Source organism: Streptomyces sp. NPDC049837 (assembly GCF_040674455.1).
GTDB lineage: Bacteria > Actinomycetota > Actinomycetes > Streptomycetales > Streptomycetaceae > Streptomyces.
In genome coordinates this window covers 686,168-740,964 of record NZ_JBFAMP010000003.1, presented here as the reverse complement: position 1 = coordinate 740,964, position 54,797 = coordinate 686,168, and the positions used below count along the sequence as shown (strand labels likewise).

At 72.2% G+C, this 54,797-nt stretch carries 58 protein-coding genes and 1 pseudogene (1 of these 59 cut by a window edge); 24 read left to right on the top strand and 35 right to left on the bottom strand.

All coding sequences use genetic code 11. The annotated features are described in order from the left end of the window. The first annotated feature begins 597 nt into the window (after positions 1-597). The gene (locus tag AB0J57_RS11310; protein ID WP_366127798.1) at positions 598-1,800 is read left to right on the top strand and encodes a cytochrome P450; all 1,203 of its coding nucleotides are present in this window, start codon (positions 598-600) and stop codon (positions 1,798-1,800) included. A 65-nt stretch (positions 1,801-1,865) separates the two neighbouring features. Here AB0J57_RS11310 and AB0J57_RS11305 read toward each other — a convergent pair. Further along, positions 1,866-1,971, bottom strand: a pseudogene (locus AB0J57_RS11305) (HAD family hydrolase); the annotation flags it as partial. A gap of 33 nt (positions 1,972-2,004) precedes the next feature. Here AB0J57_RS11305 and AB0J57_RS11300 point away from each other — a divergent pair. Continuing rightward, positions 2,005-2,523, top strand: coding sequence for a hypothetical protein (locus tag AB0J57_RS11300; RefSeq protein WP_366127834.1), 519 nt, complete (start codon positions 2,005-2,007; stop codon positions 2,521-2,523). Between the two features lie 26 nt (positions 2,524-2,549). Here AB0J57_RS11300 and AB0J57_RS11295 read toward each other — a convergent pair whose 3' ends face one another. Continuing rightward, positions 2,550-4,172, bottom strand: coding sequence for a hypothetical protein (locus AB0J57_RS11295; protein ID WP_366127797.1), 1,623 nt, complete (start codon positions 4,170-4,172; stop codon positions 2,550-2,552). A 154-nt stretch (positions 4,173-4,326) separates the two neighbouring features. Between AB0J57_RS11295 and AB0J57_RS11290 the strand changes: the two genes are divergently transcribed. After that, complete coding sequence (locus AB0J57_RS11290; protein ID WP_366127796.1) at positions 4,327-4,671, top strand: STAS domain-containing protein; 345 nt, start codon at positions 4,327-4,329, stop codon at positions 4,669-4,671. Here the strand turns inward: AB0J57_RS11290 and AB0J57_RS11285 are convergent. Genes AB0J57_RS11285 through AB0J57_RS11275 form a run of 3 tightly spaced genes read right to left on the bottom strand, consistent with a single transcriptional unit; the run spans position 4,604 to position 7,659 of the window. Continuing rightward, positions 4,604-5,599 carry a sigma-70 family RNA polymerase sigma factor gene (locus AB0J57_RS11285; RefSeq protein ID WP_366127795.1) on the bottom strand — a complete coding sequence of 332 codons (996 nt, stop codon included), beginning with the start codon at positions 5,597-5,599 and terminating at the stop codon, positions 4,604-4,606. The genes AB0J57_RS11290 and AB0J57_RS11285 overlap by 68 nt on opposite strands. 41 nt (positions 5,600-5,640) lie before the next feature. After that, positions 5,641-6,336, bottom strand: coding sequence for a L,D-transpeptidase (locus AB0J57_RS11280; RefSeq protein WP_366127794.1), 696 nt, complete (start codon positions 6,334-6,336; stop codon positions 5,641-5,643). 33 nt (positions 6,337-6,369) lie between these two features. Continuing rightward, positions 6,370-7,659, bottom strand: coding sequence for an MFS transporter (locus AB0J57_RS11275; RefSeq protein ID WP_366127793.1), 1,290 nt, complete (start codon positions 7,657-7,659; stop codon positions 6,370-6,372). A gap of 62 nt (positions 7,660-7,721) precedes the next feature. On the opposite strand from AB0J57_RS11275, the gene AB0J57_RS11270 reads away from it, so the two are divergent. Beyond that, a complete protein-coding gene (locus tag AB0J57_RS11270) occupies positions 7,722-8,681 on the top strand; it encodes a LysR family transcriptional regulator (protein WP_366127792.1) in 960 nt (319 codons plus the stop codon). A gap of 5 nt (positions 8,682-8,686) precedes the next feature. Here the strand turns inward: AB0J57_RS11270 and AB0J57_RS11265 are convergent, their stop codons facing one another. Next, the gene (locus AB0J57_RS11265; protein WP_366127791.1) at positions 8,687-9,457 is read right to left on the bottom strand and encodes an alpha/beta hydrolase; all 771 of its coding nucleotides are present in this window, start codon (positions 9,455-9,457) and stop codon (positions 8,687-8,689) included. Positions 9,458-9,557: 100 nt separating this feature from the next. Between AB0J57_RS11265 and AB0J57_RS11260 the strand changes: the two genes are divergently transcribed. Together AB0J57_RS11260 and AB0J57_RS11255 are read left to right on the top strand one after the other, a co-directional pair. Next, positions 9,558-10,712, top strand: coding sequence for an adenosine deaminase (locus tag AB0J57_RS11260; RefSeq protein ID WP_366127790.1), 1,155 nt, complete (start codon positions 9,558-9,560; stop codon positions 10,710-10,712). A 129-nt stretch (positions 10,713-10,841) separates the two neighbouring features. Next, positions 10,842-11,168, top strand: a complete 327-nt coding sequence (locus AB0J57_RS11255) for an ATP-binding protein (RefSeq protein WP_366127789.1) — start codon at positions 10,842-10,844, stop codon at positions 11,166-11,168. A 78-nt stretch (positions 11,169-11,246) separates the two neighbouring features. Here AB0J57_RS11255 and AB0J57_RS11250 read toward each other — a convergent pair whose 3' ends face one another. The 5 genes from AB0J57_RS11250 to afsQ1 form a co-directional block, all read right to left on the bottom strand. Further along, positions 11,247-11,447, bottom strand: coding sequence for a PspC domain-containing protein (locus tag AB0J57_RS11250; protein WP_073753831.1), 201 nt, complete (start codon positions 11,445-11,447; stop codon positions 11,247-11,249). A gap of 79 nt (positions 11,448-11,526) precedes the next feature. Then, entirely contained in the window at positions 11,527-12,141 is a 615-nt protein-coding gene (locus AB0J57_RS11245) for a VanZ family protein (RefSeq protein WP_366127788.1), read from the bottom strand. A gap of 54 nt (positions 12,142-12,195) precedes the next feature. Further along, positions 12,196-12,810 (bottom strand): hypothetical protein, encoded by a 615-nt coding sequence (locus tag AB0J57_RS11240; RefSeq protein ID WP_366127787.1) that lies wholly within the window; start codon positions 12,808-12,810, stop codon positions 12,196-12,198. Further along, on the bottom strand, positions 12,797-14,290 hold the full coding sequence (locus AB0J57_RS11235; protein ID WP_366127786.1) for a HAMP domain-containing sensor histidine kinase: 1,494 nt from the start codon (positions 14,288-14,290) through the stop codon (positions 12,797-12,799). The genes AB0J57_RS11240 and AB0J57_RS11235 overlap by 14 nt, the downstream gene beginning before the upstream one ends. Further along, on the bottom strand, positions 14,287-14,964 hold the full coding sequence (gene afsQ1 / locus AB0J57_RS11230) for a two-component system response regulator AfsQ1 (RefSeq protein ID WP_179166385.1): 678 nt from the start codon (positions 14,962-14,964) through the stop codon (positions 14,287-14,289). The genes AB0J57_RS11235 and afsQ1 overlap by 4 nt, the downstream gene beginning before the upstream one ends. A gap of 149 nt (positions 14,965-15,113) precedes the next feature. Between afsQ1 and AB0J57_RS11225 the strand changes: the two genes are divergently transcribed. Next, complete coding sequence (locus AB0J57_RS11225; protein WP_366127785.1) at positions 15,114-15,836, top strand: SigE family RNA polymerase sigma factor; 723 nt, start codon at positions 15,114-15,116, stop codon at positions 15,834-15,836. Positions 15,837-16,073: 237 nt separating this feature from the next. On the opposite strand, the gene AB0J57_RS11220 is transcribed toward AB0J57_RS11225, so the two are convergent. Beyond that, positions 16,074-16,787 carry a uridine kinase gene (locus AB0J57_RS11220; protein WP_366127784.1) on the bottom strand — a complete coding sequence of 238 codons (714 nt, stop codon included), beginning with the start codon at positions 16,785-16,787 and terminating at the stop codon, positions 16,074-16,076. A 54-nt stretch (positions 16,788-16,841) separates the two neighbouring features. On the opposite strand from AB0J57_RS11220, the gene AB0J57_RS11215 reads away from it, so the two are divergent. Beyond that, the gene (locus AB0J57_RS11215; protein WP_366127783.1) at positions 16,842-17,204 is read left to right on the top strand and encodes a hypothetical protein; all 363 of its coding nucleotides are present in this window, start codon (positions 16,842-16,844) and stop codon (positions 17,202-17,204) included. An 82-nt stretch (positions 17,205-17,286) separates the two neighbouring features. Here AB0J57_RS11215 and AB0J57_RS11210 read toward each other — a convergent pair whose 3' ends face one another. Genes AB0J57_RS11210 through deoC form a run of 3 tightly spaced genes read right to left on the bottom strand, consistent with a single transcriptional unit; the run spans position 17,287 to position 20,586 of the window. After that, a complete protein-coding gene (locus AB0J57_RS11210; RefSeq protein WP_366127782.1) occupies positions 17,287-18,189 on the bottom strand; it encodes an aldehyde dehydrogenase family protein in 903 nt (300 codons plus the stop codon). Next, positions 18,182-19,615: an aldehyde dehydrogenase family protein gene (locus tag AB0J57_RS11205; protein ID WP_366127781.1), complete on the bottom strand. Its 1,434-nt coding sequence runs from the start codon at positions 19,613-19,615 to the stop codon at positions 18,182-18,184. Before AB0J57_RS11205 ends, AB0J57_RS11210 begins: the two co-directional genes overlap by 8 nt. Positions 19,616-19,620: 5 nt before the next feature. After that, positions 19,621-20,586, bottom strand: a complete 966-nt coding sequence (gene deoC / locus AB0J57_RS11200) for a deoxyribose-phosphate aldolase (protein WP_366127833.1) — start codon at positions 20,584-20,586, stop codon at positions 19,621-19,623. 251 nt (positions 20,587-20,837) lie between these two features. On the opposite strand from deoC, the gene AB0J57_RS11195 reads away from it, so the two are divergent. The 3 genes from AB0J57_RS11195 to AB0J57_RS11185 all read left to right on the top strand — a co-directional run bounded on the left by AB0J57_RS11195 (position 20,838) and on the right by AB0J57_RS11185 (position 23,395). Next, complete coding sequence (locus AB0J57_RS11195; RefSeq protein ID WP_366127780.1) at positions 20,838-22,067, top strand: hypothetical protein; 1,230 nt, start codon at positions 20,838-20,840, stop codon at positions 22,065-22,067. A gap of 119 nt (positions 22,068-22,186) precedes the next feature. Continuing rightward, positions 22,187-22,780 (top strand): class F sortase, encoded by a 594-nt coding sequence (locus AB0J57_RS11190; protein WP_366127779.1) that lies wholly within the window; start codon positions 22,187-22,189, stop codon positions 22,778-22,780. A 30-nt stretch (positions 22,781-22,810) separates the two neighbouring features. Continuing rightward, positions 22,811-23,395 carry a PH domain-containing protein gene (locus tag AB0J57_RS11185; protein ID WP_366127778.1) on the top strand — a complete coding sequence of 195 codons (585 nt, stop codon included), beginning with the start codon at positions 22,811-22,813 and terminating at the stop codon, positions 23,393-23,395. 3 nt (positions 23,396-23,398) lie between these two features. Here the strand turns inward: AB0J57_RS11185 and AB0J57_RS11180 are convergent, their stop codons facing one another. From AB0J57_RS11180 to AB0J57_RS11165, 4 genes are all read right to left on the bottom strand, one after another. Beyond that, the gene (locus AB0J57_RS11180) at positions 23,399-24,589 is read right to left on the bottom strand and encodes a hypothetical protein (RefSeq protein WP_366127777.1); all 1,191 of its coding nucleotides are present in this window, start codon (positions 24,587-24,589) and stop codon (positions 23,399-23,401) included. A 119-nt stretch (positions 24,590-24,708) separates the two neighbouring features. Next, positions 24,709-26,349 (bottom strand): phospho-sugar mutase, encoded by a 1,641-nt coding sequence (locus tag AB0J57_RS11175; RefSeq protein ID WP_366127776.1) that lies wholly within the window; start codon positions 26,347-26,349, stop codon positions 24,709-24,711. Positions 26,350-26,870: 521 nt separating this feature from the next. Further along, complete coding sequence (locus tag AB0J57_RS11170; protein WP_366127775.1) at positions 26,871-27,695, bottom strand: purine-nucleoside phosphorylase; 825 nt, start codon at positions 27,693-27,695, stop codon at positions 26,871-26,873. A 189-nt stretch (positions 27,696-27,884) separates the two neighbouring features. Continuing rightward, positions 27,885-28,322: a gamma-glutamylcyclotransferase gene (locus AB0J57_RS11165; protein ID WP_366127774.1), complete on the bottom strand. Its 438-nt coding sequence runs from the start codon at positions 28,320-28,322 to the stop codon at positions 27,885-27,887. A gap of 139 nt (positions 28,323-28,461) precedes the next feature. Here AB0J57_RS11165 and AB0J57_RS11160 point away from each other — a divergent pair, with 139 nt between their 5' ends. After that, positions 28,462-29,901 (top strand): NAD(P)H-quinone dehydrogenase, encoded by a 1,440-nt coding sequence (locus AB0J57_RS11160; protein ID WP_366127773.1) that lies wholly within the window; start codon positions 28,462-28,464, stop codon positions 29,899-29,901. Positions 29,902-30,078: 177 nt separating this feature from the next. Next, positions 30,079-31,044 (top strand): DeoR/GlpR family DNA-binding transcription regulator, encoded by a 966-nt coding sequence (locus AB0J57_RS11155; protein WP_366127772.1) that lies wholly within the window; start codon positions 30,079-30,081, stop codon positions 31,042-31,044. Between the two features lie 75 nt (positions 31,045-31,119). On the opposite strand, the gene AB0J57_RS11150 is transcribed toward AB0J57_RS11155, so the two are convergent. Together AB0J57_RS11150 and AB0J57_RS11145 are read right to left on the bottom strand one after the other, a co-directional pair. Next, positions 31,120-31,665: a helix-turn-helix domain-containing protein gene (locus tag AB0J57_RS11150; RefSeq protein ID WP_366127832.1), complete on the bottom strand. Its 546-nt coding sequence runs from the start codon at positions 31,663-31,665 to the stop codon at positions 31,120-31,122. A 172-nt stretch (positions 31,666-31,837) separates the two neighbouring features. Further along, a complete protein-coding gene (locus tag AB0J57_RS11145; protein WP_366127771.1) occupies positions 31,838-33,592 on the bottom strand; it encodes a biotin carboxylase N-terminal domain-containing protein in 1,755 nt (584 codons plus the stop codon). Positions 33,593-33,950: 358 nt separating this feature from the next. Between AB0J57_RS11145 and AB0J57_RS11140 the strand changes: the two genes are divergently transcribed. Continuing rightward, the gene (locus AB0J57_RS11140) at positions 33,951-34,397 is read left to right on the top strand and encodes a hypothetical protein (protein ID WP_366127770.1); all 447 of its coding nucleotides are present in this window, start codon (positions 33,951-33,953) and stop codon (positions 34,395-34,397) included. A 31-nt stretch (positions 34,398-34,428) separates the two neighbouring features. On the opposite strand, the gene AB0J57_RS11135 is transcribed toward AB0J57_RS11140, so the two are convergent. The 4 genes from AB0J57_RS11135 to AB0J57_RS11120 form a co-directional block, all read right to left on the bottom strand. Continuing rightward, positions 34,429-35,040, bottom strand: a complete 612-nt coding sequence (locus AB0J57_RS11135) for a Maf family protein (RefSeq protein WP_366127769.1) — start codon at positions 35,038-35,040, stop codon at positions 34,429-34,431. A 49-nt stretch (positions 35,041-35,089) separates the two neighbouring features. Next, on the bottom strand, positions 35,090-35,218 hold the full coding sequence (locus AB0J57_RS11130; RefSeq protein WP_366127768.1) for a hypothetical protein: 129 nt from the start codon (positions 35,216-35,218) through the stop codon (positions 35,090-35,092). 86 nt (positions 35,219-35,304) lie between these two features. Then, entirely contained in the window at positions 35,305-35,514 is a 210-nt protein-coding gene (locus tag AB0J57_RS11125; protein ID WP_366127767.1) for an acyl-CoA carboxylase epsilon subunit, read from the bottom strand. Between the two features lie 9 nt (positions 35,515-35,523). Beyond that, a complete protein-coding gene (locus AB0J57_RS11120) occupies positions 35,524-37,122 on the bottom strand; it encodes an acyl-CoA carboxylase subunit beta (protein WP_366127766.1) in 1,599 nt (532 codons plus the stop codon). Positions 37,123-37,231: 109 nt separating this feature from the next. Between AB0J57_RS11120 and AB0J57_RS11115 the strand changes: the two genes are divergently transcribed. From AB0J57_RS11115 to hutH, 5 genes are all read left to right on the top strand, one after another. Continuing rightward, on the top strand, positions 37,232-38,083 hold the full coding sequence (locus tag AB0J57_RS11115; protein WP_366127765.1) for a biotin--[acetyl-CoA-carboxylase] ligase: 852 nt from the start codon (positions 37,232-37,234) through the stop codon (positions 38,081-38,083). Positions 38,084-38,191: 108 nt separating this feature from the next. After that, positions 38,192-39,361: an adenylate/guanylate cyclase domain-containing protein gene (locus tag AB0J57_RS11110; protein WP_366127764.1), complete on the top strand. Its 1,170-nt coding sequence runs from the start codon at positions 38,192-38,194 to the stop codon at positions 39,359-39,361. 39 nt (positions 39,362-39,400) lie between these two features. Next, complete coding sequence (locus AB0J57_RS11105) at positions 39,401-40,189, top strand: enoyl-CoA hydratase-related protein (RefSeq protein ID WP_366127763.1); 789 nt, start codon at positions 39,401-39,403, stop codon at positions 40,187-40,189. A gap of 30 nt (positions 40,190-40,219) precedes the next feature. Next, positions 40,220-41,485 carry a sensor domain-containing diguanylate cyclase gene (locus AB0J57_RS11100; protein WP_366127762.1) on the top strand — a complete coding sequence of 422 codons (1,266 nt, stop codon included), beginning with the start codon at positions 40,220-40,222 and terminating at the stop codon, positions 41,483-41,485. Between the two features lie 64 nt (positions 41,486-41,549). Beyond that, positions 41,550-43,091, top strand: coding sequence for a histidine ammonia-lyase (gene hutH / locus AB0J57_RS11095; protein ID WP_366127831.1), 1,542 nt, complete (start codon positions 41,550-41,552; stop codon positions 43,089-43,091). A gap of 30 nt (positions 43,092-43,121) precedes the next feature. On the opposite strand, the gene AB0J57_RS11090 is transcribed toward hutH, so the two are convergent. Continuing rightward, positions 43,122-43,400 (bottom strand): hypothetical protein, encoded by a 279-nt coding sequence (locus AB0J57_RS11090; protein ID WP_366127761.1) that lies wholly within the window; start codon positions 43,398-43,400, stop codon positions 43,122-43,124. 157 nt (positions 43,401-43,557) lie between these two features. Between AB0J57_RS11090 and AB0J57_RS11085 the strand changes: the two genes are divergently transcribed. Together AB0J57_RS11085 and AB0J57_RS11080 are read left to right on the top strand one after the other, a co-directional pair. Then, the gene (locus AB0J57_RS11085) at positions 43,558-43,848 is read left to right on the top strand and encodes a hypothetical protein (RefSeq protein ID WP_366127760.1); all 291 of its coding nucleotides are present in this window, start codon (positions 43,558-43,560) and stop codon (positions 43,846-43,848) included. A 214-nt stretch (positions 43,849-44,062) separates the two neighbouring features. Beyond that, positions 44,063-45,328 carry an Ig-like domain-containing protein gene (locus AB0J57_RS11080; protein WP_366127759.1) on the top strand — a complete coding sequence of 422 codons (1,266 nt, stop codon included), beginning with the start codon at positions 44,063-44,065 and terminating at the stop codon, positions 45,326-45,328. Between the two features lie 66 nt (positions 45,329-45,394). Here the strand turns inward: AB0J57_RS11080 and AB0J57_RS11075 are convergent, their stop codons facing one another. Next, positions 45,395-46,255 carry a helix-turn-helix transcriptional regulator gene (locus AB0J57_RS11075; RefSeq protein ID WP_366127758.1) on the bottom strand — a complete coding sequence of 287 codons (861 nt, stop codon included), beginning with the start codon at positions 46,253-46,255 and terminating at the stop codon, positions 45,395-45,397. 127 nt (positions 46,256-46,382) lie between these two features. On the opposite strand from AB0J57_RS11075, the gene AB0J57_RS11070 reads away from it, so the two are divergent. Continuing rightward, positions 46,383-47,426, top strand: a complete 1,044-nt coding sequence (locus AB0J57_RS11070; protein WP_366127757.1) for an NAD(P)-dependent alcohol dehydrogenase — start codon at positions 46,383-46,385, stop codon at positions 47,424-47,426. A gap of 66 nt (positions 47,427-47,492) precedes the next feature. Here AB0J57_RS11070 and abc-f read toward each other — a convergent pair whose 3' ends face one another. The 4 genes from abc-f to AB0J57_RS11050 all read right to left on the bottom strand — a co-directional run bounded on the left by abc-f (position 47,493) and on the right by AB0J57_RS11050 (position 51,593). After that, positions 47,493-49,145 (bottom strand): ribosomal protection-like ABC-F family protein, encoded by a 1,653-nt coding sequence (gene abc-f, locus AB0J57_RS11065; protein WP_366127756.1) that lies wholly within the window; start codon positions 49,143-49,145, stop codon positions 47,493-47,495. Positions 49,146-49,305: 160 nt separating this feature from the next. Further along, entirely contained in the window at positions 49,306-49,731 is a 426-nt protein-coding gene (locus AB0J57_RS11060; protein WP_366127755.1) for a hypothetical protein, read from the bottom strand. Positions 49,732-49,742: 11 nt separating this feature from the next. Further along, positions 49,743-50,405 (bottom strand): peptide-methionine (S)-S-oxide reductase MsrA, encoded by a 663-nt coding sequence (gene msrA, locus AB0J57_RS11055; RefSeq protein WP_366127754.1) that lies wholly within the window; start codon positions 50,403-50,405, stop codon positions 49,743-49,745. Between the two features lie 78 nt (positions 50,406-50,483). Further along, positions 50,484-51,593, bottom strand: a complete 1,110-nt coding sequence (locus AB0J57_RS11050) for a hypothetical protein (protein ID WP_366127753.1) — start codon at positions 51,591-51,593, stop codon at positions 50,484-50,486. Between the two features lie 77 nt (positions 51,594-51,670). On the opposite strand from AB0J57_RS11050, the gene AB0J57_RS11045 reads away from it, so the two are divergent. Beyond that, entirely contained in the window at positions 51,671-52,825 is a 1,155-nt protein-coding gene (locus tag AB0J57_RS11045; protein WP_366127752.1) for a cystathionine gamma-synthase, read from the top strand. 44 nt (positions 52,826-52,869) lie between these two features. On the opposite strand, the gene AB0J57_RS11040 is transcribed toward AB0J57_RS11045, so the two are convergent. The 4 genes from AB0J57_RS11040 to AB0J57_RS11025 are packed head-to-tail and all read right to left on the bottom strand — an operon-like array spanning position 52,870 to position 54,399. Then, positions 52,870-53,061 carry a DUF1059 domain-containing protein gene (locus tag AB0J57_RS11040; RefSeq protein WP_366127751.1) on the bottom strand — a complete coding sequence of 64 codons (192 nt, stop codon included), beginning with the start codon at positions 53,059-53,061 and terminating at the stop codon, positions 52,870-52,872. 53 nt (positions 53,062-53,114) lie between these two features. Next, positions 53,115-53,369: a hypothetical protein gene (locus AB0J57_RS11035; RefSeq protein WP_366127750.1), complete on the bottom strand. Its 255-nt coding sequence runs from the start codon at positions 53,367-53,369 to the stop codon at positions 53,115-53,117. Next, positions 53,366-53,812, bottom strand: coding sequence for a sigma factor-like helix-turn-helix DNA-binding protein (locus tag AB0J57_RS11030; RefSeq protein ID WP_366127749.1), 447 nt, complete (start codon positions 53,810-53,812; stop codon positions 53,366-53,368). Before AB0J57_RS11030 ends, AB0J57_RS11035 begins: the two co-directional genes overlap by 4 nt. Positions 53,813-53,844: 32 nt before the next feature. After that, complete coding sequence (locus AB0J57_RS11025; protein WP_366127748.1) at positions 53,845-54,399, bottom strand: MarR family transcriptional regulator; 555 nt, start codon at positions 54,397-54,399, stop codon at positions 53,845-53,847. Between the two features lie 114 nt (positions 54,400-54,513). Here AB0J57_RS11025 and ilvA point away from each other — a divergent pair, with 114 nt between their 5' ends. Further along, positions 54,514-54,797, top strand: partial view of a threonine ammonia-lyase gene (gene ilvA / locus AB0J57_RS11020; RefSeq protein WP_366127746.1) — the 5' portion only. 946 nt of this gene lie beyond the right edge of the window; 284 of the gene's 1,230 nt are visible here — the first part of the coding sequence; its start codon is at positions 54,514-54,516; its stop codon lies beyond the right edge, outside the window.

Below are 54,797 nucleotides of genomic sequence, written 5' to 3'. Positions count from 1 at the left end.
TGCCGAGTGGGATGACCTTGTCAGCCTCTGGGAGCAGATCGAGACCGGGGCATCTACCAGACTCTTGCCGTTGCCGTCCCGTCCTGCTTCGGGATGTACACCCCGGATCTCGTCGTGGCCCCGGCAGCAGCCTTGAACGAGCCCGGCCACCACATCCCCGCCACCGCCGCCGAGTTGGTCGTCGAGATCACCTCGAGGTTCGACGCCAACCACGACCGGGTCCAGAAACTGCACGGCTACGCCACGGCCGGCGTGCCGCTCTACGGAGGGGTACGGCGGAAAGGTCCACCTCCCCGCCCCCTTCGACCTCACCCTCGACACGGGCGAGTTCCCCACCGCCTAAGGGTCCGTAAGCCGCGCGTCGCATCACCCAGCCGTCTCCGCGGGTGCCTCGCGTCCGGTGAGGACTGCTCCCGGCGCTCGGGCCGAGGGCCACTGCCCCTCCGGCGGGCAACGGCAAGGGCCGCCGGGGCCAGTGGGCGGTGGCGGGCGGGCGACGTCACTCTCCAGGGTGACGGGACGGTGTGCGCGGGTGGGCGCCGGGGCAGAGTGGGAGCGTCTGTCCGAGGCCGGACGGCCCGTTCCAGGAAGGCGCCCGTGCACCGCGAACCGATCCCTCTCTACAGCGTCGATGACCTTCCTGGGCTCGACTTCGACCCGTTCCTGCGTGCCTCCGTGAACGCGCACCCGGTGCGCCGGATCCGGCTGCCGCACGGCGAGGGCGACTGCTGGCTTGTCACCCGGTACGACCTGGTGCGGTTCGTGACGTCCGACCCCCGCTTCAGCCGTGACATCGTGGGCCGGCCGATCCCGAAGATGACCAAGCACTTCATTCCGCTGGACCGGGCCGTCAGCTTTGTCGACCCTCCGGAGCACGCCCGTGTCAGGTCGGTCGTCGCACCTGCGTTCAGCCGGCCGGCTCTGGAACGGCTGCGGCCCCGCGTCCAGACCGCGCTGGACGCCCTGGTGGACCGGCTGGTCGAGCGGCCGCCGCCGGCCGATCTCGTCCGCTACGTCACCTCCCCCTTCCCGCTCGATGTGATCGGCCTGGTGCTCGGCATCCCCGAGGCCGACCGCCCCCAGGTGCGCGACTGGGCGACCACCCTCCTGACCAGGGCGTCGGACGAAGCGGCCGCCCGGCGCGCCGAGGGCGTCAAGCGGGACGCCCGCGCCTACTTCCTGGCTCTCGCCCGGCTGCGGCGGGCCGAGCCCCGGGACGACACCATGACGCTGCTGGTCCGGGCCGTGGACCGGGGCACGATCGACGAGGAGGAGTTGCTGGCTCTGGCCACGCTGATCGGGCTCAACGGCTGGCACGCGGTGAGCAACAACACCGTCAACATGGTCTTCGCCCTGCTGACGGCCGAGGGCCTGTGGGACCGGTTGTGCGCCGAGCCGGAGGCGGTGCCGAAGGCCGTGACGGAACTCCTCCGGTGGGTTCCGCACAAGCATGGCGTGGGGCAGCCCCGCATCGCCACCGAGGATGTTGTCGTGGGCGGTGAGCTGATCCGCGAGGGCGAGTACGTGTACGTGTCGTACGTGGCCGCCAACTGGGACGAGCGCGTCTACCCCGACGCCGGGCGCATCGACTTCGACCGCCAGGGCCCCCCGCACCTAGCCTTCGGACACGGGCCGCACTTCTGCGTCGGCCCCCTGCTGGCCAGCCTGGAAGCGGAGGTCCTGCTGGCCACACTCACCACGCGGCTGCCGTCCCTTCGCCTGGCGATGCCCCGTGAGGAGGTGCCCTGGCAGACGAACGTGCTCATTCGCGGCCCGGAGGCGCTCCCGGTGCGGTGGTAGCCGACGGGCGTGGCGCAACGGCGTGAGCTGCTCGGTGGCGTACCGCGATCGCACGTACAGGACACCGCCAGCCGGTCCGCCCCGGCGAGCCCGCCGCAGTAGCCGAAGGCGCGCATGCCGGCCGCGCGGGCGGCGGCGATGCCGTAGGGGCTGTCCTCGACGACCGGCGCAGCGGGGAGGGGCGGTCGTAGGCTTCGCGGTGTGATTGAGACCATCGTCTTCGACATCGGGGAGACACTCACCCGCGACGATCGCTATTGGGGATCATGGGCGGACTGGCTCGGCGTGCCTCGACACACCGTCGCTGCCCTCGTAGGCGCGGTTACAGCTCAAGGGCGCGACAACGCGGACGCGCTGAGACTGCTGCGCCCCGGCATCGATCTCGCGGCCGAGTACGCCGCCCGTGAAGCGGCGGGACTCGGAGAGATGGCCGAGCTGGGCGACCACGCTGCCCTGTGGCATGACAAGGTTGCGCGCGCTGTGATCAGCCACCGCATCCACCACACCATTGGCATTGGTGGCCCCCACACACAGCAGGTGATCACTATCATCCGCGACAGCGGTCTGGACGCCACGAGCGCCGAGCCCGCCAACGGTCTCGCACCCCACATCCACACCCAGCTCCGGCCCGGCGACGTCGTCCTCGTCAAGGGAGCCAACGCCCTCGGGCTCGAAACCGTCGCCCGTGAACTCGCAGCCATGAGGTCCCAGCGCGACGCCTGACGGCCTCGACACCAGCACCTTCCCCGTCAACTGACCGCCCCCGCCCCCTTCGGCAGCCACTCCTCGTCCAGCCGGAACTCCACCCGGAAGCCGCGCCGGCCCGCCGGGCCCGCGTCACGGACCGGTCCCGTCGCCGCCAGGTCGGCGTACTCCCGCACCAGCTCCCGCCCCTCGTGCCACTCCAGGACCCGCACGGACGACGAGAGAGCCGCCGCGACGGAGAGCGCCAGGAAGGGGTGGCGCGGGTACGGCGAGGTGAACGGGTCGGGCGCGGTGGGAAGGTCGCCGTCCGGGACCTCGACCGTGAGGCGCAGCCCGGCCTCGACGGTCACCGACCGCTCGCCGAACCCCTCGCGCAGCAGCTCGGCGACCCGGCCGGGCAGGGCGGGAGCCGTCCGGCCCAGGCCCAGGAACTTCGTGGCAAATGCGCGCATGCCCTGGGGCCCTCCCATCACGACGATGTCGGCGGCCGAATACGTCTCGGGGTGGCGCCTCGTCAGGCCGCGCCAGGCCGCGCGGTCGTCCGGGAGGCCGAGGCGGGCGAAGGTGATCTTACGGTTGCCGTTCACGGGGTCCCACAGCTCTTCGCGCTCCCCGACCGCCCGCGCCAGGGCGCACTGGTGGGGGGTCGGGTCGGTGGGCCAGCCGTCGGGGAAGGCGACCCGCAGGTACGGGCCCAGATCCGGGCAGGGGGCCAGCCGGAAGGCACGCGGCAGCGCGGCCAGCGCCCCCGAGTACAACCGCTCCAGGCCGGTCACCCGAGCGCACACCGCCGCGATCAGCGTCCACCGGGCGGGTTCGCCGCCGAAGCGGGGGAGCGCGGACAGGGCGTCGAAGGCGCGCGGCGACTCCGCCAGGGTGACCAGCACGTCGAGCGCCTCGGTCTCGTCCGCCAGCGCGGGCGCGAGGGCGGCGGCGCCCCGCACCACCAGGTGCGGGTCGGCCAGCCATGCGCGGGGCTCACCGCCCAGGTCACCGAGGTCCAGGACGAGCGAGGCGCGCTCCTCGGCGGATCCGGCCGCCCGCGCCAGCCGTTCCAGCCGCGCGCGGAGGCCGGCGGCCGCCGGAACGGCCGCCGGGTGGCGCGCCAGGACGGTCGCCGCCGACCACGCCGCCGTGCGGATCGCCGGGTCGGGGTCGTCCAGATGCTCCGCGACCGGCGCGAGCAGGTCGGGGAAGGCGTCGTAGCAGTCGAGCGCCGCGCGGGTCAGCACCAGGTCGCCGGTCCCGCTGTCGTCCCACATGTCGACCTGGTCGTCCTCGTCCGCGGCGGTGTACGCCGAGGTCCAGGCGTCGATCGCGGCCCGGGCCGCCGGGTCCTCGGGATACGCCACGGCCCGCAGCTCGTCGGCCCGGTCCCCGAGGTCCGTGGCCACCGCCACCTGCCGCAGGAACGCCAGCGCGCCCTCGCGCAGGGCCGGCCGGGTGAGCATCGTCGCGACGATCCTGGCGGCGGGCGCCGTCGCCGGCCAGACACTGCCCTGGTGCAGGATCGCCGACCACAGGTGCTCGGACGCCGCCGAGATCGCCTGCTCGTCCTCCCCGAGCAGGCCGCGCAGGTGGACCGGGGTGTCCGTGGCGGTCCCGTAGGCGTGGAAGAGCCGGTCCCACGCGACGCCCGCGATCCGCTGGTGCACGGCCCCGGTCACGCCAGCGGCTCCTTCAGCGGCTCCGGCAGTTTCCGCTCGCTGTCCACCAGGACACCGTCACAGTCGAAGATCACCAGTTCGACAGGATCATGAATCATGAGCCGCAGCGTAGGGGCACCGATGAGTTCCGTCCGAGGCGTGGGTCTCCTTCCATGTGGACACCACGGATCCGAAAGTCTTCCACGTCGTCGGTCTCATCGAGCCTGCCGACGTGCCACGCCTCTGCGAGGAGCTGACCGAGCTGCTCGGCGGGAGCGACGCCGGCGATGTCGTCTGTGACGTCGCCGGTGTCACCCGGCCGAGCCTCGCCACCGTCGACGCGCTCGCCCGGCTCCGGCTGACCGCGGGGCGGCTCGGGCACCGGATGACCGTGCGCGGGGCCGGGCCAGGGCTGCGGACGCTGCTGGAGCTGGTCGGGCTGGACGCGCTCCTTACGCCTCCAGCCGCTCCGGAAGATCGAACAGGGGGAACCAGCGCTTCACGTCCAGGAACGACGTGATGCCCGAGACCTTCCCGTCGACGATCTCGATGACCATGAGGGCCCACGGGCTGAAGCCGCCGTCCGGGTCCGGGTGGTAGTGCGCGAACGCCGGGGTGCCGTTGGCCACCACCGGTACCAGGCGCGAGCCCCGGCACACCTCGCCGACGCCCAGCATCCAGCCCGTGATGTCGTCGTGGCCCCGGAGCCACAGGTCGTAGGGCGGCATGGACAGCGTGGCGTCCTCGTGGAGCAGCGCGGTCAGGGCCGCCATGTCGTACCCCTCGAACGCCGCCACGTACCGGTCGAGGAGCTTCTTCTGCTCCTCGTCCAGCGGATCGGCCGTGTCCGTCTTCGCCGGCTCGGACTCCGCGAGCGTCGCCCGCGCCCGCTGCAACGCGCTGTTGACCGACGCGACCGAGGTGCCGAGCAGCTCCGCCACCTCGCTCGCCTTCCAGGCCAGCACCTCGCGCAGGATCAGCACCGCGCGCTGCTTCGGCGGCAGGTGCTGGAGCGCCGCCACGAACGCGAGCCGTACCGTCTCCTTCGCCACCGCCGCCTCCGCCGGGTCGGCGACCGACGGCAGCACCCGCCCGTCCGGCACCGGCTCCAGCCAGGTGACCTCCGGGCGCGAGTTGAGCTGGGCCTGCGCCACCGGGGTCGGTGCCGTCAGGTCCATCGGCCGCGCGCGCCGGTTGCCCGCGTTCAGCGCGTCGAGGCACACGTTCGTCGCGATGCGGTACAGCCAGGAGCGCACCGAGGACCGGCCCTCGAACTTCTCGAAGCTCCGCCACGCCCGGACCATCGTGTCCTGGACGGCGTCCTCCGCCTCGAAGGCCGATCCCAGCATGCGGTAGCAGTACCCGGTCAGCTCGGTCCGGTACTGCTCCAGGTCCGCCACATCGCTCGCCACACCAGTCATCGCGTCCACCCCTGTCGCGCTTCCCATGCCTCACGACGGAAGCTACCGGAGGGGACTGACAACGGGGGTCACGTTCCGGGCTTGCGCCCGTACACGAACACGTCGTCACCGTTCCGCAGCAGGTTCCAGTACGCCTTCGCGTCGGCCGGCCGCATGTTGACGCAGCCGCGCGAACCCGGCGGGTTGTACATGGACTTGGTGACGGAGTGGAACGCCTGCCCGCCGTCGAAGAACTGCGCGTACGGCATGCGCACCTTGTAGAGCGTCGACCAGTGGTCGATGTTGCGGTGGTAGATCTTCCGCGCGCCGGTGCGGGTCTCGTCGCCGTCGCGGCCGGTGCGCACCGGCACGGGCCCGTACTTCAGCTTGGCGCCGTCCTGGATCCAGGAGAGCTGCCTGGTCAGGTCCACGCACGCGATGCGCCCCTTGTTGGTGGGGCACTTACCCGCCGCGTTGGGGTTCTTCCCCGCCGCGCGCTGCTGGAGGATCGTGTTCATCGTGCGCCAGGTGATTTCCCCGGCGTATCCGATGGTCGGCGTGATCCCGTGCCAGCGCTGGAACGTCTGGATCGCCTTGCAGTCGGCCGGCGACTGCTTCCCGTCCACCGGCCGGCCCATGAACTTCTCGACCTGCCTCTGGTACGGGCCCGTCTGCGTCGTACAGGACGCCGCCTGGGCCGGCGCGGCGCCCAGCGCGACCGTCAACGGCACGACCAGTCCCGTGAGACCGAGCGCGACCCCGGCTCTCTTACGTATCCCACCCACGTCCACCACTCCCCCTGGAGCCCCTTGAGGTAGTTATGCCCTTAGGACGCTCGGGGAAGCGGTGCGGTTGTACGTTTCGCGAGACTTACGGTTCTCCACGCGCGCGGCGTGCGTCCCGTACAGGGTCAGCGATACGACGCCGAGGACGGCGACCAGGCCCAGCAGGACCGTGCCCGCCCAGCCGCCGGCGTGGAAGGCGACCGCGCCGAGCGTGCCGCCCGCGCTGCTGCCCAGGTAGTACGCCGACTGGTACAGCGCCGACGCCTGCGCCCGGCCCGTCTTCGCCGTGCGGCTCACGGACGAGGAGGCGACCGCGTGTCCGGCGAAGAACCCGGCGGTGATCAGGACCAGGCCGAGGAGTACGTACGTCAGCGCGTCCGACAGGGACAGCAGCAGACCCGCCGCCGTCGTGGTGACCGCCAGGTACAGCGCCCCGCGCCGCCCCATGCGGCCCACCAGCTTCCCGGCCGCGGCCGACGAGACCGTACCGACCAGGTACACCAGGAAGATCGAGCCGACCACGCCCTGCGGGAGCGAGAACGGCGCCTCGACGAGCCGGTAGCCGATCACCGTGTAGACGGCGCCGAAGACGGTCATGAACAGCGCGCCGATCGCGTACAGGCGCATCAGCAGCGGGTCGGACAGGTGCGTACGGACCGTCGTCGCCAGCGCGCGCGGGTTCAGCGAACCGGTCGAGAAGTGCCGCGCCCTGGGGATCATCAGCCGGAACACCACCGCGCACACCAGCGCCATCAGCCCCACCGCGGCGAGCGCCGCCCGCCAGCCCCAGAGCTGGGCCGCCCAGCCGGTGACGATCCGGCCGCTCATGCCGCCGATGCTGTTGCCCGCCACGAACAGGCCGATCGCGGCGACCAGTGCCTTGGGCCGTACCTCCTCGGCCAGGTACGCCATCGCCGACGCGGGCAGCCCCGCGAGCGCGGCGCCCTGCACGGCGCGCAGTGCGACCAGCCACTCCAGGCTCGGCGCGAACGGCACGAGCAGCCCGACGACGACGGCGACCACGAGGGAGGCGGTCATCAGGGTGCGGCGGCCGAACCGCTCGGACAGGGCGCTCAGCGGCAGGACGCACAGGGCGAGCGCGCCGGTCGCGGCGGACACGGTCCAGCTCGCGGCCGAGGCGCTCACGCCGAAGTCGGCGGAGACGGCCGGGAGCAGGGCCTGCGTCGAGTAGAGGAGGGCGAAGGTGGCCACTCCGGCGGCGAAGAGCGCGAAGCTCATCCGGCGGTAGCCGGGGCGGCCGGGGGAAAGGCGAGTGTCGGCGACCGCGTCGGTGGCGGCCGCCTTGGTACTGGCGGAAGGCATGTCTCGACCGTAGGCACACCCGCTTGATGCGTCCAATGCATGGAACGGCTTTAATCGTTCCCATGGCGCATAACCACAGCTCACGGGAGTGGCTGTCACCGAACAGTAACGAAGAAGACATGGGGCTGCTGCTTGCGCCGCGCCTCGCGTACTTCGCGGCGGTCGCCCGCCACGAGCATGTGACGCGCGCCGCGCACGACCTGGGCGTGCCGCAGTCGACGCTGTCGCGGGCCATGGTCCGCCTCGAACAGGACCTGGGCGTCGCGCTGTTCGCCCGCAAGGGCCGCACCGTCTCGCTCACCCCGGCCGGCCGCACCTTCCTCGCCTCGGCCGAGCGGGCGCTGGCGGAGGTGGAGCGGTCCGCCGACGCGGTACGGGCGGACGCCGACCCGTCGGCGGGGCGGGTCGCCTTCGGGTTCCTCCACACCATGGGCTCGGAGACCGTCCCCGGGCTGATCCGGGCCTTCCGGGTGGACCACCCCAAGGTCCGCTTCACGCTCGTCCAGAACTACGGCGAGGCCATGATCGAGCGCCTCCGCGCCGGCGACCTGGACCTGTGCCTGACCTCGCCCGTCCCGGACGCCCCCGACCTGGTCGCCCGCCGCCTGGACGAGCAGCGGCTGCGGCTCGTCGTCCCCGACGACCACCGGCTGGCCGCCCGCAAGCGCGTCCGCCTCGCGGAGGCTGCCGACGAAACGTTCGTCACCCTGGAGCCCGGCTACGGGCTGCGCCGCATCACCGACGCGCTGTGCGCCGAGGCGGGCTTCACGCCCCGGATCGCCTTCGAGGGCGAGGAGGCCGAGACGCTGCGCGGCCTGGTCGCCGCGGGCCTCGGTGTCGCGCTGCTCCCGCCGCCCGCCGTCGCCCGCCCCGGCGTCGTGGAACTCACGGTCACCGCCCCGCGCGCGGCCCGCGAGATCGGCGTCGCCTGGCTCGACGGCCACCCCGACACCCCACCGGTGGCCGCCTTCAAGCGGTTCCTGCTCTCCCGCCGGGGGCGCCTGCTGTCGGAGCCGGAATAGGCGTCCTACCGGCGCAGCGCCCTGCCGAACCCCGACGCCAGTGGCATGCGCAGCCCCAGTGGTGGCGGGGCCGCCAGGGCGTCGGTGACCGGGCGGGAGAAGGGGCGGCCGAACAGCGCGCCCAGCACGAAGTCGGCCGCCAGCGCGAGCACTTCGTCGTGGTGCTCGCGCAGTGCGTGACCGTCCGAGTGGACCTCGAACCGGCACGTGTCCCGGTTGGCCTTCTTCGCGCGCTCCGCCAGCCGGTACGACAGCTCCGGGTCCGTACGCGTGTCGTTGGTGCCGTGCGCGATCAGCACCCGGCGGCCGGCGAGCTGTTTCACCGGTTCGGGTGTCGCCGCCACATCGTCCTCCGGTAGCCAAGGGGCAAGGGCGAGCACCGAGTTGACGGCCGTGTGGCCCGCCGCGCGCAGCGCCGCCCGGCCGCCCATACCGCGTCCGGCCAGGCAGACCGGGACGTCGCCGTATCTTCGTACGACCTCCGAGACCGCCCATCGCGCGTCCTCCGCGAGCCGCGCGTCCGCGCCGTTCCAGCCGCGCCCCCGGTAGCGCACCACATGGGCCACCAGCCCCTCCGCCCGCCCCGCCCGGACCAGGTGGCGCGCCAGCGGTACGGCCGCCGCGTGGGCGACCGGCGAGGGGCCGCGCCCCGACTCGGGCTCACCGTCCGGGAGGAGCAGCAGCACGCCGCCCACCCCCGCGACGGCCCTCCCCACGGGCCGGCCCAGCCTGGGCGCCCGCGCGCCTCCCGTACCTACGAGTGCCTGGAGTGCCATGGCAGAACAGTCTCAGAAGAGGAGGTGTACGCGATCCGTACGCGGGGTCACTGTTACGTATCGACGCGCCTTCTACGCGCGTAGGGGCTAGAGTTCGAAAATGACGAGCCAGACACCCCATGTCCCGACCGCGGACCAGATCCGCCGCGCCCCCAAGGTGCTGCTCCACGACCACCTCGACGGCGGTCTGCGCCCCGGCACCATCATCGACCTCGCCGAAGCCACCGGGTACACCGCGCTGCCCGAGCACGAGCCGGACAAGCTCGGCATCTGGTTCCGCGAGGCCGCCGACTCCGGTTCGCTGGAGCGCTACCTGGAGACCTTCGCCCACACCTGCGCCGTCATGCAGACCCGCGAGGCCCTCGTCCGCGTCGCCGCCGAGTGCGCCGAGGACCTCGCCGAGGACGGCGTCGTGTACGCGGAGGTCCGCTACGCCCCGGAACAGCACCTGGAGAAGGGCCTCACCCTCGAAGAGGTCGTCGAAGCCGTCAACGAGGGCTTCCGCCTGGGCGAGCGCCGGGCCCGCGAGAACGGCCACCGCATCCGCGTGGGCGCCCTGCTCACCGCCATGCGGCACGCCGCCCGCGCCCTGGAGATCGCCGAACTCGCCAACCGCTACCGCGACAACGGCGTCGTCGGCTTCGACATCGCGGGCGCCGAGGCCGGTTACCCGCCCACCCGCCACCTCGACGCCTTCGAGTACCTCAAGCGCGAGAACAACCACTTCACCATCCACGCCGGCGAGGCCTTCGGCCTGCCCTCCATCTGGCAGGCCCTCCAGTGGTGCGGCGCCGACCGCCTCGGTCACGGGGTGCGCATCATCGACGACATCCAGGTCGCCGATGACGGCACCGTCACGCTCGGCCGCCTCGCCGCGTACGTACGCGACAAGCGCATTCCGCTGGAGCTGTGCCCGACCTCCAACCTCCAGACCGGCGCCGCCGCCTCGTACGCCGAGCACCCCATCGGGCTGCTGCGCACCCTGCACTTCAGGGCCACGGTCAACACCGACAACCGGTTGATGTCGGGTACCAGCATGAGCCGCGAATTCGAGCTGCTGACCGAGACGTTCGGCTACACGCTCGACGACATGCAGTGGTTCACCGTCAATGCGATGAAATCAGCATTCATTCCTTTCGACGAACGGCTGGCGATGATCAATGACGTGATCAAGCCCGGGTACGCCGAGTTGAAGTCCGAATGGCTGTTCCGGCAGACGGCCGCGACCAGCGATTCCTCGCCCGCGACGCCCTGAGGCGAGCCGCCCGCGAACGGCCGGGAATTCCATGACCTGGCCGTTTCGGGTGTTTGCGGGGGTCACGGAACGATGACTAAGTTGCAGAGCCGCTCATCTTTCCCCGAGTTCCCCCAAGGACGAAATTCGATGAAGCAGTCTGCCGCCAAGACCCTCGGTGTCGCCGCTCTCGGCGCCGCGTTCGCCGCTGCCGCCGCCGGCACCGCCTCCGCGGCCACCACGACGCCCACCAGCGCCGCGCTGGGCGCCGCCACCGCCACCGCGGTGCCGGTCCTCCAGTCGGCCGTCGAGCAGGCTCCGAACAACGCCACCGAGCTGCTGGCCACCGGGCAGGAACTGGCCGGCGCCGCCACCAAGAACGCCTCGCTCCAGGGCCTGCCCATCGACCCGGCCGCCGCGGCCGGTCTCCTCGGCGGCCTGCCCGTCGGCGGCACCCTCCCGGCCCTCGGCGCCTGAGTCACCGCCGCGTACGTACGCGAAGGGGGCGCCCACCGTCACAGGTGGGCGCCCCCTTCCGTGTGCGTAGGCGGCGTACTACCAGGCCGGCTTCGCGGCCTTCTCCGACGGCAGCAGTATCCACAGCGCCAGGTACAGCAGGAACTGCGGGCCGGGCAGCAGGCACGAGGCCACGAAGATCACGCGCATCGTCGTCGCGGAGGTGCCGAAGCGCCGCGCCAGCGCCGCGCACACCCCGCCGATCATCTTTCCGTCACGGGGGCGAACAAGTGCGGCCATGGTGGGCTCCTTCGCGGAAATGAGGTCGATGTGCTCCGTGACTTCATCCTCGCCCGACAGGCCGGGACAAAACGTCGGACTACGGGGCGATACCGACCCTGGGAATCCTCGGGGTCGCACCCTGAGAGACGTCATCCCTCAGGACCCCCACCCCACGGACGCCCGCCCCGCGCCCCCGGGCGCCGCCCCCGGCGGACCCCCGCCCGCGGCCCCCGCCCGGCCCCTGCCGGCGGCGCAGCCGCCCCCGCCACGCGGGCACCACCGCCAGGTGCGCCAGCGCCACGCCCGTGGTGTTCAGCAGCAGCGCGTCCACGTCCACCACCCGCCCCGGCACCGCCGTCTGCAACAGCTCGATGCCCAGCGACACCAGCGCGCCCGCCACGACCGTCCGGGCCAGCGACGCCCACGGGGAGACGGCCAGCCGGCCACCCGCCATCGGCAGCAGCACCCCGAGCGGCGCCAGCAGCAACAGGCCCTCACCGATCCGTCTCGCGGCCTCCACCGGGCCCATCGCCAGGTCGGCCTTGATCCCGGCCAACGGCTCCAGATTGGCCGCCGTCACCCACATCACGTCCAGCGGCCGGAGCGTCAGCCACCCCACGAGCACGAGATGAGCGATGAGGAGGATGAGCCCCGCCGCGCGGAGGCGGATGACGGCACTGCCGTCCGAACCATGACGCTGCACGCCCCCCAAGACGCGCCGACCGGCACGATCGGTTCCGCCCACCGGGGACCGGCCCCGCCCGGGTCAGGACGAGGGCCGCGTCGGGGCCGCCGAGTCCGGGCGCTCCTTCAGCCCGGCCGTGCACGCGTAACGCCGCACCGGATAGGGGCCCGGGCCGCCCAGCAGGGCCGTCCCGCCGTCGGCGGTCACGCCGTTCTCCGCATACGTGCACACGATCTGCGACAGCGCCGCCGCGGGCAGGTCCTCCGGCTGGCGGCTGAGCCGCAGCGACCCCTCGGGGTCGCCCTCACGCCCCGCCGACACGGTCAGCGGGCCCTGGACGGAGGTGGCGAAACCCGCCTCGCGCTCACTCGCCGATGGCTCCGCGAGGAGCTGGTTCAGCAGCGCCTGGGCCACCGCGACCCGGGTGCCGCGCGGGTTCTTGTCGTCGGTCCGCGGAACCGTACGGTCCACCGCCTCCAGGCCCGACGCGCACTCCAGGTACACCCGGACCGGCACCCCCTGCTCCCCGGCCTGTGACGCCACGTCCTCGCCCGACACGCTGCACGGCAGCCGCGACGGCGCGGCGCCCGCGTCGACCGGCACGGACGTCGTACGGATCCCGCAGCCGGAGACGACGGCGGCGAGCAGGGCGACCCCCGCGAGCGCGACCGCGCCCCGCCGCTCACGCACCCTCATCACCGCCACCCTCCTGCTTGTCTTCCCGCACCGTGTTCGTGCGCGACGCGTCGCGCGGCAGCCGCAGCACGAACACCGCCCCGTCACCGTCCGGCGAGTTGGCCGCCGTGATGTCACCGCCGTGGATCAGCGCGTTCTCCATCGCGATCGACAGCCCCAGCCCACTGCCCTCGGACCGCGGCCGCGACGCGCTCGCCTTGTAGAACCGGTCGAATACGTGCGGCAGTACGTCCTCGGGGATGCCCGGCCCGTGGTCCCGCACCTCGATGAACAGGTCGTCGTCCGCCGTCCGGACCGAGACGCGCACCGGCGAGCCGCCGTGCTTGAGCGCGTTGCCGATCAGGTTCGCCAGGACCACGTCGAGGCGGCGCGGATCGAGCCGCGCCATGATCCCGCGCTCGGCGTCCAGCTCCACCGCGTCCAGCCAGGCCCGCGCGTCGATGCACGCCGTGACCTGGTCGGCGACGTCCACGTCGTCCAGCACCAGCCGCGCCGTTCCGGCGTCGAAGCGGGTGACCTCCATCAGGTTCTCGACCAGCGTGTTCAGCCGCCGGGTCTCGCTGACCACCAGTTGGACGGCCGGGGCGATCATCGGGTCGAGGGCGTCCTCTTCCTCCTCCAGCACCTCCGTCACGGCGGTCAGCGCGGTCAGCGGCGTCCGCAGCTCGTGCGACATGTCCGCGACGAAGCGACGGCTCGACTCCTCCCGCGCGCTCATGTCCGCGACCTTCTTCTGGAGGCTCTCCGCCGCGCTGTTGAACGTCCGGGACAGCTCGGCCAGTTCATCCGTCCCCGACACCCGCAGCCGGGTGTCCAGCTCGCCCTCGCCCAGCCGCCGCGCCGCCTCCCCGAGCCGGTGCACCGGCTTCAGCACGGTCGTCGCCGCGGCCTGCGCGAGCAGCGCCGAACCGATCAGCGCCAGCGCCGTCGCGATCCCCAGCGACCACGCCAGCGAGTTCAGGTCCTGCCGCTCGGGCTCCAGCGACTTGAACATGTAGCCGGTCGGCCCGCCCCCGATGATCCGCGTGCCGCCCACGAGGTACGGCGTGCCGTCCCGCGTCGTCCGCTGCCAGAACAGGTGGTACGGGAACTCGTTGCCGTCCGCCACCTCCTGCCGCTCGTTCACCGCGAGCCGCAGCTCCTCCGGCACGTCGTCCAGCGTGAACCGGTCCGGGTCCGACACCCCCACGATCGGCTTGCCCTTGGCCCGCTCGCCCAGCAGCACCACGCCGTACCCGACCCCGCCGGACGACATCTCCTCGGCCGTCCGCCGCAGCTCCTCCTCAGTCGGCCGCAGCGGCAGCGTGGCGGCACGCCGCTGCATCTCCTGACGGAAGTCGTTCAGCGCCGAGTCCTGCGTGCGCTGAAGCACCGCCTCACGGTTCAGCCAGTACGCGATCCCGGACGCGGAGGCGGCGGCGGTGAGCGCGACGAGGGCGAAGACGACGACGAGGCGCAGCCGCAGACTCCCCTTCCTCACGCAGGCACGTCCAGCCGGTAACCCACGCCACGGACCGTACGGATCAGGGTCGGGGACGACGGGACGTCCTCCACCTTCGCCCGCAGCCGCTGGACGCACGCGTCCACCAGACGCGAGTCGCCCAGGTAGTCGTGCTCCCACACCAGCCGCAGCAACTGCTGCCGGGACAGCGCCTGGCCCGGGCGGCGCGACAGCTCCAGCAGCAGCCGCAGCTCCGTCGGCGTGAGCTGGAGGTCCTCACCGTTCTTCGTCACGGTCATCGCGGACCGGTCGATCACCAGCGACCCGAACGTCGCCGAGTCCGTCGACTCGCGCTCGCCGCGCCGCAGCACCGCCCGGATGCGCGCGTCCAGCACCCGGCCCTGCACCGGCTTGACGACATAGTCGTCCGCACCGGACTCCAGGCCGACGACCACGTCGATGTCGTCACTGCGCGCGGTCAGCAGGATGATCGGCAGTTGGTCGGTACGCCGGATGCGCCGGCACACCTCGAAACCGTCGATGCCGGGCAGCATCACATCCAGCACGATCAGATCCGGCCGCTGCTCACGCAGCAGTTTCAGGCCGTCCTCGCCCGTCGCCGCGGTGGCCACTTTGTGGCCCTGGCGTGACAGCGAGAGTTCGAGGGCCGTGCGGATGGAATCGTCGTCCTCGATCAGCAACAGGAAAGGCACGCCGTCATTCTGTCCCATGGGGGCGGGACAGTTCGACCGGTGGGGGCTGTGACAGGTCTGTGACAGTCGGCGGACACCGCTATGAAGTCGCCCGGGCAAGCTCATTGGCACACGGACCGAAGCAGACTCCAACCGACGGGGGGCGCGAGATGAACGCACTGCACAGCACCACCTCAAGCGCAGTTGTCACGCGTCTCCACGACGTCACGCGGAGCACGGAGAAGTCCGGCGCGGTGAACGGGCGGGGGTGCGTTCGCAGCGCCGGGCGTCAGCACAAGGCGCCCTACATGGTCGCCGTGACTGACGGGGCGACGGCGTACGGGGAGGAATCGGGGGAGCGGAAGAACCTCACGGAGGCGGAGTTCACCGCCTACGTGCAGGAGCGCCGCGCCTCCCTGTACGCCACCGCCTACCACCTCACCGGCGACCGGTTCGAGGCCGAGGACCTGCTCCAGAGCGCGCTGTTCTCGACGTACCGCGCCTGGGACCGCATCAGCGACAAGGCGGCGGTCGGCGGCTACCTGCGCCGCACCATGACGAACCTGCACATCAGCGCCTGGCGGCGGCGGAAGATCGACGAGTACCCCACCGAGGAACTCCCCGAGTCCGCCGGCGACACCGACGCGATGCGCGGCACGGAACTGCGGGCGGTGCTCTGGCAGGCACTCGCCAAGCTGCCCGAACTCCAGCGCACGATGCTGGTCCTGCGTTACTACGAGGGCCGCACGGACCCGGAGATCGCGGAGATCCTGGACATCAGTGTCGGCACGGTGAAGTCGAGCATCTGGCGCTCCCTGCGCCGGCTGCGCGAGGACGACGTCCTCAGCTTCGGCCGTGACGAAGAGGAGTCCTTCGGCCAACTCGTGGCCTGAAGGCAGGGGGAAACGGTCGCGGTCTCGGGGGAGACGGCGGCCGGCAAGCGGGGGGACAAGGGGGAATCGGGGGGGACCACGGGGGACAACGGGGTACGGGGGATCAAGCGCGGGGCCGGACAAGACGGGGGGTCTTGTCCGGCTCTGTGCTGTGCGCCTGAACCGGCGCGCGCTCTCGCGGAGGTGGTTGCTCGCCGCGGGGGTTGCTCAATGGCCGCTTGCGGTCGGAACAGGTCGTCAGGCCGGCTCCGGAGCCCGGGTGATCGTCGGGGCGCGGTGGCGGCCGGCCGCCGCGGCGGCGAGGCGGCCGAGGGCCTCGGCCTTGTTGCAGGGGTGGGCGCCCAGGGCGGTCTGGCGGGAGACGATCGAGCGTTCGGCACGCATCAGGCGCCAGCCCCGGCGCAGCAGGAACGGCACCGACTTACGGCCCTCGCGCAGGTCCCGCAGCAGTCGGCGGCGGAAGGTGGTGGACGGGCGGCCGCGCAGGCACAGCGCGTCGGCCAGGACGCCGAGCTCCTGGCAGCGGGCCACGATGTCCGCCGCGAAGATGCCCTCGGCCACGAACAGCGGGGTGCGCTCGATGTCGAGCACCTCCCGGTCGACGCGCGAGCTGGTGGCGATGTCGTACACGGGGACCGTCGTACGGCCGGTGGCGCACAGCTCCACCACGGCGGCCACGGCCGCGTCCGCGTCCCAGGACAGGGGGGAGTCCCAGTCGACGTCCGTGCTGCCGGGGACGAGCGGCAGCGTCGGGTCGTGACCCTCCTTGTAGAAGTCGTCGAGGCGCAGCACGGGCAGGCCGGTGCGGGCCGCGAGGGAGGACTTGCCGGAGCCGGAGGGGCCCGCGAGCAGGACGACACGCGTCGGGATCGGTTGGGAACTCACGGGACACCAGTCTGAACCATTGACCCGGTCGGGGGACCCCGTCCGGAGGCCGTTGGTATCCAGCATCACATCTCAAATACGGTGCGTACCCGACTCGTTACGCAGGTGGCAGGAGCTTCCATGACTCGTCATACGTTGCTGAAGGCCGGGCTGACCGTCTCGGCGCTGGGCGCCGCCCTGGGTGTCACGGGGGGCGCGGCGCACGCGGTGGTGCAGCCGCCGCAGTTGCCGCAACTTCCCAAGACGGACCCGCAGGCGGCCCTCCAGGCCACGATGGGCGCCGTCCCGCATGTGACCGGGGTGGCCAAGAACCTGAAGGTCAACCCGCTCGCGCAGACGGGGGTGGACCCGCTCAACAACGGCATCGGTACGCAGGTCAGCGACTTCAAGCCGGTCGACACGACGACCCTGACCGGCTCCGTGACCAACCTCCCGAACCTGCCGGTCGCCGGGCCGCTGCTGGGCGGGGCCATCCCCGGCTGAGGCCTGTCGTTCTCGCCGTACGAGAACGGCTCCGCCTCCCCCGGACGGAGGGGAGACGGAGCCGTTCGGCGTGGGCCGGCTCTCAGTAGGACGAGCCGGACGCGCCCAGGGAGCCCGTGGGGTGCCAGACCGTCTTGGTCTCCAGGAACGCGGTGAGGCGGTGCGTGCCCGGGTCGGCGGCGAAGTCCTCGCCGTCCACAGCCTGGGGACGCAGGACGCGCTTGAGGTTGTCCGCCGCGGCGACCTCCAGCTCGCGGGCCAGCTCGGCGTCCGCGCCCGTCAGGTCGATGGCGTTGACGTCCTGGTGCGCGGCGAGCGGGGCGGCGATCTCGGCCGCCTTGCCCGACAGGACGTTGACGACACCGCCCGGCAGGTCCGAGGTGGCCAGCACCTCGCCCAGGGAGAGCGCCGGGAGCGGGGCCTTCTCGGAGGCGACGACGACCGCCGTGTTACCGGTGGCGATCACCGGGGCGACGACGGAGACCAGGCCCAGGAACGACGACTCGCGCGGGGCGACGATCGCGACGACGCCCGTCGGCTCGGGGGTGGACAGGTTGAGATACGGACCCGCGACCGGGTTCGCCCCGCCCACGACCTGGCCGATCTTGTCCGTCCAGCCCGCGTACCAGACCCAGCGGTCGATGGCCGCGTCGACCACCGCGGCGGCCTTCGACTTCGACAGGCCCTCGGCGTCGGCGACCTCGCGGACGAACTGGTCCTTGCGGCCCTCCAGCATCTCGGCGATGCGGTAGAGGATCTGGCCGCGGTTGTACGCGGTCGCGCCCGACCAGCCGCCGAACGCCTTGCGCGCCGCGACGACCGCGTCACGGGCGTCCTTGCGGGAGGAGAGCGGCGCGTTGGCCAGCCACTTGCCCTTGCTGTCCTGCACTTCGTACACCCGGCCGCTCTCGCTGCGGGGGAACTTGCCCCCGACGTACAGCTTGTAGGTCTTGAAGACGCTCAGACGGTCACGATTCTCAGACATCGAGGTACGCCTCCAGGCCGTGGCGGCCGCCCTCGCGGCCGAAGCCCGACTCCTTGTAGCCGCCGAAGGGCGAGGTCGGGTCGAACTTGTTGAACGTGTTGGCCCAGACGACACCCGCGCGGAGCTTGTTCGCCACCGCCAGGATGCGGGAACCCTTCTCCGTCCAGATGCCGGCGGACAGGCCGTACTGGCTGTTGTTCGCCTTGGCGACGGCCTCGTCCGGGGTGCGGAACGTGAGCACCGACAGGACCGGGCCGAAGATCTCGTCGCGGGCGATGGTGTGCGCCTGCGTGACGTTCGTGAAGAGCGTCGGGGCGAACCAGAAGCCGGAGGTCGGGATCTCGCAGGCGGGGGACCAGCGCTCGGCGCCCTCCGCCTCGCCCGTCTCGGCCAGCGCCTTGATCCGGGCGAGCTGCTCGGCGGAGTTGATCGCGCCGATGTCGGTGTTCTTGTCCAGCGGGTCGCCGAGCCGGAGGGTCGACAGACGGCGCTTGAGGGCGTCCAGCAGCTCGTCCTGGATGGACTCCTGGACGAGGAGGCGGGAGCCGGCGCAGCAGACCTGGCCCTGGTTGAAGAAGATGCCGGTGACGATGCCCTCGACGGCCTGGTCGATGGGCGCGTCGTCGAAGACGATGTTGGCGCCCTTGCCGCCCAGCTCCAGGGTGAGCTTCTTCTCCGTGCCCGCGACCTGGCGGGCGATGGCCTTGCCGACGGCGGTGGAGCCGGTGAAGGCGACCTTGTTGACGTCCGGGTGCTCGACGAGCGCGGCGCCGGTGTCCCCGTAACCCGGGAGGATGTTCACGACACCCTTCGGCAGGCCCGCCTGGCGGCAGATGTCGGCGAAGAACAGGGCGGACAGGGGGGTCGTCTCGGCGGGCTTGAGCACCACCGTGTTGCCGGTGGCGAGCGCCGGGGCGATCTTCCACGCGAGCATCAGCAGCGGGAAGTTCCACGGGATGACCTGCCCGGCCACGCCCAGCGGACGCGGGTTCGGGCCGTAGCCGGCGTGGTCGAGCTTGTCGGCCCAGCCCGCGTAGTAGAAGAAGTGCGCGGCGACCAGGGGGAGGTCCGCGTCGCGGGTCTCCTTGATCGGCTTGCCGTTGTCCAGGGTCTCCAGGACGGCCAGCTCACGGCTGCGCTCCTGGATGATCCGGGCGATCCGGAACAGGTACTTGGCGCGCTCGGCGCCCGGCAGCGCCGACCACTTCTCGAACGCCTTGCGGGCGGCCTTCACGGCCCGGTCCACGTCCTCGGCCCCGGCCTGGGCGACCTCGGCGAGCACCTCCTCGGAGGCGGGCGAGATGGTCTTGAAGACCTTGCCGTCCGCGGCCTCGGTGAACTCGCCGTCGATGAACAGGCCGTAGGACGGCGCGATGTCGACGACCGAGCGGGACTCGGGGGCGGGTGCATACTCGAACTTGGTCATGGTGATCAGTCCACCGTCACGTAGTCGGGACCGGAGTAACGTCCGGTGGCCAGCTTCTGACGCTGCATCAGCAGGTCGTTGAGCAGGCTGGACGCGCCGAACCGGAACCAGTGGTTGTCCAGCCAGTCCTCGCCGACGGTCTCGTTGACCAGGACCAGGAACTTGATGGCGTCCTTGGTGGTCCGGATGCCGCCCGCGGGCTTCACCCCGACCTGTACCCCGGTCTGGGCGCGGAAGTCGCGCACCGCCTCCAGCATGAGCAGGGTGTTCGCGGGGGTGGCGTTGACGCCGACCTTGCCGGTCGAGGTCTTGATGAAGTCCGCGCCCGCGATCATGCCGAGCCAGGAGGCACGGCGGATGTTGTCGTACGTGGACAGCTCGCCGGTCTCGAAGATGACCTTCAGGCGGGCCGCGCCGCCGTCCTCGCGGACGCAGGCCTCCTTCACGGCGCGGATCTCCTCGTAGACCTTCAGGTAGTCGCCCGCGAGGAACGCCCCGCGGTCGATCACCATGTCGATCTCGTCCGCCCCGGCGGCGACGGCGTCACGGGTGTCCGCGAGCTTGACGTCGAGGGCGGCGCGGCCGGCCGGGAAGGCGGTCGCCACGGAGGCGACCTTCACGTCGGTACCGGTCAGGGCGGCCTTGGCGGTGGCCACCATGTCGGGGTAGACGCAGACCGCGGCGGTGCGCGGGGTGGTGCGGTCGGTCGGGTCGGGATGGACGGCCTTGGCGGCGAGCGCCCGGACCTTGCCCGGGGTGTCCGCGCCTTCGAGCGTCGTCAGGTCGATCATCGAGATGGCCAGGTCGATGGCGTACGCCTTGGCCGTGGTCTTGATCGAACGGGTACCGAGAGACGCGGCGCGCGCTTCGAGGCCGACGGCGTCGACGCCGGGCAGCCCGTGGAGGAAGCGGCGCAGTGTGCTGTCGGACGCGGTCACGTCAGCGAATGCGGGTGCTGTGGTGGTGGGCATGGTCACCACTTGAGCATATCTACGCGCGTAGCGACCTGTACAGCCCCGGAACGCCGGGGTGTGGAAAACCGCAGGTGGCCACGGGGGCAGTGAGCTCTGTCACGTGGCTGTGACATGGAGCGGACGCCTCCCGCACACAAGATCCATAACTTTGTTCACGCAGCCCGCCAGAACTCACCGGCCCCACCCGAACGAGCAGGCGGCATGCGGCTCTTCCTCATCTCATCCACTTTCGGTTTCACGGAGTCGTCATGCGTTTCGCCCTTCGCACCGCCATCGCCACCGCCGTCCTCGCCGGTGCCGCCCTCGCCCCGGTGGCCACCGCCACCGCCGCCTTCGCCGCCGATGCGAAGCCTGCCTCTTCGGATGCCGCCAAGCCGGTCACGCCCGGCGTGAAGCCCGCCGCCCCGGCGGGGCCCGCCGCGCCGGAGGCCAAGCCCGCCGCGCCGGCCGACAAGCCCGCCGCGCCGGAGGCCAAGCCGGGGGCGGAGAGCGACGGCAAGCGCGAGCCGGTCAGGACCGTCCAGCTCGTCGAGGGCATGTCCGCCCAGGTCTTCCGGGTGAACGGCACGCTGGAGGCCGACGTCCACAAGGCCGGCAAGACCCTGTTCACCCTCAAGGTGGGCGAGAAGCGCACGTACAACCGTGTCGAGGTCCTGCTGAAGGCCGACGGCCGGGTGATACCGCGCCAGGTCGACGAGGACATGGGCGAGCTGATCCGTACGGGGACCCTCAAGAACGGCACGTACGTCAAGATCTACCGCGTCACCTCGAACCACCACCGTGCCGACGCCTTCATCGACGGCGCCTCGATCGGCGTCCTGGACGCCGACGGCCGCTCGGTCGCCGGTCAGAACGACGTCCAGTACTTCGTACTCAACGCGGACGGCTCGACCTACAACTGGCTCGGGCTGGAGAACGTCGTGACGGGCGCCAAGCCGGGCGTGTACGACCTGCCCACCGGCCAGCTCATCAAGATCACCAAGGCGGACGGGCGTTACGGGATCTCCGCGTGCGACAGCAAGGGCTGCCCGAAGGGCGTCCGCTTCGTCGACGACACCGGCCGCGTCGTCCTCCAGACGCGCTCGACGGTCGTCGTCCTCGACCAGTCGGGAACGTTCTCGCACTACGTCATCGGCGGCGTCAGCAACGGCGTGGCCGTCTACGTCGGCGCAGACGTCCCGGGCGCGGACAAGGGCGGCGACAAGGGCGGCGACAAGAGCACGGACAAGGGCGGGGACAAGAAGGGCGGCGCCACGGCCACGCCCGCCGCCACCGCGACCCCCGCCGTCGTCACGGCCCAGGGCACCACCTCGCAGACCTCCGTCGTGCCCAAGGGCGGTGTCGCCGCCGGTGCCGAGACGGCCGGCGAGGGCGACCGGACCCTGCTGGTCGCCGCCGGGGCGGGCGCCACCGCGCTGTCCGCCGCCGGTCTCGGCTTCGTCGCCATGCGCCGCCGCCAGGCCGCCGGCCGGGGCTGACCCGAATCCACACGTGACCTGATCCATTGACCCGAGCAGGCCACATCCCACCCCCACGGGCGGGCCGCCGCGACACACCCCACGCGGCGGCCCGCCGCACTCGTTCCCAGGAGCCCCCGTTGAAGCACCGTCTCGCCGCCGCGCTGCTCGTCCTCGCCGGTGTGGCCGGCTGCGGCGCCCCCGCGGACACTCCCGAGGCGGCCACCCCGCCCGCCCACGTCAAGCCCGCCACCGCCCCGCCCAGGGCGGCCGCCGCGCCCATGGCCCGGTCCGAACCGGTGCGGGTGACGATCCCCGCCGCGGGCGTCGACACCGGGCCCGTACTCGCCCTCGGTCTCGCCGCCGACGGCACGGTCGAGGTGCCGTCCGTCGCCGACGCGGACAGGATCGGCTGGTACGACAAGGGCGTCACGCCCGGTCAGACCGGCCCGGCCGTACTGATCGGCCACTTCGACACCGCGAAGGGCCCGGCCGTGCTGAAGGACGTCGCCAAGGTGCGCACCGGCGATGAGATCCGCGTACGGCGCGCCGACGGCACGACCGCCGTCTTCCGGGTACGGGAACTGGAACAGGTCGACAAGAAGGCCTTCCCGACGCGGAAGGTCTACGGCGACACCACCCGCCCCGAACTGCGCCTCATCACCTGCGGTGGCGAGCTGGTCGACGGGCACCGGCCCGACAACATCATCCTGTACGCCGATCTGGTCGCGTGAGGACCGGGCCCGTGAGGCAGAATCGGCCGCATGACGACCCCACAGGAGCCCCAGTACGCCGACCGGTCCTTCCGCTCGACCGCGGGCATCGTGGGCGGTCTCCTGCTGCTCGGCTTCGCCGCCTGGATCGGCGGTGACGCGCTGCTCACCGGCGAGGGCCGGGTGCGCTGGATCGCCGTCGCGGGGCTGCTGCTGGTGGTGCCGCTGATCGTCGCGTTCACCTTCCGGCCCGTGGTGTACGCCAACGACGACCGCATGCGGGTACGGAACCCGTTCCGGACCGTCGACCTGCCGTGGGCGGCGGTCGCCGACGTGCGCGCCGGGTACTCCAGCGAGGTCATCACCCGGGACGGCACCAAGTACCAGCTCTGGTCGGTGCCCGTGTCGCTGCGCGAGCGCAAGAAGGCCGCGCGCCGCCAGGACCGGGGCGGGGCCGACGCCCAGGAGGTCCGCACCGCCGGGGCCGACCAGACCGTCGCGGACCTGCGCGACATGGCCGAGCGGAACGCGTCACGGCCCACCGCGCAGGGCGCCCCGCACATCCGGTGGGCGTACGAGATCATCGCGCCCGCGCTCGCGGGCCTCGTCCTGCTGGTCGTCCTCTCGGTCGTCTGACCGTCACGGCGGGCCCGGCCACACCAGCAGCATGTAGGCGCCCAGCCACGCCGACGACAGCACCGCCGCGCCCAGCACCAGGCCCGCCACCGGAAGCCTCGCCCGGCTCACCGCCAGCGCGAGCGGCAGCAGCAGCGGGAAGGCGGGCAGCAGGAAGCGGGCGCGAGGGAAGTACACCCCGCCGCTGCCCAGCACCACCAGCAGCAGCACCCCGCTGAAGACCAGGAGCGGCAGCGGCTGCCGGTCGGCCAGGCACAGCACGTACAGCGCCACCGACGCCACCAGCACCGCCGACACGGCCACCAGGAAGAGCTGGGGAGTCCGGTCGTACGCCAGCAGCTCGCGCATCCAGCGCAGCGTGCCCGCCCCGCCGTCCCAGGCGTTGCGCCACAACCGCTGCACGGCGAAGTAGCCGTCCCAGCGCCCCACCCGGGCGCCCACCCACGCCACGTACCCCAGCCAGCCCAGCGGGGCGGTGAGCGCCGCGACGAACGGCGGCCACGCACGCGTGCGGGCCGCCGCGACCAGGCCGGTCACCGTCACGGCGGCCGCCAGGGCGATCCCGGTGGGCCGCGTCAGCCCGGCGAGCACCGCGAGGGCGGCCGCCGCGTACCAGCGGCCGGTCAGCACGGCGTACAGCGCCCACGCCGCCAGCGCCGTGAACAGCGACTCGGTGTAGCCCATCCACTGGACGATCCCGACCGGCAGCGCGCCCCACAGGACGGTCAGCACGGTGCCGGCGCGGCGCCCGCACAGCCGGGCGCCGACGGCGAAGATGCCCCACGCCGCGACCAGCGAGAACGCCACCGCCAGGACCAGCGCCACCGACGCGCGCGAGCCGGGCGTGACCCCCGCGACCGCCTTGATCAGCACCGGGTACAGCGGGAAGAACGCCAGGTTGTTGGAGTCGTACTTGGTGCCCAGGCTGTCCTGGTACCCGTGGTCGGCGATGCCCAGGTACCAGTTCGAGTCCCAGGACGAGGCGAGTACCGGCCACACCCCGTGCTGCTTGAGGTGCGCCCAGCGGGCCAGCACCAGCAGCCCGAAGAGCCGCACGGCCAGGTACGCCAGCAGCGCGGGCGCGGCGTACCGCAGCGAACGGGCGGTCCGCTCCCGGACGCCCCCGCCCGCCGGGGACGGGGGCCGGCGTGACGCGGGGACGGTCGGGCGCGGGGTGATCACCGACGGCGGCACGGTGGCGCTCCAGGGGCTCGGCTGCGGTACCGGAACCCTGCTCGGTGGCCCGGCGGACGTACCGGGCCCCTGCGTCAAGTGCCGTACGAGATTCACCCGGACAGGGAATCCCTGTCGGCTCAGATGCCGGCCGCCGCCGCCAGGTCGCGCTTGATCGCCGCCAGGATCTCGTCGCCCTTCGCCCGGGCGTCGGCCAGCTCACTGGCGTGGGCGACCGGGACGACGACCTCCAGGTAGCACTTCAGCTTGGGCTCGGTGCCGCTGGGGCGGACGATGACGCGGGCCTTGAACGCGCCGTCCAGGTAGTACCGCAGGCCGTCCGTGGGCGGCAGTTTGTCCGTGCCCTTCGACAGGTCCTCGGCGGACGTCACGGTCAGCCCGGCGAGCGCGGTGGGCGGCTGCTCGCGCAGGCGGCGCATGGCGTTCGCGATGACGCTCAGGTCCTCCACGCGGACGGAGAGCTGGTCCGTGGCGTGCAGCCCGTGTGCGATGGCGAGGTCGTCCAGCAGGTCGGAGAGGGTGCGGCCCTGCTCCTTCAGCTCCGAGGCCAGCTCGGCGACCAGCAGCGCCGCCGTGATGCCGTCCTTGTCGCGGACGCCGCCGGGGTCGACGCAGTAGCCGAGCGCCTCCTCGTAGCCGTAGGCGATGCCCTCCACGCGCGCGATCCACTTGAAGCCGGTCAGCGTCTCCTCGTACGGCAGCCCGGCCGCCTCGGCGATCCGGCCCAGCAGGCTGGAGGACACGATCGACTCGGCGAAGGTGCCGGTGGCGCCCTTGTGGACCAGGTGGGCGCCGAGCAGCGCGCCGACCTCGTCGCCGCGCAGCATGCGCCAGTCGTCCTGGTGCGGGACGGCGACGGCGCAGCGGTCCGCGTCCGGGTCGTTGGCGATGACGATGTCCGGCTGGACCTCGCGGGCCTTGGCGAAGGCCAGGTCCATCGCGCCCGGCTCCTCGGGGTTGGGGAAGGCGACGGTCGGGAAGTCCGGGTCCGGGTCGGCCTGCTCCTCGACGAGCGCGGGCGCCGGGAAGCCGGCCCGCTCCCAGGCCGCGAGGACGACGTCCTTGCCGACGCCGTGCATGGCCGTGTAGACGACGTTCGCGGTGCGCGGGGAGCCGGAGGTCAGGACGGCGTCCGTACGCGCCAGGTACGCCTGCACGACCTCGTCCCCGAGCGTCTCCCAGCCCTCCTCGGCGCGCGGCACGTCGTTCAGGCTCCGGATCGCGGCGATCTCGGCGGCGATCTCCGTGTCGGCGGGCGGCACGATCTGCGAACCGTCACCCAGGTAGACCTTGTAGCCGTTGTCGCGCGGCGGGTTGTGGCTGGCGGTCACCTCGACACCGGCGACCGCGCCCAGGTGCCTTATGGCGTACGCCAGGACGGGCGTGGGCAGCGGGCGCGGCAGGATCGCGGCGCGCAGACCGGCGCCGACCATGACGGCGGCGGTGTCGCGGGCGAAGTCGGCCGACTTGTAGCGGGCGTCGTAGCCGATGACGACGAGGCCGCCGGTGTGGCCCTGCGCCTTCAGGTACGCGGCCAGCCCGGCGGCGGCCCGGATGACCACGGCCCGGTTCATCCGCATGGGCCCGGCCCCCAGCTCGCCGCGCAGCCCGGCCGTGCCGAACTGGAGGGTGCCGCCGAACCGGGCGGCGAGCTCGTCGAGGTCCCCCGCCTCGATGAGCTTGGCGAGCTCGTCGCGCGTCTCGGGGTCCGGGTCCTCGGCGAGCCACGCCTCCGCCTGCGCGATGAGGTTCTGCTGCACGGTGTCTGCCTCTCTGGTGTCGTACGACTGGTTGCGCTTACCGGTACCCCGGCGGGGTGCCCCCGTCCCGGGGCGACCACCCACCCCGACCGCAGACGGCGACGGCGCGGGTGGGGCCGTGCCCACCACCCACGGACCCGCACCCGGACGACGGCCGGGTGGGGCCGTGCAGGGTCGCCCCCGCAGAGGTTGGCGGCGAAGCGTGGGCTCCCGATCCCGTAACCCAAGGCCGCCGGCCTCGAGGAGGTGAGCCCGGAGGGGCCCCGCCCCCGCCCACGGGGGGTGGCCGCCCGGCCCACCAACCCGCCCCAGGGGTCACCGGGAACAGGCACCGCCCCAGGGGTCACCGGGAACAGGCACCGCCCCAGGGGTCACCGGGAACAGGCACCGCCCCAGGGGGCACCGGGAAAGGGCGCCGCCCCTGTCCCGTTGTGCCCACCCGTTCCGCCCTGCGGAACGACTGCCCACAACGGAGGGGGGCGGCGCGACGGCTGGAGCCGGATGCCCCGGACGGGGACCGGCTAGATGCGGTCCAGGACCCGGGTGAGGAGTTCGCCCATGCGGGCGGCCGAGTCGCGGCCCGCCTGGAGGACCTCCTCGTGGTTCAGCGGCTCGCCCGAGAGCCCCGCCGCGAGGTTGGTGACCAGCGAGATGCCGAGGACCTCCGCGCCCGCCTCGCGGGCGGCGATGGCCTCCAGGACGGTGGACATGCCGACCAGGTCGCCGCCGAGGACGCGGACCATGTTGATCTCGGCCGGGGTCTCGTAGTGCGGGCCGGGGAACTGGACGTAGACGCCCTCCTCCAGGGTCTCGTCGACCTCCTTGCACAGCGCGCGCAGGCGCGGCGAGTAGAGGTCGGTGAGGTCCACGAAGTTCGCGCCGACGATGGGCGAGGCGCCCGTCAGGTTGAGGTGGTCGCTGATCAGGACCGGCTGGCCCGGGCGCATGCCCTCGCGGAGGCCGCCGCAGCCGTTGGTCAGCACGACCGTCTTGCAGCCGGCGGCGACGGCGGTGCGCACACCGTGGGCGACGGCGGCGACGCCACGGCCCTCGTAGTAGTGCGTACGGCCCAGGAAGACCAGCGCGCGCTTGTCGCCGATCCGGTACGAGCGGATCTTGCCGCCGTGGCCCTCGACGGCCGGCGGCGGGAAGCCGGGGAGCTCGGTGACCGGGAACTCGGCTTCGGGCGCGCCGAGGGCGTCGACGGCCGGCGCCCAGCCGGAGCCCATCACCAGGGCGACGTCGTGGGTCTCGGTGCCGGTCAGCTCGCGCAGGCGCGCGGCGGCGTCGGCGGCGGCGGCGTAGGGGTCGCCCTGGAGGTGGTCCGGGGTGGCAGTTGCGTTCACAGAGTCTCTCGCCTCGCGAAGTAACAGTCGCCCCGGACCTCACGAGGACCGGGGGTCCGGGGGCCGGCCCCGGAAGAAAGCAGTACGCACAAGAGCGTAGCCCGAGATTGCCTACGCGCGTAGATGACGATGCCCACGGAGCTCGGATCGTTGCCTTGTCGTTTCCGACAAAGGCACGGTGGAGGCCCGTCAGCAGGGCCGCTTGCGCAGCTCCATCACGTAGTCGTGCGGCGCGCCCGCCGACTCGGCGGCGTCCGCGACCTCGCCCAGGTAGCGGGCGGACGGCAGGCCGCCCTCGTAGCCGTTGAGGACGTACACCCAGGCGGGCTCCTCGCCGTCCAGGGTGTCCACCCGCACCCGCATGCGCCGGTAGATGTCCAGCCCGACGCCCTCCCAGCGGTCCATGGAGTCCTCGTCCATGGGGGCGATGTCGTACAGCGCGACGAACACCTGGGAACGCGGGGCCTCCACGATCGTGGCCAGGGCGCCCTCCCAGCCCATCTGCTCGCCGCCGAACGTCAGCCGCCAGCCGTTGAGCCAGCCCGTGCCGCGCAGCGGGGAATGCGGGGCGCGGCGGGTCATCAGCCGCGCGTCGAGGTTGCCGGCGTACGCGGCGTAGAGCGACATGGGATCGAGGGTACGGGAGGGCCGGGGGTGAGCGCTGTTTCCCGTTGGAGGGCCCCGGGGGGAAGCACCGGGGGCCGTGCGGGACAATGGGGTACGTACTTGCATCCCTGCCGTGACGAGAGCGCGAGGCGTAACCCCTGTGACCCGGATCGTGATCATCGGTGGCGGACCCGGCGGATACGAGGCGGCCCTGGTGGGCGCCCAGCTCGGCGCGGAGGTGACCGTCGTCGACACCGACGGCCTCGGCGGAGCGTCCGTCCTGACCGACTGCGTACCCTCCAAGACGCTCATCGCCACGGCCGAGGTGATGACCAACTTCGACTCCTCCCACGAGGAGCTCGGGATCATCGTCGCGGACGACACCCCGCACATCGAGCAGGCCGCCCGGATCGTGGGCGTCGACCTCGGCAAGGTCAACCGACGGGTGAAGCGGCTCGCGCTCGCCCAGTCCCACGACATCACCGCCTCCGTCACGCGTGCGGGCGCGCGCGTGCTGCGCGGCCGGGGCCGGCTCGCGGGCCGTCAGGCGCTGGACGGTTCCCGCCAGGTGATCGTCACCGCCGCCGACGGTACGGAGGAGACGCTCACCGCCGACGCCGTACTGATCGCGACCGGCGGTCACCCGCGCGAGATCCCCGACGCCCTGCCGGACGGCGAGCGCATCCTCAACTGGACGCAGGTGTACGACCTGGACGAGCTCCCCGAGGAGCTCATCGTGGTCGGTTCGGGTGTGACCGGTGCCGAGTTCGCCGGTGCCTACCAGGCGCTGGGGTCGCGGGTCACGCTGGTCTCGTCGCGCGACCGCGTGCTGCCGGGTGAGGACCCGGACGCGGCGGCCGTGCTGGAGGACGTCTTCCGGCGCCGTGGCATGAACGTCATGGCGCGCTCCCGCGCCGCCTCCGCCAAGCGGGTGGGCGACCGGGTCGAGGTGACGCTCGCCGACGGGCGTGTCATCTCCGGTACGCACTGCCTGATGGCCGTCGGTGCCATCCCGAACACCGCCGGGATGGGGCTGGAGGAGGCCGGGGTACGGCTCAAGGAGTCCGGCCACATCTGGACCGACAAGGTCTCGCGCACGTCCGCGCCGGGCGTGTACGCGGCCGGTGACGTGACGGGCGTCTTCGCGCTGGCGTCGGTGGCGGCGATGCAGGGCCGGATCGCGATGTACCACTTCCTGGGCGACGCGGTCACTCCGCTCAATCTCAAGACCGTCTCCGCGAACGTCTTCACCGACCCCGAGATCGCCACGGTCGGTTACACGCAGGCCGACGTCGACGCGGGGAAGATCGACGCCCGGGTGGTCAAGCTGCCGCTGCTGCGCAACCCGCGCGCCAAGATGCAGGGCATCCGGGACGGCTTCGTCAAGATCTTCTGCCGGCCGGGCACGGGGATCGTGGTGGGCGGCGTCGTGGTCGCCCCGCGCGCCTCCGAGCTGATCCACCCGATCTCGATCGCGGTCGACAACAACCTGACGGTCGAACAGATCGCAAACGCCTTCACGGTGTACCCGTCCCTGTCGGGCTCGATCGCCGAGGTGGCACGACAGTTGCACACCCGGAAGACGACCGCCGAGGTGTAGTCCGGCCCGGCCGAGGGACAACACCCGGCAACCCCCGGCAAGTCGGGACATCGATCGGTCAAGGAACGTTCTCGGACGGGCCCGCCTATACCACCTGGCGGGCCCGTCTGTTCGCAACTTCCCGTAATAGGCGCATACCGCTGCAAAGAAACGGTCGCTGGGGTTACTGTCAGTTTCGTGTTCGCTGCAGAACGTCGCCAGTTGATCCTTGAAATGGTGCGTGCCAACGGGGCGGTATCGCTCCGGGAGCTCGCCCGCGTCGTCCAGACCTCCGAAGTGACCGTACGGCGTGACGTGCGGGCACTGGAGGCAGAAGGACTCCTCGACCGCCGGCACGGCGGTGCGGTGCTGCCGGGCGGTTTTACGCGAGAGTCCGGCTTCCCGCAGAAATCCCATCTCGCGACCGCCGAGAAGACGGCCATCGCCGACGTGGCCGCCGGTCTCGTGGAGGAGGGCGAGGCCATCGTGGTCGGCGCGGGGACCACCACGCAGGAGCTGGCCCGCCGGCTCGCCCGCGTACCCGGGCTGACCGTCGTCACCAACTCCCTGCTGGTGGCCCAGGCGCTGGCCCACGCCAACCGGGTGGAGGTGGTCATGACCGGCGGCACCCTGCGCGGCTCCAACTACGCGCTGGTGGGCAGCGGGGCCGAGCAGTCCCTCCAGGGGCTGAGGGTCTCGCGGGCGTTCCTGTCCGGCAGCGGGCTCACCGCCGAGCGCGGCCTGTCCACGTCCAACATGCTGTCGGCGAGCGTCGACCGGGCGCTGGTCCAGGCGGCGGCGGAGGTCGTCGTGCTGGCCGACCACACCAAGCTCGGTACGGACACGATGTTCCAGACCGTGCCGACGGACGTGATCACCCGGCTGGTCACCGACGAGCCCCCCGCCCACGACGACCGCGCCGCCACCGAGCTCCAGGCGCTGGCGGACCAGGGCGTCCAGATCACCGTCGCCGGCCCGGCACCCGGCGCCTCCGGCGCGGAGGGCGCCCCGCCACCGGGCCGCCAGGCCCGCCGTGACGTCCCCCTCCCGGGCCAGCGCGGCGGCCGCCACCCGGGCGGCCCGCAACTGCGCAGCGCGTCCCTCTCGGCGGACGCCCCACCCCCGGAGCGCGGCGCGAGGGTGGCGGACCTCCGCCGCAGGTGACGGGCCCGCCATCGGGGCGGTGCCGACGGCCGGGCGGCGCTGACCGGGGCGGCCCCGACCCGGGGCGCTCCGCCGTCACGCCTTGAGGCCCCGCAGCGTGAGCGTCAGGAGCCGGTCGGCCAGTTCCGGGTCGTCCGGGGACTGTTCGGCGGCCAGGGCGATCGCGTTGGTGAGCTGCATCAGGTCGTCGATCGACACGTCCGCCCGTACCGCGCCCGCCTCCTGGGCGCGGACCAGCAGGCGCTCGCCTGCCGCGCGCATCGGGGTGCTGCACTGCGACAGGGCCGAAGTCGTGTCGTGCGACGCCGACATGAGCGCGCGGGCCAGGCCCCGGTACTCACCGGCGTGCGTGACGATGGCGCGCAGCCACTCCACCAGTGCCGTGCAGGGCTGCTCCGAGCCGGCCAGGTCGCGCGAGCGTTCCAGCAGGGTGTGCAGCGCCTCCTGGAAGACGGCGTTCATCAGCGCGTGCCGGTTCGGGAAGTGCCGGTACAGCGTGCCGATCCCGACGCCCGCGCGGCGCGCGATGTCCTCCAGCGACGCGTCGGTGCCGTGCTCCGCGAAGGCGGCCCGCGCCTCGGCGAGCAGCCGCCCGTAGTTGCGGCGAGCGTCGGCGCGCATCGGGCGCGGCGTGCCCGGCGCCCTGTCCGCCGCCGTCCCGCTCGCCGCCGCACTCGTCACCATCGCGCCGTCCTCCCTCGTACCACCGCCGCCCTACGCCTCCAGGATGCCATCGCGGACATGGCGAGGGGCCCGCCGGTCATGTACCGACGGGCCCCTGCGTGCGACTGCCTCAGTCCTTGATCTCGCAGATCGCGGCGCCGGACGTCACCGACGCGCCGACCTCCGCCGCGAGGCCCTTGATCGTGCCCGCGCGGTGGGCGTTGATGGGCTGCTCCATCTTCATCGCTTCGAGTACGACGATGAGGTCGCCCTCCTTGACCTCCTGGCCCTCCTCCACCGCGACCTTGACGATCGTGCCCTGCATCGGGGAGGCGAGCGTGTCGCCCGAGGCGGCGGAGCCGGCCTTCTTGGCGGCGCGGCGCTTGGGCTTGGCGCCCGCGGCCAGACCCGTGCGCGCCAGGCTCATGCCCAGCGAGGACGGCAGCGAGACCTCCAGGCGCTTGCCGCCGACCTCGACCACGACGGTCTCACGGCCGGGCTCCTCCTCCGCCTCGGGGGCGGCGGGGGCGGCGAAGGGCGGGATCTCGTTGACGAACTCGGTCTCGATCCAGCGGGTGTGCACCCGGAACGGGTCCGAGGTGAACGCCGGGTCGGCGACGACCGCGCGGTGGAAGGGGATGGCGGTGGCCATGCCCTCGACCTTGAACTCCGCCAGGGCGCGGGCGGCCCGCTGGAGGGCCTGCTCACGGGTCGCACCGGTGACGATCAGCTTCGCCAGCAGCGAGTCCCAGGCCGGGCCGATGACGCTGCCGGACTCCACGCCCGCGTCCAGCCGCACACCCGGGCCGGACGGCGGCGCGAACAGCGTCACCGTGCCGGGGGCGGGGAGGAAGTTGCGGCCGGGGTCCTCGCCGTTGATGCGGAACTCGAAGGAGTGCCCGCGGATCGCCGGGTCGTCGTAGCCGAGCTCCTCGCCGTCGGCGATGCGGAACATCTCGCGCACGAGGTCGATGCCGGTGACCTCTTCGGTGACCGGGTGCTCGACCTGGAGACGGGTGTTGACCTCCAGGAAGGAGATCGTGCCGTCCTGGCCGACGAGGAACTCCACGGTGCCGGCACCTTCGTAGCCGGCCTCCTTGAGGATGGCCTTGGACGCCCGGTACAGCTCGGCGTTCTGCTCGGCGGACAGGAACGGCGCGGGGGCCTCCTCGACCAGCTTCTGGTGGCGGCGCTGGAGCGAGCAGTCACGCGTCGACACGACGACGACGTTGCCGTGCTTGTCGGCCAGGCACTGGGTCTCCACGTGCCGGGGCTTGTCGAGGTAGCGCTCGACGAAGCACTCGCCGCGGCCGAAGGCGGCGACGGCCTCGCGGACCGCGGAGTCGTACAGCTCGGGGACCTCTTCGAGCGTGCGGGCCACCTTCAGGCCGCGTCCGCCACCGCCGAAGGCGGCCTTGATGGCGATCGGCAGGCCGTGCTGCTCGGCGAAGGCGACGACCTCGTCGGCGCCGGACACCGGGTCGGGCGTACCGGCGACCAGCGGCGCGCCGGCGCGCTGGGCGATGTGGCGGGCGGCGACCTTGTCACCGAGGTCGCGGATGGCCTGCGGCGGCGGGCCGATCCAGGTGAGACCCGCGTCGATGACGGCCTGGGCGAACTCCGCGTTCTCGGAGAGGAATCCGTACCCGGGATGAACGGCGTCCGCGCCGGAGTCGGCCGCGGCCTGGAGCACCTTGGCCATGTCCAGATAGCTGGCGGCCGGGGTGTCACCGCCCAGGGCGAACGCCTCGTCGGCCGCACGGACGTGCAGGGCGTCCCGGTCCGGATCGGCGTAGACGGCTACGCTTGCGATCCCGGCGTCCCGGCAGGCACGGGCGACACGGACAGCGATTTCGCCACGGTTGGCGATGAGCACCTTGCGCACGATGGCTCCCTCCTTGAAACAAGCTGAGTTTAGGGACTGCCGACACGGCCTTTCGACCCGTCCCCAATGGTGAGCTTGCCCACACGGAGCGTGATTCGAGGCGTAGTGGAGTCGTGAAATCCCTTGTCGCACCACGTTACGCAGGGCTTCTGAACGGAACAGTAACCCTGAGGTGTGGCCAAGGTCTCTGTCTTCACGGCCAGGGCCGTATCCCGTTTCTTTGTGGAGTCCCTACGAATGGGCGAATGATTCTTTGCGGCGGTGTCAGAACCCTTGTCCGTAGGTTTACCAGTCAGTAGCCTGCGCGCTGTCGTCCGTACCGACTCGTCGGGGCAGGTAAACAGGCAGGGGAGTGCCCATGGTGACCCGCAGACCGATAGCTCTGACGGCCGGGATCGTGCTGGTCCTGGAGGCGGTGGGCCTCGTGCTGCTGCACATGGTGCTCGCGAAGGTCATGGGCGGTCAGCGGATGTCGCTGGACGGTCTCGACCCGGATCTGATGGTCACCGCGATCTGGATCATGGGCGGTGTCTTCGGGGCGTACGTGGCGCTCTGCGGGGCGCTGCTGGTGCTCCTCGGCGTGCGGGACCGGCCCCCGGGGCGTGCCGCGCGGATCGTGCTGATCTCCTGCGCCATCACGCACGGGGTGCTCGGCGCGGTGGTGGTGGGCCTGGTGGGGTGGGCGGCGTTCGCCTACATGATGGTCGTGCTGGGGCTCGTCGTCGCCTCGCTGGTGCTGTACGCGCCGGCGGACGAGGAACGGGAGCCCACGCCGCCGGTGGAGGGCGGCGTGGCCCCGGCGTGACGTCCCGGACCGTCGGTCCCACGAAAGACGGTCAGTCGCTCCACAGGTCGGTGATCGCGATCCCCAGCTCGGCCAGCAGGCGGCGCAGCAGCGGCAGGGACAGGCCGATCACATTGCCCGGGTCGCCGTCGATGCCGTCGATGAAGGGTGCCGAGCGGCCGTCCAGGGTGAACGCGCCCGCCACGTGGAGGGGTTCGCCGCTGGCGACGTACGCCGCGATCTCCTCGTCCGTCGGGTCGCCGAAGCGGACCAGGGTGGAGGCGGTCGCGGAGGCGTAGCGCTTGGCGGTCGTGTCGTACACGCAGTGGCCGGTCTGGAGGATGCCCGCGCGGCCGCGCATCGCCTTCCAGCGGGCGGTGGCCTCCTCGGCGTCGGCGGGCTTGCCGAGGGCCTGCTTGTCCAGCTCCAGCACCGAGTCGCAGCCGATGACGATCGCGCCGCTCGCCTCGGGTTTGGCGGCCACGTGGGCGGCCTTGGCCTCGGCGAGGGCGAGCGCCAGTTCGGCCGGCGTCGGGGCGGTGAACTTGTCCTCGTCGACACCGCTGACGATCACCTCGGGGGTGAGCCCGGCCTGACGCAGCAGACCGAGGCGGGCGGGGGACGCGGAGGCCAGGACGAGGCGGCGGCGCTGAGCAGCAGTCATGGGCGCCATCGTACGGAAAACGCCCCCGGTGGCGGGGCCGGTGAAGCGGTCAGTGCAGGCCGACCACGAACATCGCCAGCAGCATCGCCAGCGCCAGCAGGATCCCCGCGCGGCGCAGCATCGCCTGCATGTCGCGCATCTCCTTGGGGGGTTCGTTCTCGGGGTCGGACCACAGCATCCTTCGATCCTGCTGGCGGGACCCGCGCGGCGCCTGAGTACGCGTACTCAGGCGCCGCGGTGCTTATGGACCATTCCGTCCGTGCGCTACACCGGCCAGTAGGAGCGCGCCCACGACCGGGGGCCCGGGTGGGGGCGGTGGCTGCGGGCGATTCTCGCCGGGTCCGACCAGCCCTCGGGGACGTGCGGCGCGCCACCGGAGGCCGCCGAGGCGGTCGCGGCGGCGCGCGCCTGGACCACCGCCAGTGCGGCGGCCAGCTCCTCCGGGGTCGGGTTGCCCCGCAGAACCTTGATCATGGGGGCTCCTTAGAGGGGGATGTTGCCGTGCTTCTTCGGGGGCAGGTTTTCCCGCTTGGTGCGCAGTTGACGCAGGCCCTTGACGATCTGCGTCCGCGTCTCGGACGGCATGACCACCGCGTCGATGTAACCGCGCTCGGCCGCCGTGTACGGGTTGAGCAGGGCGTCCTCGTACTCCTGGATGAGTCGCGCCCGCGTCGCCTCCACGTCGTCCGCCTCCGCGATGGTGCGGCGGTGCAGGATGTTGACGGCTCCCTGCGCGCCCATCACGGCGATCTGCGCGGTCGGCCACGCCAGGTTGAGGTCGGCGCCCAGGTGCTTGGAGCCCATGACGTCGTACGCGCCGCCGAACGCCTTGCGGGTGATCACCGTGATCAGCGGGACCGTCGCCTCGGCGTACGCGTAGATCAGCTTGGCGCCGCGCCGGATGATGCCCTCGTGCTCCTGACCGACGCCCGGCAGGAAGCCCGGCACGTCGACGAAGGTCAGCACCGGGATGTTGAACGCGTCGCAGGTGCGGACGAACCGGGCGGCCTTCTCGGAGGCGTCGATGTCCAGGCAGCCCGCGAACTGCATGGGCTGGTTGGCGACGATGCCGACCGGGTAGCCCTCGACCCGCCCGAAGCCGGTGACGATGTTCGGCGCGAACAGCGCCTGGGTCTCCAGGAATTCACCGTCGTCCAGGACGTGCTCGATGACGGTGTGCATGTCGTACGGCTGGTTCGCCGAGTCCGGGATGAGGACGTCCAGCTCGCGGTCCTCGTCGCTCAGCTCCAGGTCCGCCTCCTCCGGGAAGGCGGGCGCCTCGGAGAGGTTGTTCGACGGCAGGTACGACAGGAGGGACTTGACGTACTCGATGGCGTCCTTCTCGTCGCCCGCCATGTGGTGCGCCACACCGGAGGTGGCGTTGTGCGTCCGGGCGCCGCCCAGCTCCTCGAAGCCGACGTCCTCGCCCGTCACCGTCTTGATGACGTCGGGGCCCGTGATGAACATGTGCGAGGTCTGGTCGACCATCACCGTGAAGTCGGTGATCGCGGGCGAGTAGACCGCGCCGCCCGCGCACGGGCCCACGACCAGGCTGATCTGCGGGATCACGCCCGACGCGTGGGTGTTGCGGCGGAAGATCTCGCCGTACATGCCGAGGGCCATGACGCCCTCCTGGATGCGGGCGCCGCCGGAGTCGTTGATGCCGATCACCGGGCAGCCGGTCTTCAGGGCGAAGTCCATCACCTTGATGATCTTCTGTCCGAACACCTCGCCGAGGGCGCCGCCGAACACCGTGAAGTCCTGCGAGAACACCGCCACCGGGCGGCCGTCGACCGTGCCGTAGCCGGTGACGACACCGTCTCCGTACGGGCGGTTCTTCTCCAGGCCGAAACTGGTGGAGCGGTGCCGGGCGAACTCGTCCAGCTCGACGAAGGAATCCTCGTCCAGCAGCAGCGCGATCCGCTCGCGGGCCGTCAACTTGCCTTTGGCGTGCTGCTTCTGGACGGCGCGCTCGGAGCCCGCGTGCGTCGCCTCGTCGATACGGCGCTGAAGATCCGCGAGCTTGCCCGCGGTCGTGTGAATGTCGATCTGGGGCTCTTGGGGCTTGGCCGGCTCGGACATCGGGATGCGGCTCCCTGCCTGGTCACGGGATCGTTGGCTACTGACCCGTAGCGTATCGGCGGCGATACCCTTCGGCAGTGCGGTGTTTACCACACCTACGCTGGCTTGCATGACGCCCTCATATGGTTCAGCGGGTCCGTGGTCGGACCTCGAACGCCCGCCCCTGAACGCCGCCTCCCTGCGCCGCGCCCTCCTGCTGCCCGGCGGGCTGTGGACCTCCCTGGACATCGTGCCCGCCACCGGGTCCACCAACTCCGACCTGGCCGGCCGGGCCGCCACCCTGCCCGAGGGCGCCGTCCTGGTCGCCGAGGAGCAGACGGCGGGGCGCGGCCGGCTCGACCGCGTCTGGTCCGCGCCCGCCCGCTCGGGCCTGTTCTTCTCCGTCCTGCTCAAGCCGGACGTCCCCGTCGCCCGCCTCGCCTGGCTGCCGCTGCTCACGGGCGTGGCCGCCGCCACCGGGCTGGCCCGCGCGGCCGGCGTCGACATGGCGCTGAAGTGGCCGAACGACCTGATGGTGAAGGTCGAGGGGGAGGAACGGAAGGCCGGCGGCATCCTCGCCGAGCGGGCCGGCGACGACGGCATCGTCGTCGGACTCGGCCTCAACGTCACGCTCCGCAAGGAGGAGCTGCCCGTCCCCACGGCCGGCTCCCTCCTCCTCGCGAACGCGATCTCCACCGACCGCGACCCCCTGCTGCGCGCCGTCCTCCGCTCGCTGGAGCAGTGGTACCGCCGCTGGACGGCCGCCGACGGCGACCCGGCGGCCTCCGGCCTCCAGGAGGCCTACGCGGCCGGCTGCGCGACCCTCGGCCGCACCGTCCGCGCCGAGCTGCCCGGCGACCGCGTGCTCACCGGCGAGGCCGTCGCCATCGACGGCGACGGCCGGCTGGTGGTGGCGCCGCCGGGCGGACAGCGGGAGGCCGTGGGAGCGGGCGACATCGTGCATCTGCGCCCGGTGGACTGACGCGCTGGGCCGCGGGGACGTGAGCCAGGGCACACCTGCCGTATCGTTGACGACGATCCAGCTACAGATCGGCAGGACAGTGCGCAGGGAACGGGCAGGAGGCGGCCGGTGACCGTCGACGACGCGAACTCGGGCGGGTCCGGGTCCGGGCCGAGCGGGGCGGAGTACCCCACCCCTCACCATGTCGTCGACCACACGGCCGAGCCGACCGACGACCCCCTGGCCATCCGGCTGGAGCAGCTCATCCTCGGCGCCGAGCGCCGCTACACCCCCTTCCAGGCGGCCCGCACCGCCGGTGTCTCCATGGACCTGGCCTCCCGGTTCTGGCGCGCCATGGGGTTCGCCGACATCGGCCAGGCCAAGGCGCTGACCGAGGCGGACGTGCTGGCGCTGCGCCGGCTGGCCGGTCTGGTCGAGGCGGGCCTGCTGAGCGAGCCGATGGCGGTGCAGGTGGCCCGGTCCACCGGCCAGACCACCGCCCGGCTGGCCGAGTGGCAGATCGACTCGTTCCTGGAGGGGCTCACCGAGCCGCCCGAGCCGGGGATGACCCGCACGGAAGTGACGTATCCCCTGGTGGAGCTGTTGCTGCCGGAGCTCCAGGAGTTCCTGGTGTACGTGTGGCGGCGGCAGCTCGCGGCGGCGACCGGACGGGTCGTGCAGGCCGCCGACGACGAGGAGATGGTGGACCGGCGCCTGGCGGTCGGATTCGCGGACCTGGTGGGCTTCACCCGGCTCACCCGGCGCCTGGAGGAGGAGGAGCTCGGCGAGCTGGTCGAGGCGTTCGAGACGACGTCGGCCGACCTGGTCGCCGCGCACGGCGGGCGGCTGATCAAGACGCTCGGTGACGAGGTGCTGTACGCGGCGGACGACGCCGGTACCGCCGCCGAGATCGCGCTGCGGCTCATCGAGACGCTCACCCACGACGCGACGATGCCCGCGCTGCGCGTCGGCATCGCCTTCGGCACGGTCACGACCCGGATGGGCGACGTCTTCGGTACGACCGTGAACCTGGCCAGTCGGCTCACCTCGATAGCGCCCAAGGACGCCGTCCTTGTGGACGGAGCGCTCGCGGAGGAGCTGTCGCGCACGGGCGACGCACCGGTGTCGGAGGCGGAGGCGGCCGAGGAGGCGGCGCGCGCGGAGAAGGAGGGCGAGGCGCCGGGGGCCTCGTCGAAGTACCGCTTCGCGCTCCAGCCCATGTGGCAGCGGCCGGTGCGCGGGCTCGGGGTGATCGAGCCCTGGCTGCTGAAGCGGCGGGAGCCTAGGATCACCGGATAACGTTCGCTAACGTTCGTTAACCGGGAGGGTGTGTCACGCATGTCCGAGCAGCGCTTCGGGGAATTCGTCGCCGTACGCCGTCATGAGCACGTCGCCGAGCTGGTGCTCGACCGGCCCAAGGCCATGAACGCCGTCTCCACGGAGATGGCCCGCTCCATCGGCGCCGCGTGCGACGCGCTGGCGGCCGACCCGTCGGTGCGGGTCACCGTACTGACCTCCTCCAACGACAGGGCGTTCTGCGTCGGCGCCGACCTCAAGGAGCGCAACTCCTTCACGGACGCCGAGCTGGTGCGCCAGCGCCCCGTCGCGCGCGGCGCGTACACCGGCGTACTGGAGCTGCCGATGCCGGCCATCGCGGCCGTGCACGGCTTCGCGCTGGGCGGCGGGTACGAGCTGGCGCTCGCCTGCGACATCATCGTGGCCGACGAAACGGCGGTCATCGGGCTGCCCGAGGTGTCGGTGGGCGTGATCCCCGGCGGCGGCGGTACGCAGCTCCTGCCGCGCCGGGTCGGGGCGGCGCGGGCGGCCCAGCTCGTCTTCACGGCGGAGCGCCTCCAGTGGGACGAGGCCGAGCGCATGGGGCTGGTCGACCGGATCGCGGAGGACGCGCGGACGGGCGCCCTGGAGCTGGCCGCGAAGATCGCCGCCAACTCGCCGGTCGGGCTGCGGGCGGCCAAGCGGGCCATGCGCCTGGGGCAGGGCCTGGACCTCAGGGCGGGCCTGGAGGTCGAGGACGCGGCGTGGCGGTCGGTGGCCTTCTCGGGGGACCGGGCCGAGGGTGTGGCGGCGTTCAACGAGAAGCGGAAGCCGGAGTGGCCCGGGGAGTGAAAAGTCGGCGATGCTCCCTAAGCTTGAGGAATGGGTGAGGATGTCCGGCTACGCGCTGTAGTGGCGCTCGCGCAGGCCATGGCGTCGGCGCACACGCCGCGCGAGACCTGGCGGGCGGCCGCGCTGGGCGCGCGTGACGCACTCGGCGGGACGTTCGCCGCGCTCTCGATGTGGGAGCGGGACCTCGGCCGGCTCAAGGTGCTGGTGAACGCGGGGGAGCGGGCGGCGGACGAGGAGGAGTTCCCGGACTCCGAGACGTACCCGGTGCACCAGTTCTCGGAGATCACGGAGTTCCTGCACGAGCGGTGGGCGGGCGGCGGGGAGCCGAACGCCTGGGTGGAGACGGCCGAGGGGCCGCGTACCGGGGAGCCCGGCTACTGCCACCAGCGGGTGGCGGCTCTGAGGCGCCGCGGGCGCGGCTGCTGTGTCGTCGCGCCGATAGTGATGCACGGGCGGGCCTGGGGCGAGCTGTATGTGGCGCGGCCCGCCGGGGCGCCGGTCTTCGACCGTGGCGACGCGGACTTCGCGACCGTCCTCGCGTCGGTCGTCGCGGCCGGGATCGCGCAGACCGAGCGGCTGGAGGAGGTCCGCAAGCTGGCCTTCACCGACCCGCTGACCGGGCTCGCCAACCGGCGTGCGGTGGACATGCGGCTGGACGAGGCCGTCGAGCGCTTCCTCGCCGACGGCACGGTGGTCTCCCTCGTGGTGTGCGACCTGAACGGCCTCAAGCGCGTCAACGACACACACGGTCACGCGGTGGGCGACCGGCTGCTGGAGCGGTTCGGCTCGGTGCTGTCGTACTGCGGGGCGATGCTGCCGGGCGCGCTGGCGGCGCGGCTGGGCGGTGACGAGTTCTGCCTGGTGTCGGTGGGACCGGAGGCGGACGAGGTGGTGCGGGCGGCCGACGAGCTGTGCGTACGGGCCGGGGATCTGGAGCTGGGCGAGGGCGTGGCCTGCGGGGTGGCGTCGACCGGCGACCCGATCGGGCCGGTGCAGTCCGCGCGGCGGCTGTTCCGGCTGGCGGACGCGGCCCAGTACCGGGCCAAGGCGGCCCGGTCGCCCAAGCCGGTGGTGGCCGGCCGCGACGGCACGGTCATCGCCCTGGCGGACCACCCCCCGTCCGCCTCCCGCGACCGCCGCAGCTTCCGCGACGCCCCGCCGGACCCGGCGCTCCTCGGGCCGCCGGCCGGCCCGGCGCCCGTGGGCACCTCGCGCGAGCCGGGCGCTCCTCGGCCCGGCGAAGGGGCGCCCGGCGAAGGGGCGCCCGGCGAGGCGACCGGTGGCGAAGGGGCGTAAGGGGCTCTTGGGAGGCGGGGTAGTGACACGTTGGGATTCAGTCCGTACGCTGCTGAATATGGATATGCACACAGTCGTGGTGGGGACGTCCGGTACCACCGCCCAGGACGTCATCGCCGTGGCCCGCGGCAACGCGAAGGTCGAGCTCTCCCCGGAGGCGCTCGCCGCGCTCGCCAAGGCCCGGGAGATCGTCGACGCCCTCGCCGCCAAGCCCGAGCCCGTCTACGGCGTGTCGACCGGATTCGGAGCGCTCGCCACCCGGCACATCAGCCCCGAGCTGCGCGCCCAGCTCCAGCGCAACATCGTGCGTTCGCACGCCGCCGGCATGGGCGCGCCCGTCGAGCGCGAGGTCGTCCGCGCGCTGATGTTCCTGCGGCTGAAGACCGTCTGCTCCGGCCACACCGGGGTGCGCCCCCACGTCGCCCAGACCATGGCGGACGTGCTCAACGCCGGGATCACCCCGGTCGTCCACGAGTACGGCTCCCTCGGCTGCTCCGGCGACCTCGCGCCGCTCAGCCACTGCGCGCTCACCCTCATGGGCGAGGGCGACGCCGAGGGCCCCGACGGCCGCGTCCGGCCCGCCGGCGAGCTGCTCGCCGAGCACGGCATCGAGCCCGTCGAGCTGCGCGAGAAGGAGGGGCTCGCCCTCCTCAACGGCACCGACGGCATGCTCGGCATGCTGATCATGGCCCTCGCGGACCTCGACAAGCTCTACAAGTCCGCCGACATCACCGCCGCGCTGTCCCTGGAAGCCCTCCTCGGCACCGACAAGGTCCTCGCGCCCGAGCTGCACGCCATCCGCCCGCACCCCGGCCAGGGCGCCGCCGCCGCGAACATGCTCGCCGTCCTCAAGGGCTCCGGCCTCACCGGACACTTCCAGCAGGACGAGGCCCCCCGCGTCCAGGACGCCTACTCCGTGCGCTGCGCCCCGCAGGTCGCCGGCGCGGGCCGCGACACCATGGCGCACGCCCGGCTCGTCGCCGAGCGCGAGCTGGCCTCCGCCGTCGACAACCCGGTCGTCCTGCCCGACGGCCGCGTCGAGTCCAACGGCAACTTCCACGGCGCGCCCGTCGCCTACGTCCTGGACTTCCTCGCCATCGCCGCCGCCGACCTCGGCTCCATCGCCGAGCGGCGCACCGACCGGCTGCTCGACAAGAACCGCTCCCACGGCCTGCCGCCGTTCCTCGCCGACGACGCGGGCGTCGACTCGGGCCTGATGATCGCCCAGTACACGCAGGCCGCCCTGGTCAGCGAGATGAAGCGGCTCGCCGTCCCGGCCTCCGCCGACTCCATCCCGTCCTCCGCCATGCAGGAGGACCACGTCTCCATGGGCTGGTCGGCCGCCCGCAAGCTGCGCACCGCCGTCGGCAACCTGAACCGGATCATCGCCGTCGAGCTGTACGCGGCGACCCGCGCCATCGAGCTGCGCGACGGCCTCACCCCGGCGCCCGCCTCCCGCGCCGCCATCGAGGCGCTGCGCGCGGCCGGTGTCCAGGGCCCCGGACCGGACCGCTTCCTCGCGCCCGACCTGGACGCCGCCGACGCCTTCGTACGCGAGGGCAGGCTCGTCGAGGCCGTCGAGAAGGTCACCGGCCCGCTGGCCTGACCACGACCCTCGCGCCCGGGGCGCGCACCGTCACAGGGCGGTGTGCGCCCCTCGTCGTACGGCGAAGGCCACCAGGCCCGTGCCCATCGCCAGGAAGGCCGCGCCCCCGATCAGGTACGGGGTGGTGTCCACGCTGCCCGTGTCGGCGAGCACGAGGTCGCTCTGCGCCCGCGCCGGGGACGTTCTCGTTTCGTGCCGCTCCGCGGGCGGCTGTTCGACGGTGGCGTTGGCCGAAGGGACGAACCACAGCGCGCCGAGCAGGGTCCCGGCGGCGGTGGCGGTCAGCAGCGGTCGACGTGCGACGGACACAGATTCAGATCCCCTTGCGGAACCGAGAATTGGTGGGTGCGCCGATGCTAATGAACACAGCGGGTCGCTGGAAAGTCGTGGGCCCGGGCGGCTTACGCTCCGTCATATGAGCCCTTCTGAGACATCACGGTATGTGCGCCTTCGGGTGGAACTGCTGATGGAAGTGACGGACGACGATCAACTCACCGCAGCCGCGCTGGAGCGCGTGGAAGCCGACGAATTCATGCCGGACGAGGAGCGTACACAGGCCCGGTCCGCGGTACGAGAAGACGAAGCGGAAGCTCTCGCCTACCTCGTCGAGCCGGTCGATCTGATCGGTCAGGTGCCGGGCGTCGAACTCGCCCAGGCGTCGTGGAGCAGCGAACTGGTCGACTACGACCCCGACGCGGACGTGTGGGAGCTGGACGAGGAGGATGATGAGGACCACCTCGACGACGTACGGCCGTAGCGTGTGACCTGCGACACGCTCCGGGTCCCGGACCGCCCCACGCGCGGGCGCGTCCGGGGCCCATTTCACGCGCATCCGTATACCTCGGGAAGATCGGGAACCAACAGCTCCCCAGGGCGCGTCGATCAGTGGTGTTCCCCACATCCATGCCTGATGGGGAACCGGACGGGTTGTTATGGGTGTTGTTGAGACAGTTGGCAGGGATTCGGCGACCATGGAGAAGCGTGTGATGACGGACAGCAAGCGGCGCAAGGGCCTGACGGCTGCGTCCGCACTGCTCGGCGGCGTACTGGTGCTCACCGGCTGCGGCGGCGGTGAGGACAAGGCCGACGCCTCCGAAAGCTCCAAGACGTCACAGTCCCAGGTCGACGCGGCCGCGGCGAAGGACGCCTCCCAGGCCCGAATAACGATCACACCGAAGAACGGCGCGCAGAACGCCGGCATCAACGACGACGCCAAGGTCACCGTCAGCGAGGGCACGCTCACCCAGGTGACGATGACCTCCCCGGACGGCAAGACCGTCAAGGGCGAGATGGCCGCCGACGGCAAGAGCTGGGCGCCCAGCGAGCAGCTCGAGCGGGCCACCACCTACAAGATCACCGCCACGGCCAAGGACTCCGAGGGCCGCGAGGCCCACGAGAACTCCTCCTTCACCACCGTGTCGAAGGAGAACAGCTTCATCGGGAACTTCACCCCCGAGGACGGCTCCACGGTCGGCGTCGGCATGCCCGTCTCCATCAACTTCAACAAGCCGATCACGGACAAGAAGGCCGTCCAGTCCGGCATCACCGTCTCCTCCACCAGCGGCCAGGAGGTCGTCGGCCACTGGTTCAACTCCCAGCGCCTGGACTTCCGCCCCGAGAACTACTGGGCCGAGGGCTCCAAGGTCACGCTGAAGCTGAACCTCGACGGCGTGGAGGGCTCCGACGGCGTCTACGGCGTCCAGCAGAAGACCGTCACCTTCACCATCGGCCGCAACCAGGTCTCCACCGTCGACGCCGCCGCCAAGACCATGACGGTCACCCAGGACGGCAAGACGATCAAGACCATCCCGATCTCCGCCGGCGCGCCGGAGAACCCGACCTACAACGGCCAGATGGTGATCTCCGAGAAGTTCAAGGAGACCCGGATGGACGGCTCGACGGTCGGCTTCACCAAGAAGGACGGCAAGGGCGAGTACGACATCAAGGACGTGCCGCACGCCATGCGGCTGTCCACGTCGGGCACCTTCATCCACGGCAACTACTGGGGCAGCGACTCCATCTTCGGCAAGGTCAACACCAGCCACGGCTGCGTGGGCCTGAACGACGCCAAGGGTGCCAACGACCCGAAGCAGCCCGGTGCGTGGTTCTACGACAACTCGATCGTCGGTGACGTGGTCGTCGTCAAGAACTCCAAGGACAAGACCATCGCCCCGGACAACGGCCTCAACGGCTGGAACATGAGCTGGGCGGAGTGGAAGGCCGGCTCGGCGGTCTGAGCCACGTACGCAAAGGCGGCGGTCCTCCGTGGGAGGGCCGCCGCCTTCGTCGTGCACCGGGCCGCTTCAGCGCGCTCCGGCGACCTCGTCCACGCCCCAGTTCGCCAGGAGCCGCAGCGCGTCCGCGGACGGCGAACCGGGCTCCGCCGTGTACGTCACCAGCGCCAGGTCGTGATCGTCCGGGACCTTCAGCGTCTCGTACGCCAGCGTCACCTCGCCCACCAGCGGATGGCGCAGCCGCTTGGTGCCGTGGCCCTTCTCCTGCACCGTGTGCGCCGCCCACAGGGTGCGGAACTCCGGGCTCTTCACCGACAGCTCGCCCACCAGCGCCGACAACTGCGGATCGTCCGCCGAGCAGCCCGCGTACATCCGCAGCACGCTGACGACCTCCGTGGCCTTCGCGTCCCAGTCGACGTACACGTCACGGGCGTTCGGGGCCAGGAAGACCTGCCACGCCATGTTCCGCTCGTGCGGCTCCAGCGCCGCGAAGTCGCCGAGCAGCGCCCGCGCCATCCGGTTCCAGCCCACGATGTCCAGCCGCCGCCCCAGCAGGTACGCGGGCACCCCGTCCATCGCGTCCAGCAGGTGCTGGAGCGCCGGGCGCACCGTCTGCGGCCGGGTGGCGGGCGCCCGCCGCTTCTTCTTGTGCGAGGGCCTCGCCAGGTGCGTGAGATGGTCGCGCTCGGCGTCCGTGAGCCGCAGCGCGCGGGCGATGGCGTCCAGGACCTCGGTGGAGACATTGCGGCTGTTCCCCTGTTCCAGCCGCGTGTAGTACGCGACGGAGACCCCGGCCAACTGCGCCAGCTCCTCACGCCGGAGCCCCGGCACACGGCGGTGGCGCCCGAACTCGGGCAGCCCCACGTCCTCCGGCTTCAGCCTGGCCCGCCGGGACCGGAGGAATTCACTCAGTTCGGCACGCTGGTCCATACCGCAAGTATTCCGGGTCGTACGCACCGGCACAGAGCCGATCCTGACCCTGTCAGTAGTACGCACACGGTTCGTACGAAGCCCAGAGGTCTGGGTGACCTGCAGGGATACCGGCACGCTCGTAGCCATGACCACGAACGTTCCCGCTTACGCAGCCCCCGCCGCCAACGCCCCGCTGGAGCGCACCACCATCCCGCGCCGGGCGGTCGGCGAGCACGACGTGCTGATCGAGATCAAGTACGCCGGAATCTGCCACTCCGACATCCACCAGGCCCGGGACGGCTGGGGCGAGGGCATCTTCCCGATGGTGCCCGGCCACGAGATCGCCGGAATCGTCACCGAGGTCGGCCCGGGCGTCACGAAGTACCAGGCCGGCGACCGCGTCGGCGTCGGCTGCTTCGTGGACTCCTGCCGCCGGTGCGACTACTGCCGCCAGGGCCTGGAGCAGTACTGCGTGCAGGGCATGACCGGCACGTACAACGCCCTCGACCGGAACGGCGAGCCCACCTACGGCGGCTACTCCACCCACATCGTCGTCGACGAGAACTACGCCGTCCGCATCCCCGACGGCCTCGCCCTCGACGTCGCCGCACCGCTGCTGTGCGCCGGCATCACCCTCTACTCGCCGCTCGCCCACTGGAAGGCCGGCCCCGGCAAGAACGTGGCCATCGTCGGCCTCGGCGGCCTCGGCCACATGGGCGTGAAGATCGCCCACGCGCTCGGCGCCGAGGTGACCGTACTCAGCCAGACCCTCCGCAAGCAGGAGGACGGCCTGCGACTGGGCGCCGACCACTTCTACGCGACCAGCGACCCGGAGACCTTCGAGAAGCTCGCGGGCACCTTCGACCTCATCGTCTCCACGGTCTCCGCGCCGCTGGACTTCGGCGCCTACCTGAGCCTGCTCAAGACCGACGGCGCCCTGGTGAACGTCGGCGCGCCGGAGGAGCCCGTCTCGCTGAACCTCTTCTCCGTGATCACCGGCCGCAAGACCCTGGCCGGCTCGATGATCGGCGGGATCGCCGAGACCCAGGAGATGCTCGACTTCTGTGCCCAGCACGGCCTGGGCGCGGAGATCGAGCTGATCCGCGCCGACCAGATCAACGAGGCGTACGAGCGGGTGCTCAAGAGCGACGTCCGCTACCGGTTCGTCATCGACGCGGCGACGATCTGACGACGGCGACGACATCGGCGGCGACGGCGGCGGTGATGCTGCGGGCGGCGCGGTCCTGACGGCCGGTCAGGCCGCTGGGGCCGCCCGGTGGTCCAGGTGTGCGCGCCCCGCCCGGCCCGCCCGCAGCTCCAGCCGGTCGCCCGCGAAGGCGCTGCGGAAGCGGCGGTCGTGCGAGACCACGACGACCGCCCCCTCGTACGCCGCCAGCGCCGCCTCCAGCTCCTCCACCAGGCCGAGCGCCACATGGTTCGTCGGCTCGTCCAGGACGAGGAGCCCCGCCGGACGCGTCACCAGACGGGCCAGCTCCAGGCGTCGCCGCTGGCCCACCGACAGGGCGGCCACCGGCACCGGCAGGTCCTCCTCCCGGAACAGCCCGAGCGCCAGCAGCTCGTCCGCGTGGTCCTCCGGCACGCCCGGGCGCCCCGCCGCGTACTCCGCCAGCAGCGGCCGGCAGGGCGCCCGCTCGGGCAGCTCCTGCGGCAGGTAGCCGACCGGAACCGGGCGGTGCACGGTGCCCGTGTCGGGGCACAGGTCCCCGGCGATCACCCGTAGCAGGGTCGTCTTCCCGGCACCGTTCGGGCCGGTCACCAGCAGCCGGGCGCCCGCCGCGACGTGCAGCGCGTCCAGCCGCAGCCGGTCGCCGACGACCACGTCGTCCAGCGCCACCGCCACCTCGCCGGCGCCCGAGGCGACCAGCCGGGGTGCGAACCGCAACGGCTCCGGGGGCGCCGGGACCGGCTCCCGACGGAGCCGCTCCAGCCGCTGCCGCGCCGCCCTTACCCGCCCGGACAGCTTCGCCTCGTGCGAGCGCCGGTGCTTGCCGAAGCCCTCCCCGGGGTCCCGCCCGGTGGCGGCCAGCCGCTGCCCGGCCGCCGCGACCAGGGACTCGGCCTCCGCCACGCCGTCCAGCCACGCCTGGTGGTCCAGCTCCCAGCGGCGGCGGGCCGCGGCCTTCGCCGTCCGGTAACCCGCCCAGCCGTCCCCGTACCGGGTCACGGCCCGGGTGTCCCGGTCGACCTCCAGGATCGCGGTCGCCACCGCCTCCAGGAACGCCCGGTCGTGCGTCACGGCCAGCACCGTGCCGCGATGCCCCCGCAGCCGTTCCTCCAGCCAGTTCGTGGCCTGCCGGTCCAGGTGGTTGGTCGGCTCGTCGAGCAGCAGCAGCTCCGCGCCCGAGGCGAGCGCGCAGGCCAGCGCCAGCCGGGACCGCTCGCCGCCGGACAGCGACCCGAGCCGCCGCCCGCGCCCGACGTGCCCGACGCCCAGCCCGTGCAGGGCCGCGTCGACGCGGGCGTCCGCCTGGTAGCCGCCGCGCTCCTCGTACGCGCTCAACAGCTCGCCGTACGCGGCCAGTTCGTCCTCCGACGCCTCGGCGAGGGCAGCCTCGGCCGCCCGCAGCCGCCGCTCCATGGCGCGCAGCTCGGCGAGCGAGGCGTCCACGGCGTCCTGCACGGTCGCCGCCGGGTCCAGCTCCAGCGTCTGCGCGAGATACGCCACCCCACCGGGGAAGTGAACGGTCACCTCCCCGCTGTCGGGCACGTCGGCACCGGCGATCAGCCGCAGCAGTGTGGACTTGCCGGAGCCGTTCTCGCCGATGACTCCGATCTTCTCGCCGGGACGGACGGCGAACGTGACGCCATCGAGGACGGACCTGTCCCCGTACGCCTTGGAAACGTCCTTGAGAGTGAGTTGCGAAGAATGGTGGGCGCGATCGCGCATGATCTCTTTCCCTGATGTCCGGGTTCGGGCAGGACGGGGCATGACGGGACGCCTACGCGTCCGCGCCCGGAATCAGAGAAAGAAGTAGTACGCACCCATGCGCTCGATCGTAGGGGAGCGACCCGCAACCGCTCCACCGAATAAACCGCCACGCCCGCGCCTACCAGTCGTAGACGTACCGGTGGGCGGCCCGGTCGAACGCCGCCTCCACCGGGTGGGCGGGCAGGCCGAACTCCTCCTCCGCCCACAGGACCAGCGCGGCGGCCAGCCCCTCGGGCTGGAAGCCGGCCGGCGGGAACAGCACCCGGCGCACCGTGATCGTGGTGTGCGCACCCGGGTTCCGCGCCTCGACGGAGGGGGCTGCCAGGGCCGCCCCGCGCCGCAGCCAGTCCGCCTCGTCATCGGTGATCCGCCACCCCGAGCGGTCGCCGGCCGGATGGTTCAGGACGGGGCCCGGGTCCAGCCACACCCGCCCGGCGACGTGCTCGGCGCCGGGCGGGGGCTCCGGTGACACCCGGGCCTCGGCCGTGAGGTCCACGGCGATGCCCCACGGCCCGCGGCGCAAGCGGTACGACGTCGTGCGCACCCGGCGGACGCTCAGCCGTCGGCCCTGGCGACACCGATCGGGCAGGAGACGCCCGTACCGCCGATGCCGCAGTAGCCGCCCGGGTTCTTGTCCAGGTACTGCTGGTGGTACGGCTCGGCCGGGTAGAAGGGGCGGTCGTCGGCCGGGAGGATCTCCGTGGTGATCGAGCCGTACCCGGAGCCGGTCAGCACCTGCTGGTAGGCGTCCCGGGAGGCCTCGGCGGTCTTCGCCTGGGAGGGGGAGTGGGTGTAGACGGCCGAGCGGTACTGGGTGCCCACGTCGTTGCCCTGGCGGAAGCCCTGGGTGGGGTCGTGGGACTCCCAGAAGAGCTTCAGGAGCGTTTCGTACGAGACGGCCTTCGGGTCGAAGACCACCCGGACGACCTCCGTGTGGCCCGTCATGCCAGAGCAGACCTCCTCGTAGGAGGGGTTGCGCGTATGGCCGCCCTGGTAGCCGACGAGGGTCGTCCACACGCCGTCGGTCTGCCAGAACTTCCGCTCGGCGCCCCAGAAACAGCCCAGGCCGAAGTCCGCGACCTCCAGGCCGTCCGGGTAGGGGCCGAGGAGGGGGTTGCCGAGGACGGTGTGGCGGGCGGGCACGGTGAAGCCGGGCTCCGGGCGGCCGCGGAGGGCCTGCTCGGGGGTGGGGAGCACGGGGGTGCGGCCGAACAGCATGACTCGGTCTCCTTGTCGCGGGGCGCCGGGGCGGCACCGGAACAACGTCCCGGCACCGGCCGGAATTCCGCGTCGGGGTCAGTGCGGCAGCGTCGCCGGGCTGCCGCCGTTGGCCTCGTAGCCCGCGACCGCGAGCGCGCGGTAGACCGCGTACTCAGCCGCCGGGTCCTCGCTCAGCGTCCAGGGCAGGGCGCCGATGTGGCCGTCCACGTGAACGAGCTGGTGCATGGCCTCGGACCAGCGCTCCGCCCGTACCAGGAAGTGGATCAGCAGATGGCGGACGTGCGCCAGCATCGGGTCGTCCGGGCGGGCGGAGTGCACCGCGTACAGCGCGCCCTCCATCGCCTTGGAGACCACCTCGGTGCCGTAGAAGTCCCGTACCAGCGCCACCTCCGGCAGGTGCTCGAACACCGCGAACAGCGGCAGCGCGGCGAGCAGCGAACCCCGCGGGGCGCGCGCCGCGGCGGCCGTCGCGAACCGGTCCGCGTCCTTCCGGGAGCCGTGCCACTTCTCGCACCAGTAGTGCAGGGCCGCCAGGTGCGCGCCCATGTGCTGCGGCGCCCGGTCGATGATCTTCGCCCAGACCTGGTCGAACTGCTCGGGGGTGTAGCCCAGGCCCCGGGCGACGGCCAGCTCGACGATGTACGGGATGGGGTCGCCGGGGGCCAGCAGCGCCGCCTCCTCGCAGACCGTGCGCGCCTCCTCCAGGATGATCCGGAAGTCGTCGCGGTCCGCCGACGACGACCGCCACGCCTGCTGCACCAGGAACTCGGCGTGCACCTCCGCACCGCCCGGGTCCTTCGGCTTCTCCGCGCGCCACGCCCGCAGCCACGCCCCGCCCGTGCCCGGCTGCTGGGCCAGCTCCAGCGACGCGGCGCCCGCGAACGCCTGCACCCGCTGCCAGCGCACCTCGCCGTCCTTGTCGGTGCCCGCCAGCAACTGCGACGCGGCCCGCCAGTCCTGGGTGCGCTGCACGACGTCCAGTACGTCCAGGAGGTCCTGGTCCGGCCCCGGCATCCGAACGTCGAGGTGCTCCTGGCGTACGAAGCCGTACGCGCTCGGATCGGCGGCGTCCGGGGAACCGGGCGCCGCCAGCCGGATGCCGCCACCGGCGCGGCGGCGCATCAGCCACGGCACGAGGACCATGCCGATCAGGCCCATCGCGAAGAGGAACCAGAGAATCTCCATACGGCCATTGTCGCGGACCGGCCACAGTCCCGGACGCGTCCGGTGCGCGACGACGTCCGCGACTACGCTCGGACCTCATGAGCGACGAGCACACCCACCAGAACTTCGAGACCCGCGCCATCCATGCGGGCAACACCGCCGACCCGCTGACCGGCGCGGTCGTCCCGCCCATCTACCAGGTGTCCACCTACAAGCAGGACGGTGTGGGCGGCCTGCGCGGCGGCTACGAGTACAGCCGCAGCGCCAACCCCACGCGCGCGGCCCTGGAGGAGAACCTCGCGGCGCTGGAGGGCGGCCGGCGCGGCCTGGCCTTCGCCTCCGGTCTCGCCGCCGAGGACTGCCTGCTGCGCACGCTCCTCGTCCCCGGTGACCACGTCGTCATCCCGAACGACGCCTACGGCGGCACGTTCCGCCTCTTCGCCAAGGTCGTCGCCCGGTGGGGCGTGGAGTGGTCGGTCGCCGACACCTCCGACCCGGCCGCGGTACGGGACGCGATGACCGACCGTACGAAGGTCATCTGGGTCGAGACCCCGTCGAACCCGCTGCTCGGCATCACCGACATCGCGGCCGTCGCCGACGTCGCCCGCACGGCGGGCGCGAAGCTCGTCGTCGACAACACCTTCGCGAGCCCCTACCTCCAGCAGCCGCTGGCGCTCGGCGCGGACGTCGTCGTGCACTCGCTGACCAAGTACATGGGCGGCCACTCCGATGTCGTCGGCGGCGCGCTGGTGACGGCCGACGAGACGCTCGGCGAGGAACTGGCGTACCACCAGAACGCGATGGGCGCGGTCGCCGGGCCCTTCGACTCGTGGATCGTGCTGCGCGGCATCAAGACGCTCGCCGTCCGCATGGACCGGCACAGCGAGAACGCGACCCGGATCGCCGAGATGCTGACTCGCCACCCGAAGGTCACGTCCGTCCTCTACCCGGGCTTGCCCGAGCACCCCGGCCACGAGGTCGCCGCCAAGCAGATGCGGAGCTTCGGCGGCATGATCTCCTTCCGCGTCCAGGGCGGCGAGGAGGCGGCCGTCGAGGTCTGCAACCGCGCGAAGCTCTTCACGCTGGGCGAGTCGCTGGGCGGCGTCGAGTCGCTCATCGAGCACCCGGGCCGCATGACGCACGCCAGCGTCGCCGGGTCGCTGCTGGAGGTGCCGGCGGACCTGGTGCGGCTGTCGGTCGGCATCGAGAACGCCGACGACCTGCTGGCGGACCTGCGCCAGGCGCTGGGCTGAGGCGCGTCGTACGTGGCGGGGGCACCGGCGGTGCCCCCGTCATGTCAGGCGGGAACCCTCTCGTCCTTCAGGGACCGGCGGACCATGTCACGCAGTTCGGGTCCGTCCTTGTGGCCGTGGACCGACACCGCGTGTTCCGCGGCGGCCCTGACCACTTCCTCCTCCTCACCGCTGATGGTGAGGGTGCACCCCATGACGCTGGGGGTGTCGCGGCAGTCGGCGACCTTCCTTGCCATGGCGACCTCCTACTTGAGCGAAGCACGCCGCTGCATCCAGCCTAGGCCCGTGCTCACCAGCCTTCGAACGGTGGCGTGACCTCCGCCGGCGGCACCCGCCACGGCTCGGCGACCGAGGCCCACACCGCGAACGCCACGGCCGCCGCCGTCAGCAGCACCCACAGGACACGGCGCAGCGCCCTGGCCCGGTGCAGGGCCCGCGTGCCGCGGGTGATCGCGCGGGGCAGCAGGTCCGGCGGCACCTGGACGCGGGCCGGGGCGTCCAGCATGCGCCGCACCTCGTCCTCCTTGCGGTCGTAGCCGCTCACGAGGACCGCCTGAGGATGGTCACCGCACGCGCACAGGTCGCCCTGACCCGGTCGACCGGCAGCCCGAGCAGCGCAGCCGTCTGCTCCTCGGCGACGCCCTCGTACAGGCGCAGCACGACGACGAGCCGTTCCAGGGGGGTCAGCTTGGACAGGATCCCGCCGTAAGGGCGGTGGAAGCGCCAGGCGGCGCGGGCGAACCGGGTGGCCAGCTCACGGCGGGTGAGGTCGTACGGGTCCTCGCCGCGAAGCCGGTCCCAGCGGGCGTACGTGGCCGCCAGCGCGGCCGTCAGCAGGGCACTCGCGCGGGGGGCCCGGCCGGGCGGCTCAGTCGTCAGGAGCGTGGCGGCGTGCAGCAGCCGGCCCGCCGCGCCGGCGACGAACGCCTCGAAGTCCCGGTCCCGGGCGCGGTGGGGCTGCGCCGTGGCCTGCCGCCGCTCTCGCACGTCCTCATATCAGGCCAGGCGCCCGGCCCCGGTCAAGAGGCGGGAGCGGTCTGCGTCTCCGTCTCGGTCTCCGTCTTCGTCTCCTGCTCGGCCTCCCGCTCGGCCGGCGGCAGACCGGCCTGCCGGGCGGAGAGCGCCGAGTTGAAGCGGGTGAGCAGGGTGCAGAACGACTCGCGTTCCTCCTCGGTCCAGCCGTCCGTCACCTCGGCCATCAGCTTGCGCCGGGAGGAGCGGACCTCATCGAGCCGGGCCTGCCCGCGCGGCGACAACTGGAGCACGACGGCCCGGCCGTCCTCCGGGTGCGAGGTCCGCTTGACCAGGCCGGTGTCGACCAGCGGCGCGACCTGGCGGGTGACGGTGGACGAGTCGATGCCCATCCCCGCCGCCAGCGCCTTCACGCCCATCGGGCCTTCCTGGTCGAGGCGGTTGAGGAGGAGGTAGGCGGCGCGGTCCATCGAGTTGCGGAGCTGACCGGTGCCGCCGAGACGGGTCTGCTCGGCGCGGCGGGCGAAGACGGCCACCTGGTGCTGGAGGGCATCGAGGAGACCTTGGTCAAGATCAGTCGTCATGTCCTGAGATGTGGGCATGGCTGCGGGGCTCTCTCGTGCGGTGGTGGTCGGTTGGTGGGGGACAGAGTACGCGGCCCCGTGCGCCTTGGTACCGGCGCTGCACAAACGTGATGAGCTGCGAGACTTGGCGTCATGAGCTTCGGTACGCCATACCCCTCACACCCCCTCATCCTCGACGATGTCCGGGGGGCGCAGAAGATGCTCTCCGGGGTGGCCAGAGTGACCCCCATGGAGGGCAGCCGCTACCTGTCGCGGCTGGTGGGCTCGCCGGTCCACTTCAAGTGCGAGAACCTCCAGCGGACCGGGTCGTTCAAGCTGCGGGGCGCGTACGTGCGGATCTCGGGGCTGCGCCCGGAGGAGCGGGCGGCCGGGGTCGTCGCGGCGTCGGCCGGCAACCACGCGCAGGGCGTCGCGCT

Coding starts and splice junctions, on each gene's coding strand:
- abc-f (WP_366127756.1), bottom strand. CDS start 49,145: ATGCGCGATCGCGCCCACCATTCTTCGCAACTCACTCTCAAGGACGTT.
- AB0J57_RS11140 (WP_366127770.1), top strand. CDS start 33,951: ATGGTGACCCGCAGACCGATAGCTCTGACGGCCGGGATCGTGCTGGTC.
- AB0J57_RS11195 (WP_366127780.1), top strand. CDS start 20,838: ATGCGTTTCGCCCTTCGCACCGCCATCGCCACCGCCGTCCTCGCCGGT.
- AB0J57_RS11130 (WP_366127768.1), bottom strand. CDS start 35,218: ATGCTGTGGTCCGACCCCGAGAACGAACCCCCCAAGGAGATGCGCGAC.
- AB0J57_RS11070 (WP_366127757.1), top strand. CDS start 46,383: ATGACCACGAACGTTCCCGCTTACGCAGCCCCCGCCGCCAACGCCCCG.
- AB0J57_RS11255 (WP_366127789.1), top strand. CDS start 10,842: ATGAAGCAGTCTGCCGCCAAGACCCTCGGTGTCGCCGCTCTCGGCGCC.
- AB0J57_RS11045 (WP_366127752.1), top strand. CDS start 51,671: ATGAGCGACGAGCACACCCACCAGAACTTCGAGACCCGCGCCATCCAT.
- AB0J57_RS11105 (WP_366127763.1), top strand. CDS start 39,401: ATGTCCGAGCAGCGCTTCGGGGAATTCGTCGCCGTACGCCGTCATGAG.
- AB0J57_RS11185 (WP_366127778.1), top strand. CDS start 22,811: ATGACGACCCCACAGGAGCCCCAGTACGCCGACCGGTCCTTCCGCTCG.
- AB0J57_RS11080 (WP_366127759.1), top strand. CDS start 44,063: ATGGAGAAGCGTGTGATGACGGACAGCAAGCGGCGCAAGGGCCTGACG.
- AB0J57_RS11025 (WP_366127748.1), bottom strand. CDS start 54,399: ATGCCCACATCTCAGGACATGACGACTGATCTTGACCAAGGTCTCCTC.
- AB0J57_RS11270 (WP_366127792.1), top strand. CDS start 7,722: ATGGCGCATAACCACAGCTCACGGGAGTGGCTGTCACCGAACAGTAAC.
- AB0J57_RS11215 (WP_366127783.1), top strand. CDS start 16,842: ATGACTCGTCATACGTTGCTGAAGGCCGGGCTGACCGTCTCGGCGCTG.
- AB0J57_RS11210 (WP_366127782.1), bottom strand. CDS start 18,189: ATGTCTGAGAATCGTGACCGTCTGAGCGTCTTCAAGACCTACAAGCTG.
- AB0J57_RS11125 (WP_366127767.1), bottom strand. CDS start 35,514: ATGATCAAGGTTCTGCGGGGCAACCCGACCCCGGAGGAGCTGGCCGCC.
- AB0J57_RS11165 (WP_366127774.1), bottom strand. CDS start 28,322: ATGTCGCTCTACGCCGCGTACGCCGGCAACCTCGACGCGCGGCTGATG.
- AB0J57_RS11275 (WP_366127793.1), bottom strand. CDS start 7,659: ATGCCTTCCGCCAGTACCAAGGCGGCCGCCACCGACGCGGTCGCCGAC.
- AB0J57_RS11115 (WP_366127765.1), top strand. CDS start 37,232: ATGACGCCCTCATATGGTTCAGCGGGTCCGTGGTCGGACCTCGAACGC.
- AB0J57_RS11240 (WP_366127787.1), bottom strand. CDS start 12,810: ATGAGGGTGCGTGAGCGGCGGGGCGCGGTCGCGCTCGCGGGGGTCGCC.
- AB0J57_RS11040 (WP_366127751.1), bottom strand. CDS start 53,061: ATGGCAAGGAAGGTCGCCGACTGCCGCGACACCCCCAGCGTCATGGGG.
- AB0J57_RS11135 (WP_366127769.1), bottom strand. CDS start 35,040: ATGACTGCTGCTCAGCGCCGCCGCCTCGTCCTGGCCTCCGCGTCCCCC.
- AB0J57_RS11205 (WP_366127781.1), bottom strand. CDS start 19,615: ATGACCAAGTTCGAGTATGCACCCGCCCCCGAGTCCCGCTCGGTCGTC.
- AB0J57_RS11100 (WP_366127762.1), top strand. CDS start 40,220: ATGGGTGAGGATGTCCGGCTACGCGCTGTAGTGGCGCTCGCGCAGGCC.
- AB0J57_RS11075 (WP_366127758.1), bottom strand. CDS start 46,255: ATGGACCAGCGTGCCGAACTGAGTGAATTCCTCCGGTCCCGGCGGGCC.
- AB0J57_RS11225 (WP_366127785.1), top strand. CDS start 15,114: ATGAACGCACTGCACAGCACCACCTCAAGCGCAGTTGTCACGCGTCTC.
- hutH (WP_366127831.1), top strand. CDS start 41,550: ATGCACACAGTCGTGGTGGGGACGTCCGGTACCACCGCCCAGGACGTC.
- AB0J57_RS11250 (WP_073753831.1), bottom strand. CDS start 11,447: ATGGCCGCACTTGTTCGCCCCCGTGACGGAAAGATGATCGGCGGGGTG.
- AB0J57_RS11265 (WP_366127791.1), bottom strand. CDS start 9,457: ATGGCACTCCAGGCACTCGTAGGTACGGGAGGCGCGCGGGCGCCCAGG.
- AB0J57_RS11085 (WP_366127760.1), top strand. CDS start 43,558: ATGGAAGTGACGGACGACGATCAACTCACCGCAGCCGCGCTGGAGCGC.
- deoC (WP_366127833.1), bottom strand. CDS start 20,586: ATGCCCACCACCACAGCACCCGCATTCGCTGACGTGACCGCGTCCGAC.
- AB0J57_RS11260 (WP_366127790.1), top strand. CDS start 9,558: ATGACGAGCCAGACACCCCATGTCCCGACCGCGGACCAGATCCGCCGC.
- AB0J57_RS11120 (WP_366127766.1), bottom strand. CDS start 37,122: ATGTCCGAGCCGGCCAAGCCCCAAGAGCCCCAGATCGACATTCACACG.
- AB0J57_RS11050 (WP_366127753.1), bottom strand. CDS start 51,593: ATGGAGATTCTCTGGTTCCTCTTCGCGATGGGCCTGATCGGCATGGTC.
- AB0J57_RS11150 (WP_366127832.1), bottom strand. CDS start 31,665: ATGCGCGCCGACGCTCGCCGCAACTACGGGCGGCTGCTCGCCGAGGCG.
- AB0J57_RS11220 (WP_366127784.1), bottom strand. CDS start 16,787: ATGCTGGATACCAACGGCCTCCGGACGGGGTCCCCCGACCGGGTCAAT.
- msrA (WP_366127754.1), bottom strand. CDS start 50,405: ATGCTGTTCGGCCGCACCCCCGTGCTCCCCACCCCCGAGCAGGCCCTC.
- AB0J57_RS11285 (WP_366127795.1), bottom strand. CDS start 5,599: ATGGGAAGCGCGACAGGGGTGGACGCGATGACTGGTGTGGCGAGCGAT.